This is a genomic window from Streptomyces sp. NPDC052064, from assembly GCF_055585925.1.
Genome location: NZ_JBVJJE010000014.1, coordinates 57,672 through 113,059 on the forward strand (window position 1 = coordinate 57,672; position 55,388 = coordinate 113,059).

The following is a 55,388-nucleotide window of genomic DNA, read 5'->3' on the forward strand; positions in this document are numbered from 1 at the left end:
TACGCCTATCGCGTCGACGTCACCAACGTGCCCGGAGTGCGTGCGATCGTCGAGGAGTGGCGGCTGGCCCCGGCCGGTACCGGGACCCGGGTGCGGTGGACGTTCGCGACCGACGGGACGGCGGCGTACCGGCTCGCCATGAAGCCGGTACGGGCGGCTCAGGCCAGGGCCTTCCGGGACGCCCTCACGGCGCTGGACCGGAGGCTGGCGGCGTCGTAGCGCCGCACGCCGACGGGCCCGGGGGCTCGACTCAGTCGGGCCAGACACCCGTCGCCAGCAGCGAGTCGATCGTGGCCGTGTACGGCTCGATGTCCAGCCCCTGGGCGGCCAGCCAGGTGTCCGAGTAGTACTTGTCGAGATACCGGTCCCCCGGATCGCACAGCAGCGTCACGACGCTCCCCTGCCGCCCCTCGGACACCATCTCCGCGACGATCTTCAGCGCGCCCCACAGGCCCGTGCCGGTCGAGCCGCCCGCCTTGCGGCCGATGGCGCGCTCCAGCGCCCGTACCGCGGCGACACTGGCCGCGTCGGGCACCTTCATCATCCGGTCGATCGCGCCGGGCACGAAGCTCGGTTCCATACGGGGCCGGCCGATGCCCTCGATACGGGAGCCGCAGTCGTACGTGACGTCCGGATCGCCGGTGGTCCAGCCCTCGAAGAAGCACGAGTTCTCGGGGTCGGCCACGCAGACGCGCGTGTCGTACTGCATGTAGTGGACGTAGCGCGCGAGGGTCGCCGAGGTGCCGCCGGTGCCCGCCGTGGCGACGATCCACGCCGGCTCGGGGAACCGCTCCATGCGCAGTTGCCGGAAGGTGGACTCGGCGATGTTGTTGTTGCCGCGCCAGTCCGTGGCCCGTTCGGCGTAGGTGAACTGGTCCATGTAGTGGCCGCCGGTCTCGGCCGCGAGGCGGGCGGACTCCTCGTACATCGTGCGGGGGTCGTCCACGAAGTGGCAGCGGCCGGCGTGGAACTCGATGAGGCGGATCTTCTCGGTGCTCGTCGTACGCGGCATGACGGCGATGAAGGGCACGCCGATGAGCTTCGCGAAGTACGCCTCGGAGACGGCCGTCGAGCCGCTGGAGGCCTCGATCACCGGGCGGTCCGGCCGGATCCAGCCATTGCAGAGGCCGTAGAGGAAGAGGGAGCGGGCGAGCCGGTGTTTGAGGCTGCCGGTGGGGTGGGTGGACTCGTCCTTCAGGTACAGGTCGATACCCCACGACTCCGGCAGGGGGAACTGGAGCAGGTGCGTGTCGGCCGAGCGGTTGGCGTCGGCCTGGACTCTGCGGACGGCTTCTTTCAGCCATGCGCGGTAGGCGGCGTCGCTGCGGTCGACGTCGAGGGTCACGCCGATCCGGGTCTGCTGGGGAGTGCTCACGGGGGGGGCTCCTATCGCTGCGCGCCGACGACGTGTCGCGCGGCCGACACCCCGATCATAAGCACCTTCCACACGCTTCTCACCTGCATAAACGCACCTTTGAGCCCCCCAAAGCGCCCCCTGGGGCAGGGTCCGGGGCAAGGGGGCGCGCGGTCCAGGGGGCGCACTTGCGTGTGTGCTCCGGGCGCCCCCAGGAGAGCAGGTCCGCTGTACTGGTGCTCGACGCCGGGTGAGTGCAGACTTCACGACGGGACCAGGGCCCCGAACGGGGTACCGGCAGGGGTAAGAGGCACCAACCGGAGCAAGCCTCCGGACGGGGGCACACTGGATCAGGACACGAGCCCGTGCCGGATACCGCGGAGAGCGGGGGCCGGTGCACCGACACGCACAAGGGGGCGGGTGGCATGGCGGAGCCGGAGTTCAGGGCCACGGGCGTGCGGATCGGGAAGCGGCTGCGTTCGCTCACCCGGGCCGGACAGGTCCGGATCAGCGACGGCCGGCTCGAGCTGCTGACCAGTTACGGCAGTGAGATCGACAGCGCGCCGGTGCAGGCGGTGCGCGCCTCCAAGCCCTGGTTCGGCCCCGATGACCGAGCCACGGCGGATCTCAACGGCAAGCGGTACCTGCTCACCCTGGGCGACCACGACCCCGCTCCGGGGGAGCCGGGGCCGCCCGCCGCACGGCGCTTCATCGAGGCCGTGCGCCGGGCGGCGGGGCGTGGCGACTGAGATGTCCGCGAGTTGCGGTCTCCCACCCCCTGCGTCACTCTTGTCTCACGTCACTCTGGGTTTACCGGCGATAACGCTGCGAACCAGCCGCCGGCCACGACAGCGGGCGGCAGTGTCACGAAGGCGCCCTGCTGGATCCGAACTCCGTGTTCTTCCGGACCTCACGTCGGGGAGTCGCAGCCGTGATCAGCTACCCAAGCAGACACTGCACGGTGGAGCTCCAAGCCCTGCCGTCGCGGATCGGCCAGGTCCGCAGAATCGTATCTGCCCAATTGCGCTACTGGCATCTGGACGCCCTGATCGACCGGGCTTCACTCGGTGTGACGGAGCTGTTGTCCAACGTCCACCGGCATGCCCAGCCCGACAAGACGTGCACCGTGGAGATAGAGCTGCTGCTCGACCGGCTCACGGTCTCGGTGCGCGACCACGACCCGCGGATGCCCGTGGTCGACGACGCCGAGCCGCTGGCGACCTGCGGGCGCGGGCTCGCGATGGTGGCCGCCATGAGCGAGAGCTGGGGCGTCCGGCCGGACGGCGAGTCCGGCAAGGTCGTGTGGTTCACCCTTCCGACGTCCTCCGCCGCCGTGGCGGCGCCGTCGCGCCGGGTGCGGCGCGCGGTCCAGGAGAAACCCGCGCGCAGGTTCGCGGAGGTCGGGCACACCGCCGACGGGCTACGGCCCGAACATGCTCCCGCCCGGTCCGCCGTTGCCGGTTGACCGGGCGGTGACCACCGTTCCGACGGGGGCGCAGGGGCGAACACGTCGATGCCGCCTGCGCCCCGACCCGGCGCGCCGGCCCACGTCCGGCGGGTGAGTCCGGGAGCGGTGCCGCTCAACTCCGGTGCTCCTTCCGGTGGCGGGCGACGGTCGGCGTGACCACGCACGCGGCGATGGCGTTCCGGCAGCTCTCGGCATGGACGGCTCCTGACAGAGGAACAGGCTCTTGCCCTCAGGGCAGTGTCCTCATGCACCACCACCCTTGGCCGTACGGCCGAACTCCTCGTTCAGTACGGACAGTCGGCGCCAGTACTCCTCCTCGTCGATCTCGCCGGAGGCGAAGCGGTGACCGAGTACGGTGATGGGCGAGTCGGTCTCGACCATGGGCTGCCGCCAGGGGCCGCCGCGCCGTCCGCGCCACACGATGCGGCGCAGCAGCATGATGCCGCCGCCGATGACCAGTGCCCAGATCACCGGGAAGAACAGGATCCACGGGCCGGGGCCACCGCCACCGAAGTTCGCCAGGGTCTGCATGTCGATCAACTCCTCGGACGCGTTGTCGCGATGTCCTGTCTGTCGCCTCCGAGAATCGCCCCCCCCCGTGGGGTCCCCGGTCGTCGTACGGCCAGCGGCAGTGTGCGTACCTCGCTGGGAGTAGGCGGGCAGGGCCTGGGCCCCTCCGCGCCCCTCGATTTCTGTAACTACTGGTATGTACAGTGAAGGCATGAGCACCTCGGAACGGCTGATCGAGTCCACCCGCGAGCTGCTGTGGGAGCGCGGCTACGTGGGCACGAGCCCCAAGGCGATCCTGGAGCGTGCGGGCGCCGGGCAGGGCAGCATGTACCACCACTTCAAGGGCAAGCCCGACCTCGCGCTGGCCGCGATCCGGCGGACCGCCGAGGAGATGCGGGCTGCCGCCGCGGGAGTACTCGACGGCCCGGGAACGCCGTACGAGCGCATCGAGGCGTATCTGCGGCGCGAACGGGATGTGCTGCGGGGCTGCCCGATCGGCCGGCTGACCATGGACCCGGACGTGATCGCCAGCGCCGAGCTGCGCGCCCCGGTCGACGAGACGCTCGACTGGATCCGTGAGCGGATCGCCGCGATCGTCGAAGAGGGCAAGGAGCGGGGCCAGTTCGTGCCCTCGCTGGACGGCGAGGAGATCGCCGCGGCGGTCGTCGCGACGGTCCAGGGCGGTTACGTCCTCGCACGCGCCTCCGGCTCCCCCGCCGCGTTCGACGCGGGTGTGCGGGGCCTGCTGTCCCTGCTGGCCCCCCGTCCCGCCTGAGGAGACCTGAATGCACGCCATGCAGTACGAGTTCACCCTGCCCGCCGACTACGACATGGGTGTCATCCGCGACCGTGTCGCCCGGCTGGGGCATCTGCTCGACGACTGGGAGGGGCTCGGCTTCAAGGCCTGTCTGATACGCGAGCGCGGTCTGCGCGGCTCGCTGGTCAACCAGTACGCGCCCTTCTATCTGTGGAACACCGTCGAAGGCATGAACGCCTTCCTCTGGGGCGGCGGGTTCCGAGGGCTCAGTGACGACTTCGGGCGGCCGTGCGTGCGGCAGTGGACGGGGCTCGCGTACGAGGAAGGGGGCGGTTCGCAGGCGCGGTTCGCGGTGCGGCGGTGTCAACCCGTCCCGGCCTCGGGGCCGCCGGCGGAGGCGGTGGAGGACGCGGTGCGGGAAGCCCGGCGGCTGGCGGCGGAGGACGGGGCCCTGCTCGCCACGGCCGCCGTCGACACGAGCCGCTGGGAGCTGGTGCACTTCTCCCTCTGGGAGCACGACACCCCCAAGGCCGACGGCGACATGTTCGAGGTGCTGCACCTGTCGGCACCGGGCCGGGACCGGCTGCCCCGGGGGCGCCGGTGGTGAGCGCGGTCCGCACGGTGCTGGGGGACGTACCGCCCGGAGAGCTGGGCGTGTGCGACGCCCACGACCACCTGTTCTTCGGCAGTCCCCGGCTGCCCGGCCAGGAGCTGCGCAGTGTGGCGGCGGCGCGGGCCGAGCTGGTCGCGTTCCGGGAGCAGGACGGCGGTGCCGTGGCGCAGTGGACGCCGTACGGGCTCGGTCGGCGGGCCGCCGATCTGCCGCCGCTGTCCCGGGAGACCGGGGTGCACGTGGTGGCGGCGACCGGGCTGCACCAGGCCGTCCACTACGACGAGGACACGCTGAAGGGGCTGCGGGGCCGGCTCGCCGACGTCTTCGTCTCGGAACTCACCGAGGGCATCGGGGCCTCGGGGGTGCGGGCGGGGCTCGTCAAGGTCGCGGGCGGTTTCCACACCCTGGACGCGCATGCCCGCTGGACCATGACGGCGGCGGCCGAGGCTCATCACGCCACGGGCGTGACCGTCGCCGTGCATCTGGAGCTGGGCACCGGGGCACTGGACGTACTGGACTGGCTGTGCGGGAGGTTGGGGGTGCCGCCGCATCGCGTGGTGCTCGGGCACCTCAACCGCTCCCCCGACCTCGTGGTCCACCGGCAGGCCGCCGAGTCGGGGTGCTATCTGGCCTTTGACGGTCCGTCGCACGCCCACCACGCCACCGACTGGCGGATGCCGGACGCTGTACGGGCCCTCGCCGACGCCGGGTTCGGCGACCGGCTGCTGTTGGGCGCGGACACCACGACGGCCGCCGCCCGCTCGGTGGGCGGCGGCCCCGGGATGCCGTATCTGCTGCGCCGGGTGCGCCCGCGGCTCGTCCACGCGGTGGGCGAGGACCTGGTGGGGCGCATCCTCACGGAGAACCCGGGCCGGGCGTTCGCGGTGGAGTGGCGCTGACCGTGTGGTCCTCCGGTCTCAGCCCATGGCCTGGTCGCTGTCCTTCAGCTCGCCCCAGCCGTGCCAGCGGTCGACCTCGATCCAGGCGCTGACCCGGGGCCGGACGCGGTTCGGGTAGGGCTTGCCGATGTAGTGCCGGGCGAGAAGGTCGATGTCGGCCAGGTCCTCGTCGTCGTACATCTCGGTGACGCGGCCGATGAGGGTGACGTGGGTGTACCAGTCGTCACCGGCGAGGACGGTGAGCGTCACGCGCGGGTCGCGGCGCAGATGCTTCAGGCGGACCCGGCCCTCGTCGAGGTTGATCAGCACCCGGCCGTCCTGCCACGCGTACCAGGTGGCGGTGGAGACCGGTGTGCCGTCGGAGCGCAGCGTGGCCATGACGCACGGGTTGGGCCGGCTCAGCAGGGCTTCGGCCTCGGGCGGAAGCGGCGGCTTGGACATGGGGGAACCTCCCGGGTGATCAGGCGGACGGGTTTTCGTCGAAGCTCGCGAAGTAGGCGGCGGCCATGTCCTCGTCGCCGTGGCCCTGGGCGGCGGCGCGCTCCATGCGGGCGGCAGCGGCTTCGGCCACGTCCAGGCGGACGCCGTGGTCCGCACCGGCCTCGACGATGAGGCGGGCGTCCTTCGCGGCGGTGCTCACCGCGAACTGGGGCGGTGTGAGCCGGTCTTCGAGGACCAGGCCGGACTTGGCGTGCAGATAGCCCATGTCGAGCGGGCCGCCGGCGATGAGGTCGAGGAAACCGCGCGGGTCGACGTCGAGGGCCTTCGCCAGCGCCAGGGCCTCTCCGGCGGCGGCCGTGACGGCGAGGACCCAGCTGTTGGCGACCAGCTTCAGCCGGGTCCCGCCGCCGGCCGCCCCGTCCTCACCGGCCCACACGGTGCGGGCGCCGACGGCGTCGAAGACCGGCGTCACCGTGTCCCGGCCCTCGACGGGACCGGCGGCGAGCACGGTCAGCTGCCCGGCCTCGGCGGGCTGGCGGGTGCCCAGGACGGGCGCGTCGTAGAAGACCAGGCCGTGCTCGCGGGCGAAGGCGGCGAGGTCGCCGATGGCCTCGACGCCCGCGGTCGTGGACTGCACCCATGCGGCGCCGGGGCGCAGGGCGGGCGCCGCCTCCCGCATCGTGTCCAGGGCAGCGGGGCCGTCGTAGAGCATGGTCAGGACGACGTCGGTGTCCCGGACCGCCTGCGCGGGGGTGTCGGCGATGTGCACGCCCTCGGCGGCCAGCGGCTCGGCCTTGGCGCGGGTGCGGTTCCAGGCGTGGACGGTGTGCCCGGCGCGTGCCAGGTTGCGGGCCATCGCGGCGCCCATGATGCCGGTGCCCAGGACGCTCACGGTGAGCTTGTCGGTCATGACGTCCAACTTCCTCGTTCGTACGATGCGGGCGTACCGCCTGCGGTCAGCCTGCCCGCTCAGGCGCGAGCCTTCCCGGAAGCGGCGCGGACAAGCCCTTCGAGCCGTGCCTGATGCCGTTGGGCACCGGATTGGGGTCCGCCGGACCAGTTCGGCGGCGGGGCGGCCGCTCCGGGCCCTCGGAGATTCCACCCTTCGAACGTGCCCCGCCATGCCGCGGGCCCCGCCGCGGCAGGCGAGGACCGTCAGTCCGTCGCGGCGGAGTTCCTCGCCGCGGAAGGGTGTCGTTGAAGGCCACGGACCGTCAGGCCGAGGATCCACTGTCGATGACCAGGTCGGCGCCGACCACCGCACCGGCCGCGGGCGAGGCGAGGTAGAGCACCGCGGCTGCCACTTCTTCGGCCTCCGCGACCCGGCCGAGCGGGTTCTCCGTCTTCATGCGCCGGGCACGGTCGGCCTCGGTCTCGCCGGGCCGCAGCGACATGGGGGCGGCCGAGGCGCCGGGGCTGACCGCGTTGATGCGGATGCCCTGGTGAATGTGGTCGAGTGCGGCGGCCCGGGTCAGCGCGGAGACCGCCGCCTTCGACGCGATGTACGCGGCGGCGTTGGGGATGCGCCGGTGTGCTCCCAGGTTGGAGGAGATGTTGACGATGGTGCCACCGCCGTTCTCCTTCATGTGCGCGATCTCGTGCTTCATGGCCAGCCAGACCCCGGTGACATTGGTCCGCAGCACCGCGTCCCAGTCCTTCTCGCTCACCTCTCCGACGGGCACGGTGCCGCGGAGTATCCCGGCGTTGTTGACCGCGATGTCCAGCCCGCCGAAGCGGGTCACGCTCTCGCACACGAGGTTGTGGAGCTGGTCGGAGTCGGTGACATCGGCGGTGACGGCGGTGGCCGCGCCGCCGACGGCCTCGATGAGACCGGCCGTCTCGTCCAGGGAGGCCGCGGTGCGTCCCGCGACGACCACGGATGCGCCCTCGGCGGCGAATGCGAGCGCCATCGCGCGGCCGAGGCCGGAGCCTGCGCCGGTGACGAGGACGGTCTTGCCGGTGAAGCGGTTCATCTTCGATGACTCCCTTGAACGATGGGTTACTTGGTGCGGTGGGTCAGGAGGGCGACGGCGGCGAGAGCAACCCCGGTCGAGGCCAGGGAGGAGGCATCGCTGCCGAGCGTGAGCGTGATCGCGAACAGGACCGTCGGACCGGATTCCATCGCTGTGTTCAGCACGCCGCCCGCGAGCCCGGTCTGGTGCTGCGGCACCCCATCCGTGGTGAGTACGGCGGCTCCTGCGAAGGCGGCCGCCGTGCCGGCCGGCAGCAGCACGAGGCCCGGCAACAGTCCATACCCGTACGGAATGTGTGCGTCGGTACCGGTGAGCGCGAGGAGGGCGAGCCCGGCCGCGCCGATGGCGAGCCCGGCGGCTGTGACGGTTCGGACCCCGTACCGGCCGATGAGATGTCCTGCCGCGCGGCCCGAGACGATCAGCGCAACAGCGAGCGGTACGAACGCCGCCGAGGTCTGCAGCGGTGACCAATCACGCACCTGCTGGAGGTGGAGTGAGAGGACCACGAAGGTCATCGAGGTTGCGCAGGCGCTCAGTGCGATGGCAGCGAGGGCGAGGACTCGCCGCCGGTCGAGCAGGAAGCGGGGCGGTAGCAGTGGGTCGCGGGCGCGGCGCTCGGCATACCGGAACCCGACCAGCAGCGCGGCCCCGGCGAGCAGCGGCACGAGCACGCCGGCTGACGACCAGGAGTGGGTGTCGGTGACGACGAGCCCGTAACTGGCGAGGGTGATCCCGGTGGTGGCGAGAAGAGCACCCGGCAGGTCGAGAGTCCTCCCCCGGCTCGGCGTGGTGTCCGGCAGTAACCGGGGCGTGAGGGCGAGGGCTGCGAGGGCCACCACGAGCGGTACGGCGAAGGTACAACGCCAGGACGACAGCGCTGAGATGACGCCGGAGAGCAGGTTGCCCGCGGTCGCGCCGAGTACCGAAAGCCCTCCCCAGGTGGCCATCGCCCTTCCGTATGCGGCGGAGGAGGGCAAGGCGGCGCGCAGCACGGCCATGGCGGCGGGCGCGATCAGAGCCGCCCCCGCGCCCTGCGCGAAGCGCGCTGCGAGCAGAGTCCCGATGCCGGGGGCAAGCGGGGCGACGGCCAGAGCGGCGGCGAAGAGGAGAAGGCCCGCGGTGAGGGCGCGCCGCCCGCCGTAGCGGTCGGCGAGGCGTCCGCCGAAGAGCAGCAGTCCGGCGAAGGTCAATCCGTAGGCGGCGCTGAGCAGGATCAAGTCGGCGCGCTGCAGGCCGAATTCGCGCCCGATGGCGGGCAGCGGTACGGAGATCGAGGCAAGCGTGAAGATCAGCGTGGTCTGGACGCTGCCGCGGAGGACGAAGGCGCATCGTTGCCGCATGGCAGCAACGCGGGCGGCGTCCGTGGCGGTCACACCTCACCTTTCTTGACCGATCAGTTCATTATTCGGGCACGCTGAAGGAAGCCCAGTGACCGTGGTGCGTGTCGTTCAGTCCAGCAGGGCCAGCGCCTGCTCGGCCGCGTCCCGCACCCGGGCGGGATCATTCGACGCCTTGCCGACGAGGCGCAGGCCCTGCAGCAGGACGAACAGCATGCGAGCCAGCGCGCGCGGATCACGGTCCTCGGGCAGCTCACCTTGAGCCTGGGCGCGTACGAGCGCGGAGTGCAGTGGGGTCTCGACGTGCTCCCAGCTGATCTCGACCCGGCGGGCCGCCGCGGGATCGTGCGGGGCCAACTCGGCTGCGGTATTGGTGACGAAGCAGCCGTTCAGCCGGTCCTCGGGTGATGCGGCCTCAGCGGCGAAGCGGCGCACCACCGCCCGCACCGCGGGCAGTGCGGGTCCCGGCTGGGACAGCTCGGCCAGGAGACGCGGGTCGCGCATCTCGGCGTACCGGTCCATGGCCTTCAGGTACAGCTCGTGCTTGCTGCCGAAGGTCGCGTAGATGCTGGCGCGGCCGATGCCGAGGTGCTCGACGAGGTCGCTCATCGACGTCGCTTCGTAGCCGCGCCGCCAGAACAGCTCGAGGGCCGACTGCAGTGCGGCGTCCGGGTCGAATTCCTTGGTCCTGGCCACACCGAGAGACCATAGGCGTATCCAGAACGATCAGTCAAATAACTGCGATGGTGTGCCAGCCGGTGGTGTGCTGCTCTCACGAGACGGCTCAGGTGAGCGCCCCGAGTGGATCGTCCAGCACCGGCTGCCACGCCAGTTCCGCGGCGCCGACCAGGCTGTTGTGGTCGAGGGTGCACGGCAGGATGGGGACGCCGCCGCTCTGGCCCCACAGGCTGCGGTCGGCGACGACGGCACGGAGCCGGTCGGGGTCGGCGTCGAGGAGGGTGCGGTGCAGGCCGCCGAGGATGATGCGGTCCGGGTTGAGGATGTTGACGAGACCGGCGAGTCCGAGGCCGAGCCGGTCGATGAGGGTCTCGGTGGCGGTGCGGACGCCCGGGTCGTCGTAGTGGTGGCGGATCAGGTCGATGGACTGCTGGAGCAGGGACACCTCGGGGCCCGGTTCGCGTCCCGCCGCCGTGAGGAAGGCCAGCGGGTCGGTCTCCACGTCCAGGCAGCCGCGGCTGCCGCAGTGGCAGGGGCGGCCCTCGGGGTGCACGGTGAGGTGGCCGACCTCCAGCGCCAGGCCCGAACTCCCTCTGTGCAGGCGGCCGTCGAGGACGAGTGCGCCGCCGACGCCCCGGTGGCCGGTGGCCACGCACAGCAGGTCGCGGGCACCGCGTCCGGCGCCGTGCCGGTGCTCGGCGAGCGCGGCGAGGTTGACGTCGTTCGCGGCGAACGCGGGCCCGTCGAGGCCAGCCGCGCGCACCTGCTCGGCGAAGATGTCCCGGACGGGCGCGCCCGCGGGCCAGGCCAGGTGCAGCGGGTTCAGCGCCAGACCCGCGGGTTCGGCGACCGCGGACGGTACGGCGAGTCCCGCGCCCACGCACCGGCGCCCGGTCTCCCGCAGCAGCTCGGCGCCGGCAGTTACGACGGAGGCGAGCACCTTGGCCGGGTCGGCGTCGACGACCTCGCAGCCCGGCGCGGTGGCGACGATCCGGCCGCCCAGCCCGACCAGCGCCGCTCGGAACCCGTCGGCGTGCACCTGCGCGGCGAGCGCGACGGGCCCGTCCTCGGCGACGGCCAGCTTGTGCGAGGGCCGGCCCTGCGAACCCGCCGCCGCGCCGGGCCGGGCGTCGACCCGGATCAGCCCGAGCGCCTCCAGTTCGGCGGCGACCGCTCCGGCCGTCGCCCGTGTCACCCCGAGCTCGGCGGTGAGTACGGCCCGGGTCGGCGCGCGTCCGGTGTGCACGAGCTCCAGCGCGGGTCCGAGCGCTCCGCGCCCCCGGTCCAGCCGCGTCCTCGAGGTGCTCCCATCCCCCGCCGGCCGGGGGTCAGCCTTCCCGCTCATGAGGGTGAGTCTCCCATGATCCGCAGGGTCGGCGGATTACAGGCCGCTGACCCGGAGGGTGATGTTGAGCCGTCCCGTCAGGCCCAGCCCGGGCGGTGCCGTGCCCCCGTGTACCCGGGGAACCCCGTGGTAGGCGAGCCGGGACGGGCCGCCGAAGACGAACAGGTCGCCGCTGCGCAGCTCGACGTCACTGTAGGGCCGGGTGCGGGTCTCGGTGTTGCCGAAGCGGAACACGCAGGTGTCGCCGAGGCTCAGCGACACCACCGGCGCGTCCGACTTCTCGTCACTGTCGCGGTGCATGCCCATCCGGGCGTCGGCGTCGTAGAAGTTGACGAGGGCGATGTCGTACGCCGGTGCCGGTCCCCCGAGGGTGTCGCGGACCGCCCGGCGGCCCAGGTCACCCAGCCAGCCGGGGAACGGCTTCACCGGGGCGCCGTCGCCGTCGACGACCGTGCGGGCATAGGCGTAGGGGTGCCAGTGCCAGCCGAGACAGACCTGCCGGGCGGTCATGGTGCCGCCGCCGGGGGTGCGGACCGTGCGCAGCCCGGCCGGTGGGCGCGCCCACGCGCGGCAGGCCGCCAGCAGCTCGCTCTGGCGCTCGGCGTCCAGCCAGTCCGGCAGGTGCACCGCGCCCGGCGCCACCTGCGCACGGGCTCTGGGGAACAGTTCGCCGTCCATGCCTCCCATCCTCCCCGACCGGGCCTGAGCTGCGGCTCGGCTAGCCTGGACGCACGATGAACGACCGTATGACGACGCCCTGGGGCGAGCTCGCGCTGACCCGTTTCCCCGAGGACCCGCGCGACAGGCTGCGTGCCTGGGACGCCTCCGACGAGTACCTGCTGAGGTATCTGGCGCGGGAGGGGGTCCCACTGTCGGGCACGGTCGTGGTCGTCGGGGACCGCTGGGGTGCCCTGGTCACGGCGCTCGCGGAGCACCGGCCGACGCAGATCACGGATTCCCACCTGGCCCAGGAGGCCACCCGGGTCAATCTCGCGCGGCACGGCGTCGAGCCCGGCGCGGTCCGGCTGCTCACCACGCAGGATCCGCCACCCGGCCCCGTCGACGTTCTCCTGGTGCGGGTGCCGAAGAGCCTGGCGCTGCTGGAGGACCAGTTGCTGCGGCTGGCGCCGGCGGTGCACGCGGGGACGGTCGTCGTGGGCGCGGGCATGGTGAAGGAGATCCACACCTCGACGCTGCGGCTGTTCGAGCGGATCCTCGGCCCGACCCGCACCTCGCTCGCCGAGAAGAAGGCCCGGCTGATCTTCTGCACGCCGGATCCCGCGCTGGAGCGGCCCGCCAATCCGTGGCCGTACGTCTACACGCTCCCGGACGGCATCGGACCGGCGGCGGGGCGCACCGTCGTCAACCACGCGGGTGTCTTCTGCGCCGACCGGCTCGACATCGGCACGCGGTTCTTCCTGGAGCATCTGCCGAGTGGCGGGGGTGGCCGGCGGGTGGTGGACCTGGGGTGCGGCAACGGGGTGGTCGGTACGGCGGTGGCGCTGGCCGACCCGGCGGCCGAGGTGCTGTTCGTGGACGAGTCGTTCCAGGCCGTGGCCTCGGCGGAGGCGACGTACAAGGCGAACGGCGTGCCGGGGCACGCGGAGTTCCGGGTCGGCGACGGGCTGGCGGGCGTGCCGTCCGGCAGTGTCGACCTGGTCCTCAACAACCCGCCGTTCCATTCCCACCAGGCGACGACGGACGCCACGGCCTGGCGGATGTTCACCGGGGCGCGGCGTGCGCTGCGGCCCGGCGGCGAACTGTGGGTGATCGGCAACCGGCATCTGGGCTACCACGTGAAGCTGCGGAAGCTGTTCGGCAACAGTCGGCTGGTGGCGAGCGACCCGAAGTTCGTGGTGCTGAAGGCCGTCAAGCGGTAGCCGCGCCGAGGGTCCGGAGGGTCCTCGCCACAGCCCGTGTCATCGCCTCCCGCGCCACCGTCAGGTAGCCGCGCGGGTCGACCGCCTCGGGGCGGTCGGCGAGGAACTCCCGGATCGCGCGGGTCAGCGCGATGTTCAGGGCCGTGCCGATGTTGACCTTGGTGATGCCGCTCGCGACCGCCGCCGTGAGTTCGCCGTCCGGGACGCCGGAGGAACCGTGCAGGACGAGCGGGACGTCCAGCGCGGCCGACAGTCGTTCGAGGAGGGCGTGGTCGAGGGTGGCGGTGCGGGTGGTCATGGCGTGGGCGCTGCCGATGGCGACGGCCAGGGCGTCCACGCCCGAGTCGGCGACGAAGGCCCGGGCCTCGTCGGGATCGGTGCGGGCGCCCGGGGCGTGCGCGTCCAGCGGGGGTCTGCCGTTCTTGCCCCCGATCTGCCCCAACTCGGCCTCGATCCACAGCCCTTGGGCGTGTGCCCAGTCGACCGCCGCCCTGGTCGCGGCGAGGTTCTCCGCGTAGGGCAGCCGGGCCGCGTCGTACATCACGGAGCTGAAGCCGGCCTCCGCGGCCTGGTGCAGCAGCGTCTCGCTCTGCACGTGGTCGAGGTGCAACGCGACCGGTACGGCGGCCCGTTCGGCCGCGGTGACGGCCGCGCGGGCGAGCGGGAACAGCTGTCCGCCGTGGAACCTGACCGCGTTCTCACTGACCTGGAGCACGACGGGGGCGGGCACGGACTCGGCGCCCGCGATGACGGCCTCGACGTGTTCCAGCGTGATGACGTTGAAGGACGCGACGGCCGAACGCGCGGCGGCGGCGCGGGTGATGAGCTCGCCGGTGGTGGTGAGGGGCACGGTGCCTCCGAGGTCAGTGAGCGAGGATCACCGAGCGGGTGAGATGGCGCGGCCGGTCCGGGTCGAGGCCGCGTGATGCGGCGACGGCGACCGCGAGGCGCTGGGCCCGGACGAGCTCGGCCAGGGGGTCGAGCCGGCCCTCGATCCACAAGCCGCCGGTGGAGCGCACCTGTTCGGCCAGCCCTTCGGGTGCCTCACCGAACATCCAGGTCGCGGTGCCGCTCGTGGTGACGCTGATGGGCCCGTGCCGGTACTCCATCGCCGGGTAGGCCTCCGCCCAGGACAGCGACGCCTCGCGCATCTTCAGCCCGGCCTCGCTGGCCAGACCGACGGTCCAGCCGCGGCCCAGGAAGGTGAACTGAGCACAGTCCACCAGGCCTTCGGGCAGGGGCTCCGTCAGGGCCGTGCGCGCGTCGGTGACGGCGGTGCCCGGGTGGAGCCCGAGGTGGGCGCGGAGCAGGGTGAGGGCCGTGGTGGCGAACCGGGTCTGTACGACGGAGCGCTCGTCCGCGAAGTCGAGGACGGCGAGCTGGTCGGCGGCCGTCCTCACGGGCGTGTCCGGGTCGGCGGTGATCGCTGTGGTGCGGGTACGGCCCTTCAGCCTGCCGAGCAGATCGAGGACCTCGGTCGTGGTGCCGGAGCGGGTGAGGGCGACGACCCGGTCGTAGGCGCGGCCGTACGGGAACTCCGAGGCGGCGAACGCGTCGGTCTCGCCCTGGCCCGCGGCCTCGCGCAGGGCCGCGGCGGCCTGCGCCATGAAGTACGAGGTGCCGCATCCGACGATCGCGACCCGCTCCCCCGGCGCCGGCAGCACCTCCGCGTACCCGGCCGCCTGTGACGCGGCACGTGTCCAGCACTCGGGCTGGCTGGTCAGCTCGTCCTCGACATGCGTCATGCCGCACCCTCCACTCTGATTGTTCCTGCAAGATATCGCCATCTTTCGAGCATCATCAAGCATTGAGAGGGGATCGGTGCGCTAGGGTCGCGCCGGAGATCGAGACGTGGAGGTGCGGATGTCGCGCGACGCCCGCTGGAAGGCGCTGCTGGAACTGCTCGTCGAGCGCGGCCGGCTGGACGTCGAGGAGGCGGCCGGGGAGCTCGGTGTGTCGGCGGCGACGATCCGCCGTGACTTCGACCGGCTCGCCGAGCAGCAGATGCTGGTGCGCACGCGGGGCGGCGCGGTCGTGCACGGCGTGTCGTACGAACTGCCGCTGCGCTACAAGACGGCCCGGCGCGCCTCCGAGAAGCAGCGCATCGCCAAGGCGGTCGCTGATCTGGTCGCGCCCGGTGAGGCGGTGGGGCTGACCGGCGGCACCACCACCACCGAGGTGGCGCGGGCCCTGGCCGTGCGCGGGGACCTGGCGTCCGGCTCGCCCGCGTTGACCGTCGTGACGAACGCGCTGAACATCGCCAACGAGCTGGCCGTGCGGCCCCAGTTCAAGATCGTGCTGACCGGCGGGGTGGCGCGGGCCCAGTCGTACGAGCTGGTCGGGCCTCTCGCGGACGGGGTGCTGGGACAGATCACCGTCGACGTGGCGGTGCTCGGCGTCGTCGCCTTCGACGTCACGCACGGGGCCGCGGCGCACGACGAGGCGGAGGCCGCCATCAACCGGCTGCTGTGCGAACGGGCGGAGCGCGTGGTGGTGGCCGCCGACTCCAGCAAGCTGGGGCAGCGGGCGTTCGCCCGGATCTGCGGGGCCGAGGCGGTGGACACACTGGTCACGGACACGGCGGCCGACACGGAGACGGTGCGGCGGTTCGAGGAGGCCGGGCTGCGGGTCCTCACCGTATGAGCCTCTAAGCTGGGGCTGAGGCACATACCGGCCAGGGAGGCGGTCATGGGCGGACCAGCGGAGGAGCGCGACGTGCCGGGCGGCCGGCGGTATCTGCCGATCGCCGAGCACGGGCTGATCGGCGACCTGCGCAGCGTGGCCCTGGTGGGAACCGACGGCACGATCGACTGGTACTGCTGCCCGGCCTTCGACGCGCCGAGTGTCTTCGCCTCGATCCTGGACGCGGAGCGCGGCGGCTGCTTCGAACTGGCGGCGACCGTGCCGGCGCGGACCAAGCAGTTCTACTTCCCTGACACCAATGTGCTGATCACCCGGTTCTTCACCGAGGACGGCGTCGGCGAGGTGCAGGACTTCATGCCGGTCGACGGCACGTCGGCCGAGGCCGAGCGGCACCGGCTGATCCGCCGGGTGGTGTGCGTACGCGGCTCGATCCCGTTCCGTACCCGCGTCGCCCCCCGGTTCGACTACGGCGCCCGGCCCCACGCCGTCCGGCTGAGCGGTGAGACGGCGATCTTCGAGGCCGAGGGGCTGGCGCTCGCGCTGACGGCGACCGTGCCGCTGGAGACGGACGGGCCGGACGTACGCGGGGACTTCAAGCTCTCCGAGGGCGAGTCGGCGGTGTTCGCGCTGGACAAGGTGGGCGGCGACGTGGTGCCCCGCCGGTGTGCGCACACGGAGGCGGAGGAGCAGTTCGCGGCGACGGTGGCGTACTGGCGGCGCTGGCTGTCCGCCTCCAAGTACCGGGGCCGCTGGCGGGAGATGGTGCACCGCTCGGCGCTGACGCTGAAGCTGCTCACCTACGCGCCGACCGGGGCGATCGTGGCCGCGCCGACCACGAGTCTGCCCGAGCAGCTCAGCGGCGAACGCAACTGGGACTACCGGTACGTGTGGGTGCGCGACGCGGCCTTCTGCGTCTACGCCCTGCTGCGGCTGGGCTTCAGCGGTGAGGCCGAGGCGTTCATGGACTTCGTGACCCGGCACATCAGCCCGGGCGACGGCAAGCCCTCCGGCCCCTTGCAGATCATGTACGGCATCGACGGACGCACCGAGCTGCCCGAGACGACACTCGACCATCTGGAGGGCCACCAGGGTTCCGCTCCGGTACGGGTCGGCAACGCGGCGGCCGACCAGCTCCAGCTCGACATCTACGGCGCGCTGATCGACTCCATCTACCTCTTCGACAAGTGGGCCAAGCCCATCTCCAGCGGCCAGTGGGACGACGTGTGCGCGCTGGTGGACTGGGTGTGCGAGAACTGGGACCAGCCCGACGAGGGGATCTGGGAGACGCGGGGCGGCCGCAAGAACTTCCTGTACTCGCGGCTGATGTGCTGGGTGGCGATCGAGCGGGCCATCCGCATGGCCAACCGGCGCGGTCTGCCCGCCGATCTGCCGCGCTGGCGGGAGTGCCGCGACACGATCTACCGGCGGATCATGAGCCGGGGCTGGTCCGAGGCGCGCCGGGCCTTCGTCCAGCACGAGGACGGGGACGTGCTGGACGCGGCCGTGCTGATGATGCCGCTGACGAAGTTCATCGCCCCGACCGATCCCAAGTGGCTGTCGACGCTGGACGCTCTGACCGAGGAGCTGGTGTCCGACTCGCTGGTCTACCGCTACGACCCGCAGTCCAGCCCGGACGGCGTGCGCGGTGACGAGGGCACGTTCTCCATCTGCTCGTTCTGGTACGTCGAGGCCATGGTGCACGCGGGCCGGATCGACGAGGCGCGCCTGGCCTTCGAGAAGATGCTGACGTACGCCAACCATCTCGGTCTGTACGCCGAGGAGATCAGCCACACCGGGGAGCAGCAGGGCAACTTCCCGCAGGCGTTCACGCATCTCGCGCTGATCAGCGCGGCCTTCAATCTGGACCGGGCGCTCGGCTGACGCTCAGTGCCCGTGGCCGTCGTCCGCATGCCCCTCGGGGGTACCGGATCCGGCTGCCGCTCCCCCTGCCCTGACGGTGAACGCCGCCGTGTGAACCTTTCCGTCGTGCTTGAAGTCGAGGAACAGACGGTAGGAACCGGCGCTGGGGGCCGTGGCCGTGAAGGCGATGTCCGGACCGGGCCTGGTCCTTCCGTCACCGGGCTCGCCGTTCGGGTGGACGTGGAGGTAGGCGAGGTCGCCGGAGCGAAGGGCGACCAGGTGACCGTACGCGCCGAGGTAGGGCTGGAGGTCGGTGACGGGCCGGCCGGCGAGGGAGACCTTCAGCTTCAGTTCGCTCGCCTTGCCCGGCCGCAGGGCGCCGGAGAGCTTCACCTCGTAGCCGTTGGTCCTGGCCGTGGTGCTCGGCGAGGGCAGTTCCTTCGGCTGGTACGGGCCGGAGGCGGCGAGGTCCGCGCCGAGGGTGAGGTTCCGGGCATCCTTCTTCGCCGGGGTGAAGTCGGCGAAGACGCGGTAGCCGCCCGCGCGGGGCAGGTCGACGGGGGTGCTCCAGGTGCCGTCGGCGGCGCGGGTGGGGTGCAGATGGCGGTAGGTGACCAGGTCGCGTGAGGCCACGATGAGGTGCAGTTCCTTCTCGTGTTCGCGCTGATAGGCGGTGACGGTCCGGCCGCTGCCGTCCCTGACCGTGAAGCGCAGGTCGGCCCGCTGCCCGGCGGTGACGCTCGGGGTCTCGAGGTCGAGGGTGTAACCGTCCTCGGAGATCTGGAGCCCGCCGGCCGGGGGCGTGTCGTGCCCGGTGTGGTCGCCGGCCTCCTCGGGCGGGGGTGCGGGCCGGGTGTGCTCGTCCTTGTGTCGCGGCGGGCTGTCGGCGACGACGGGGTCGATGCCCTGGCCGACGCCGTAGGCCGTGCCGAAGGTCGCTGCCAGGACGGCGGCGAAGGTCGTGATCTTCAGTCCGGTGTTCATGGCCGGCATCTCCTTCAGAACCGGGCCTCCCGCTCCTGTGCGGGGACTCCATGCAGTTCACCATACCCCCGGGGGGTACCAAGTCAAGCTGTTCTCGCGCTTGCATCCTATACCCCATGGGGGTATACAGGACGCGGCGAGGGGATACCCCCGCCCCGTATTCGGGAATCGCGACCGTACCCAGGAGGCACACCATGCCCGCCACCACCTACGCCGTCTCCGGAATGTCCTGCGGCCACTGCAAGGCCACGCTGACCAAGGCCATCGGCGAGCTGGACGGCGTCAGCGGCGTCGATGTCGATCTCGACACCGGGCACGTCACCGTCACCAGTGCCGCCGAGCCCGACGACGCCCTGATCGCGGAGACCGTCGACGAGGCCGGCTACGAGCTGACCGGGCGGGTGTGAGCCATGACCACGGACACGACCGACACCGGCGCCGAAGTGGAACTCGCCATCGGCGGCATGACCTGCGCCTCCTGCGCGGCGCGCATCGAGAAGAAGCTCAACCGCATGGACGGGGTCACCGCCACCGTCAACTACGCCACCGAGAAGGCGAAGGTCAGCTACAGCGGTGACGTTTCCGTCGGCGATCTGATCGCCACCGTCGAGGCGACCGGGTACACCGCGCGGGAGCCCGCTCCTCCCGCCGGGCAGGAGGAGCAGGCCGAGGAACCCGACGAACTCCGGCCGCTGCGACAGCGGTTGGTCACGGCCGCGGTGCTGGCAGTGCCCGTCGTGGCGATGGCCATGATCCCGGCCTTGCAGTTCGAGTACTGGCAGTGGCTGTCGCTCACACTGGCCGCGCCCGTGGTGACCTACGCGGCGTGGCCCTTCCACAAGGCGGCGTTCACCAACGCGCGGCACGGCGCCGCCACCATGGACACGCTGATCTCGGTGGGCACCTCGGCCGCGTTCCTCTGGTCGCTGTGGGCGCTGTTCCTCGGCACCGCGGGCACGCCGGGCATGACGCACCCCTTCGAGCTGACCATCGAGCGCACGGACGGCGCCGGGAACATCTACCTGGAGGCCGCCGCGGGCGTGACCGCCTTCATCCTGGCCGGGCGGTACTTCGAGGCCCGCGCGAAGCGCAAGGCGGGCGCGGCCCTGCGGGCGCTGCTGGAGCTGGGCGCGAAGGACGTCACCGTGCTGCGGGCCGACGGCAGTGAACAGACCGTTCCAGTCGCGGAGTTGCGGGTCGGGGACCGTTTCCTGGTCCGGCCCGGCGAGAAGATCGCGACCGACGGGACGGTGGTCGAGGGCTCTTCCGCCGTGGACGCCTCGATGCTCACCGGCGAGTCCGTGCCGGTGGAGGTGGGCTCGGGCGACCCGGTCACCGGCGCCACGATCAATGTCGGCGGGCGGCTCGTGGTGCGCGCCACTCGGGTCGGTGCCGACACTCAGCTCGCCCGGATGGCCCGGCTGGTGGAGGACGCGCAGAACGGCAAGGCCGCCGCGCAGCGGCTCGCGGACCGGATCTCCGCCGTGTTCGTGCCGGTGGTGATCGCTCTCGCGCTGGGCACGCTGGGCTTCTGGCTCGGCAACGGCGCCGGGCTGACGTCCGCGTTCACCGCCGCCGTCGCCGTCCTCGTCATCGCCTGCCCGTGCGCCCTGGGTCTGGCCACGCCGACCGCGCTGATGGTCGGCACCGGGCGGGGCGCGCAGCTCGGCATCCTCATCAAGGGCCCGGAGGTGCTGGAGTCCACGCGCCGGGTCGACACCGTCGTCCTCGACAAGACCGGCACCGTCACCACCGGCCGGATGACCCTGCTGGCCGTGCACACCGCCGACGGCACCGACGAGGCCGAGGTGCTGCGTCTGGCCGGGGCGCTGGAGCACTCCTCCGAGCACCCGATCGCCCGTGCCGTCGCCGACGGGGCGCTGGAGAAGCTGGGCGCGCTGCCCACGCCGGAGGACTTCGCCAACGTCCCCGGACTCGGTGTCCAGGGCGTCGTCGAGGGCCACGCTGTGCTCGTCGGGCGGGAGAGGCTGCTGGCCGACTGGGCGATGGAGCTGCCGGGGGCGCTGGCCCGGGCCAGGGCGGCGGCCGAGGACGCCGGGCGCACCGCCATCGCGGTCGCCTGGGACGGTGAGGCGCGCGCGGTGCTGGAGGTCGCCGACGCGGTGAAGGAGACCAGCCCCGAGGCGATCCGGCGGCTGCGCGCCCTCGGACTGACCCCGATCCTGCTGACCGGGGACAACGAGGCGGTGGCCCGGTCCGTCGCCCGCGAGGTCGGCATCGCACCGGAGCACGTCATCGCCGAGGTGCTGCCGCAGGACAAGGTCGAGGTCGTCAAGCGGCTCCAGGCCGAGGGCCGTTCGGTCGCCATGGTCGGCGACGGCGTCAACGACGCGGCGGCTCTCGCCCAGGCAGATCTCGGTCTGGCCATGGGCACCGGCACGGACGCCGCGATCGAAGCCGGCGACCTGACCCTCGTACGGGGCGATCTGCGGGCCGCGGCGGACGCCATCCGGCTCGCCCGCCGCACCCTCGGCACCATCCGCTCCAACCTGTTCTGGGCGTTCGCCTACAACGTGGCGGCCCTGCCGCTGGCCGCGGCCGGACTGCTCACGCCGATGATCGCCGGGGCGGCCATGGCCTTCTCCTCGGTCTTCGTGGTGGGCAACTCACTGCGGCTGCGGACGTTCCGGGCCGCCGGCTGAAGCGCCGACGGGGCAGCGGCGGTGCCACACCAGCGTGTAGCGCCAGAACAGGCGGCGGCGCAGGCGGGCGCCGGGCAGGACGGCCCGGGCCTCGCGGACGATCTCCGGGAAGGTCATGTCCGCCGGACGCGTGCGGGCCGACATCGCGACGGGGCGAGGCGCCGGGCGACCCCTGCTCTTGAGCAGGGCCATGACGATGTTGAGCGGGACGGACGCGACCGAGAGCAGGTGGTCGGTGGGCGTCCGCTCCCGGGAGACACCGACGATCACCAGGGTGCCGCCGGGGGCCAGACGGTCGCGGATGGCCTCGAGAGCCCGCGTGAACGGCAGGTGGTGCACTACGGCGACGCAGGTGATGACGTCGTACGGACCGTCGGGAAGCCCGGCCGGCGCGTCGGCCACCGCGTACGTCACCGGGACCGCCGTGGGGGTCAGCTCCCGCGCCCGGGCCGTGATCGCCGGGTCGGCGTCGACCCCGTGCACCCGCTCGGCCCGGCCGGCCAGCAACCGGGCGAGGTCGCCGCTGCCGCACCCCACGTCCAGGGCGGTCCCGACACACCTGGGGAGCTGCCGCAGGATCCAGCCGTGGAAGTGGGCGTTGTGGTCCCAGGGATAGGCGGCGTGGAAACGGTCGAGTGCGCGCAGGATCCGGCGTGACAGGGACGTCATGCCCCCATTTCAGCAGACGGGTTCAGTCGCCCGACATGGGCACTCGGGAGGTACCGGCCCGCGGGGGCGCCGAGCGTGCGCCCGGCGTGAGCCGGTACCTTGCTGAGGAAGGCCACTGCGGGGAGAAGCACATGACCGATCCGACGACCACAGACGAGGACGCCCTCCGTCCGCTCCCGGAGGACGGGAAGCCCTCGGGCGGACCCCGCCGGCTCCTGAGCGCCGTCATGGGCGATCTCAGGGCCGTGGACGGCGCCCTGTACGCGGCGGTGGCCGCCACTCCCACGCCCACGCTCGACCGGACGCTGCGCCATCTGTCGCACGCGGCCGACCATTCCAAGATCTCGTTCGCCATCGCCACGGCCCTTGCCCTGGGCGGGAAGCGGCCGCGCAGGGCCGCGTTCGCCGGCATCGGGGCGATCGCCGTGGCCTCGGCCTCCGCCAATCTGCTCGGCAAGCGCCTGGTGCGCCGGGCCCGGCCGGACCGGGAGGCGGCCCGGGTGACGGTGGACCGGCACGTTCCGATGCCGACGTCGGCCTCTTTCCCGTCAGGGCACACGGCCTCGGCGGTCGCGTTCGCCACCGCCGTCGGTGTGGTCCTGCCCCCCGCCGCGGTGCCGCTCGGGGCGCTGGCGAGCGCCGTCGGCTACTCCCGTATCCACACGGGCGTGCACTATCCGGGCGACGTGGCCGCGGGCGCGGTCCTCGGCATCGCGAGCGCCGCGGCGGCCCTGGCGGCAACAGCGGCAACGGCCGCTCCGTCGGCGAGGACGCAGGCTCTCCTCGCGGCGGCCCGTTCCTGGCCGCGGATCGGCATCGGCACCTCCGCACCACGCTGAGGCTGCGGGCCGACCGGGCGCGGAGCCACCGCCCCACGCCCGGCACCGCCCAGCACCCATGCCCCCTTAACTCTTCGGCCGTTCCGGGAAAGCAGCAACGGACCGGCGTACGTCGACGGCGGTGAGCGCCAGGGTCAGCGGCCCCGGGGCCAGGAAGGCCAGGGGCAACAGCATCCAGGCGCACAGCGCGGCCGTCGCCACGGCGAGCAGGATCAGTCCGCTGCCGCCCACGTCCGCCACGGCGTCCCGGGCGGCTTCGCGCACCGCCGCACGCCAGTCGGTGAGCGACTCGGGGCGGGCACAGGCCCTCAGCCCGATGACCGCCACGCAGGCGCCGATGACGGCGGCGGTCACCGCGAACAGCGGCGCCCCGGGCAGCCCGGCCCCGGCCAGCGCCAGGTCGGCCGTGAGCAGCAGCAGACCCGACAGGGCGACGGCCCCCGCCAGCAGGTCACCGGCCCGCAGCCGTTGCCGCAGCAGGACGAAGTACCTTCCGGCCGTGACGGGTCGGTCCTGTCCGGCCCCGCGCAACACGGCGCACGCCGTCGACAGCGCGGCCGGTGCGGTCGCCAGCGGCAGGCAGGCCACCGACGTGGCGAGGCCGACGCTCAGCACGTCCGCGAACAGCGTCATGCGCGGCCCGAACACCTCACCGGCCTCGCGTGTCCGCATCCCGCTCACCCCTTCAGTCCGGAGCTGGCCATGCCCTCCACCAGGAACCGCTGGAAGGCGAGGAAGAACAGCACGATCGGCAGCAGCGCGATCACCGACATCGCGAACATCGGGCCGAACGCGGAGGTGCTGGAGGCGTCCACGAAGGAGCGCAGCGCGAGGGTCAGCGTGAACTTGTCCGGGTCGAACAGGTAGATGAGCTGGGTGAAGAAGTCGTTCCAGGTCCAGATGAAGGTGAAGATGGCGGTGGTGATCAGGGCCGGCCGGGTGAGCGGCAGCACGACCTGGAAGAAGCTGCGGAAGGGTCCGCAGCCGTCGATCCGGGCCGCCTCCTCCAGTTCGCGCGGCAGGCCACGCATGAACTGCACGATGAGGAAGACGAAGAACGCCTCGGTGGCGAGGAACTTCGGCAGGATCAGCGGCCAGTAGGTGTTCACCAGGCCGAGCTGGTTGAAGATGATGTACTGCGGGATCAGCACCGCATGGTGCGGCAGCATGATCGTGGCGATCATGAAGGCGAACAGCGGCCCGCGCAGCCGGAACCTGAGGCGTGCGAAGGCGTATGCGGCGAGCGAGCAGCTGATGACGTTGCCGAGCACCGCGCCGCCGGCGATCAGCAGCGAGTTGGTGAGCAGCCGCCAGATGGAGACGTCGTTGACGCCCTCCATGGCGGTGGAGTAGTTCGACCACTCCAGGTGACTGGGCAGCAGGTCGAGGCTCGCGATGACCTCGTCGGCGGGCTTGAGCGAGGTGGCCAGCAGCCACGCCAGCGGGTACAGCATGACCAGCAGGGCGGCCAGGCAGCCCAGGTGGACGGCGACCCGCCCCCAGCGGACGGGCTTGTGGGAAACGGCGGTCGAGGTCATCGGTCCCCCTCGGAGGCGTAGAAGACCCAGGAGCGGGAGGTGCGGAACAGCACCGCCGTGACCACACCGATCACGAGGAGCAGCACCCAGGCCATGGCGGAGGCGTAGCCCATGTGGGAGGCGACGAAGCCGCGGTCGTAGAGGTACATGGTGTAGACGAGGGTCGAGTCGGCCGGTCCGCCCTTGCCCGCGCTGACCGCGAAGGCGGGCGTGAACACCTGGAAGGCCTGGATGGTCTGCAGGACCAGGTTGAAGAACAACACCGGGGACAGCATCGGCACGGTGACGGAGACGAACTGCCGCCATTTCCCCGCCCCGTCGACGGCCGCCGCCTCGTACAGCTCGGCCGGTATCTGCTGGAGACCGGCGAGGAAGATGACCATCGGCGCGCCGAACTGCCACACCGTCAGGAGCGCGACGGCGAACAGCGACCAGCCGGGCTTGTTGACCCAGCCGCCGGTGCCGAGCAGGTTGTCGACCGTGCCGCCGTCGTTGAAGACCGCCCGCCAGACGAGGGCGATGGACATCGACGCGCCGAGCAGCGAGGGCGCGTAGAAGGCTGAGCGGTAGAAGGCCTTGCCGCGCTTCATGCCTTTCAGGGCGAGTGCGACGACCAGGGCGAGGGCCAGTTGCAGGGGCACGGCGATGACGACGTACGTCACCGTCGTCACGACCGAGCGCCAGTAGCGCGGGTCCTCGGTGAACATCTGGACGTAGTTGCGCAGGCCCACCCACTTCGGCGGGTTGAACAGGTCGTAGTCGGTGAACGACAGGTACAGCGACACGGCCATCGGCAGCAGTGTCAGGACGATCGCGCCGAGGACCCAGGGCGAGAGGAACACCCAGGCGGCGCCCTCGCGTTCGCGCTTGGGGCGGCGTTTCGGGGCGGTGGCTGGGACGCGTTTGGTCTCCGTGGGGATCGCGGTGGTGGTCATGACCTCAGCTCCGCCTTCGCCTCGGTGACGTAGTTCTCGGCCGCCTCGCGGGGCGACATGCGCGCGTAGGACACCTGGTCGTAGTCGCGCTGGAAGGTGCTCTGGAGGGCGTTGTCGCCCGACGGCGGTGCCTGGGGCGGGTCCTTGAGCTTGCCCTCCAGGGACGCCTGGAAGCCGGCGATGGTCTTGTCGAAGTCCTTGAGCTGCGGGCCGATCTCGTCGCGGACCTGCTCGTTGACGGGGATGCCGCGGCTCGCGCCGAGGATCTTCGCGGCCTGCCGGTCGTTGACCAGGAAGTCGACGAGCTGTGCCGCCTCCTTCGGATGGGCGGTGTTCGCGGAGACTCCGACGAACATGGACGGCTTGAAGTACTGGCCGGGTGTGCCGTCCTCGCCGGACGGCATGGGGGCGAGAGCGACGCCGCCCTTGACGAGGGCGAGGAAGCCGCTGGCCGGGGCGTCCCAGTTGGCGTCGGTGACGGATGTGCCGCGGCCGAGCGGGGTGTTCTCGACGGAGCCGTCGAGCTGGGTGGTCTGCTCGGCGGGCGAGACGGCGCCCTCGCGGCGCAGTCTGTCGGTGAACGTCCACCAGCGGGTGAGGTCGTCGGCGGTGAAGCCGAGGCCGCCGCCCTCGGTGTAGAGGGACTTGCCCTGGCCGCGCAGCCAGACCTCGAAGGCGTCCTCGCTCTGGCCGGGGTCGGTCGCCCCGGGCTTGCCGGTCTTCTTGGCCAGGGCGCGCATGGTGTCGGCCCACTGGCTCCAGGTCCAGCTCTTGCCGGGGAGGGGGACGCCCGACTTCTTCCAGGTCCCGACGTCGTAGGCGACGGTCTCGGTGCCGCGGCCCTGCGGGATCGCGTACTGCACGTCGTCCACGCGGCCGGTGGCGAGCAGCCCCTGGTCGATCTCGGAGGTGCGCAGTACGGCTTTCTGCTTCGCCAGGTCGAGCAGGACGCCGCCGGAGGCGTACTGGTCGATCTGGCGGTAGTCCAGCTGCATCACGTCCGGCGCGTCACCGCCGGCGGCCTGGGTGGCGAGCTTCTGCTTGTAGGCGTCGTAGCCGGAGAACGACGTCGTCACATCGACATTGGGATGCTGTTTCTCGAACAGCGCGACGGCCTGCTCGGTGCGTTCCGCGCGGTCGGGGTTGCCCCACCACGTGTAGCGCAGCACGACCTTGCCGCCGCCGGCCGATTCCCCGGATCCTCCGCAGCCCGCCAGCACGGCACACAGTGCCAGTGCGGCGGCCGACGCGCAGAACCCCTTTGTCCTGTGTCCGGGCATGCCGAGGTCACCTCTTCTCTCCTCGGAGTTCGGTTGAGGTCCCCCCTCGTTCGTGTGGCTACTCCCCCTGGTACGGCAGCGTCGTCCCCGGCAGGTTGTACTCGTCCCGTCGGCCGCACATGCCGAAGCCGCCGAGCCGGGTGGGCGCGGCCTCGTGGGCGGTGGCCTCGCCGAGGTAGGCGGGCTCACCGTCGGCCAGCGCGTCGAGCTGGGCGCCGGTGCGTTCGGCGGTGGCGAGGGCGCCCTCCTGCCACAGGGCGCGCCAGGTGGGTACCTTGTCGCGCACGATCCGGGCGGCGGCCCGCTGGAACTCCAGGTAGGGGCCGTTGTCGCCGGCGACGAGCGCCTCGCGCAGGGCGAGGTAGCCCTCCACGGCGAGGTCCCGGCGGCGCTGGGCGGCCACCGCCGTCTCCGGTCCCGTGCCGGGCGGCAGGGTCGCCGCGGCGGCGTACCTCTCGGGGTCGGCGAGCACCTCGGGCGGGAAGGTGAACACGGCGTCCCCGGCCTCGGGCAGGCCGCTGTTCTGCATCAGCACGGTGATGCGCAGATCGCCGCCCTGCACCATGCGGTGGACGGTGCCCGGCGTGAACCAGGCGATGGAGCCGGCCGCGAGGGGGATGTCCCGGTAGCCGTCGGGGCTCAGCGTCTGGACCGCGCCCCGGCCGCCGGTGACGACGTACGCCTCGGTGCACACCAGGTGCAGATGCGGGCTGCCTCCGCAGACGCCGTCGGCGGCCTCCCAGTCGTAGGCGCTCAGATGGGACAGGCCGATCGCGCCGGGCAGCGGGTGCGGCAGGGCGGGCTTGGCATCGTTCACCACGGCAGGCCCTCCAGGTGCGTGCCGACCCGGTCGCGGTCCCAGGCGCCGTCGGCGACGACGAGCCGGTACCGGAAGGCGAAGGACTCGCCCGGCGGGAGTTCGAACTCCTCGAAGAACGCCCAGGAGAAGGCGACCGTCGGGAAGGGTTCGGAGCGGACGAACCAGTGCGACTCGTGGATCGCGGACGTCTCGTCGAGGTTCTCGGGCGCGTGCGCGAAGACGAGGGTGGAGTGACCGTCGACGTCGTCGTGCTCGGTGGTGAAGGCGAGCCAGGGGCCCTGGGTGCCCATCAGCTTGCCCGCGTCGGCGTCGGTGTCCGGGGCGAAGACCGTGCCGCCGGTGAAGTCGCGCGGGCCGCGCCACTGGAGTCCGGTGTAGCCGGCCATCTCGCGGCCCGCGGTGGTCGGGGAACCGAAGGCCAGGGGCTCGGAACGGACGTTGGTGAGGCGGATCGACCAGTCCAGGGCCCAGGCGCCGGCCTCCTCGTTCACCGAGTGGACGGTCAGCCCCCGCACCTCGCGCGCCCACTCCTCGCCGCCGTTCTCGACCCAGGTGAGCTCCTCGGTGAAGGCGAGGCGGTCGTCCTCGACCGTGAACTCCGGGAAGCCGTCGTGCCGCATGGAGCCGACGCGCTCGGGCAGGCGCAGATAGCCCTGGCCGTGGACGTAGCAGTTGCCGCCCCAGAAGTTCTGGCCGGACAGATGGCTCGCGGTCATCTGGAGGCCCTTGTGCCAGCGGTGGTCGTTCGGCCGGTAGCCGGTGACCGTGCGGCCGGACAGGGTGCGCACCGGGTGGGCGTACGGCTTGCGGGACTCGAAGGGATCCGGGTCGGGGCGGTAGACGTAGCGGAGGATCTCCGTGCCGTTCGCCGCGGTGACGGCGATGTCCTCGCCGTGGGTGTGGGTGACTCGGATGCTCATGCGCGCTCCTTGGGGGCCCAGTCGGGGTATTCGCCGTGCATGGCCTCGTAGAAGGGGTCGCCGGGGCCGATCTCGCCCGCGTGCACGGAGCGGCCGGTGAACGCCGCCTTGTACAGGGCGGCGGCGAACTCCAGGGTGGCGCGGGCGTCCTGGCCGCTGCCCGGTGGTCGGGTGCCGTTGTCGTAGGCGTCGAGGAGTGCGCCCAGCTGGGCGGTGTGGGAGCTGGGCACGTCGTTCGAGGGGGTCCGCCAGGCGATGGCGCGGTCGGAGGCGACGTGCGGGGCCGGGGTGTAGACCCAGCTGTCGTTGGAGTGGCCGTACAGGTGGGTGAGTTCGACCGTGGCGTCCGCGCAGTCGACGCGGATACGGCTCACCTCGTCCGGGGACAGCACACTGTTGACGACGGTGGCGAGGGCGCCGCTCCTGAACCGGACCAGCGCGGTGGAGACGTCCTCGCTCTCGGTGTCGTGGACGAGCCGGGCGGCCATGGCCCGGATCTCCTCCCACTCGCCGAGCAGGTGCAGCATCAGGTCGTACTGGTGGATACCGTGGCCCATGGTCGGCCCGCCGCCCTCACTGGCCCACTTCCCGCGCCATGGCACGGCGTAGTACGCGGTGTCACGGTGCCAGGTGGTCTGGCAGTGCGCCACCAGCGGGGCGCCCAGCTCGCCGCTGGTGATCAGCTCGCGGGCGTGCACCGCGCCGGAGCCGTAGCGGTGCTGGAAGACGACCGCCGCGTACGCCCCGGAGGCCTCCTCGGCGGCGGCGATCTCGTCGTACTCGGCGAGCGACAGGGTGAGCGGCTTCTCGCACAGCACCCAGGCACCGGCCTTGAGCGCGGCCACCGTCTGGTCGCGGTGCAGGGAGGGCGGCGTCCCGATGAGGACCAGGTCGGGGCGGACGGCGTCCAGCATCGCGTCCACCGAGGTGTATCCGGCGACCTGGTCGCCGGCCAGCTCGCGGAAGGCGTCGAGCCGCTCCTGGTCGACGTCTACGGCGGCGACCAGCTCCACCCGGTCGGAATGGGCCCGCAGCGCGGGCAGATGACTGCCGCTGACGATGGCTCCGGTGCCGACGACGGCCACGCGGCGGCGGGTGGGGGGCAAGGACATGCGGCGCTCCTCGGACGGCCGGCGGACACACGCTTGGAAAGCACTTTTGAAAGCACTTCGGAAAGCGCTTGCACTCGGAAGGCGACCCTAGGCGTGAGCGAATGTCTGGACAACCCCCTCGCATCGACCTGCACAAGGTCTTCCCGAGCGTTCTCCCAGCTCGGGGCCGAGATTCCGGTTGTTGTCACCACCATGGAAACGGCGTTCCCCCGCCTCCCTACGGGGGCTGACCCCACCGGGAACCGGCTGCCAGCCGGAGTGATCGAACGGCGGCCCGTCCCTAGCGTTCTGTCACACCGCACCCCTCTCCGGTATGTCCCTGCCAGTAGCGAGGGGGCATCGGCGACAGAAAGGACATAGACCCGTGTTATCCCGCAATTCGGGAACCGCGAGACGAGCCGCCCTCGCCCTGACGGCCGCCGGTCTCGCCTTGACGGCACTGCCCGCCACGGCCGGGGCGAGTCCCGGCTCCGACCCCCTCGCCCGCTACCACGACCAGCGCCTCACCTGGAAGAGCTGCGTACTCGGACCGGACGACACGACCGGCAAGGAACTGGAGCAGGCGGGCGCCCGCTGCGCCGACGTGACCGTACCGCTGGACTACTCGGACCCCGGCGGCCGCACGATCACCGTCGCGATATCCCGGATCCGCGCCACCGACACCGCCCACCGCGTCGGCCCGCTGCTGCTCAACGGCGGCGGCCCCGGCGGGCCGTCCCTCGGCGACGCGCCGTGGGTGCGCAAGGCGATGAAGGGCGTCGCCGCCCGGTACGACGTGGTCGGCGTGGATCCCCGTTTCGTCGGCCGCAGCACACCGCTGGACTGCCGCTGGCCGACCGGCTCGGCGTGGCGCGGGGCGGGTGGGGACCGGGCCGGCTTCGACCGCGTGGCGGCGTTCTCGAAGGACCTCGCCGAGCGCTGCCGCACCAACGCGGGCGACGTCCTCCCCCACGCCACCACCCGCAACACCGCCCGCGACATGGACGTCGTCCGGGCCGCGCTCGGCGAGCGGCGGATCTCCTATCTGGGCTACTCGTACGGCAGTTACCTCGGCGAGGTGTACACCACGATGTTCCCCGGCCGGACCGACCGGGTCGTCCTGGACGGTGTGATCGACCCGGACCGGTACGGGCCCCGGCTGCTCAAGGGCGTCGAGCGGGCCAACCGCCGCGCGCTGGAGGGCTGGGCCTCCTGGGCCGCCGCCCGCGAGGCGGCGTACGGGCTGGGCGGCACCCGGGGGGAGGTGCTTACGAGCGTGGAGCGTGTCCGGAAGGCCGCGGCCCGCACGCCGCTGCGGCTCGGCGACCACCGGCTGGACGAGCACGTGATGCCCTTGGTCGCCTTCAACGGCCTGTCGCAGCACAACGACGCCGCCTACGGGGACTTCGCGCAGGCCGTCCGGGACATGCTGCGGGCGTCGCGGGGGCAGCGGGTCACGCCGTCCCCGTGGCTCGCCGGGGTGCTCGAATTCGTGCTCACGGACACCGACTCCCACTACGGCAGCGTGCAGACGGCGATCCTGTGCGGCGACGGCCCCGCTCCGCGCGACCCGGAGGTGTACTGGCGCGACGTGCAGCGGACCCGGGCGGCGGACCCGCTGTTCGCGCCCGTCACGCACAACCTGAGCCCGTGCACGTTCTGGGACCGGCCGCGTGAGCGTCCGACCGAGATCCGGGACGACCTGCCGGCCCTGCTGGTCAACGCCACCGGGGACCCCCGCACCGACTACGACGGCGCCCAGACGGTCCGCGGCATGTGGCCCTCCTCGCGCCTGATCACCGTGAGCGGCGCCGACCAGCACGCGGTGTACGGCGTCTACGGCTCGACGTGCGTCGACGACGCGGTCAACGCGTACCTGGCCACGGGCCGGTTGCCGGGGCGGGACACCGACTGCGCGGCGCCCGCGGACAGCTGGAGTCCGTCTTCGAACGGGAGCGAGATGCCCTGCGGGCACAGCAGGGCATCCACCGGCTTCGGTCCCGGCAGTGCCGACGCCATTTTGGGGTGTGCCCCGGGTGGCCGGTCCGAGGCCGGGAGCGTGGCTCATGCCCGGCGAACCGCGTACCCCAGATACGTCACCACCGGGCTGCTCTCCGGCTCGAGCACCATGTCGACGAGCTCCGGCAGCTGATCGTCGGTGAGCGTGCCACGCCTGCGCCCGCGCGTCGCGCGCACCAGGCTGCGTACGTCGCGCGGCCTGAACGCCGAGACGTCCATCGCGGACAGTCCCGCCCGGTCGAGGGACTCGGCAAGCTCCACCGGGCGGCGCAGCCGGTGCGCGGCGTAACGGCCCCGGGGCATGATCCGTGTACCCGGGAAGGCTTGGAAGGCACCGAGGTAGATGAGCCGGGACGCGGGGGTGCGGTTCACCGTGTCGTAGACGAAGGCCGCGCCGGGGCGCAACACACGCGCCGCCGCCACGAGGACCGCGTCCGGCCGCTCGGTGATCTCGAGGGTGTCGGCGCAGTACACGAGGTCGAAGGAGTCGCCCGGGACATCGAGTTCCTCCGCGGGAGTCGTCAGGTAGGTGACGCCCAGCCCGTCGTCCGCGTCCAGGGCCAGGGCCGTCGCGGCGGGGGACGGATCGGCGGCGACGACCTCGAAACCGAGCTGCGCGAGGCCGCGGGCCAGAAGGCCGCGCCCGCTGCCGACGACGAGTGCCCGGCTGCCGGCCGCCGCGAGGCTCAGCTCCCCGAGCACGCGCCGCAGGTACTCCATCCGTACGGACTGGAAGGTCAGGGCCCGAATGTGGCGGCCGTCGACGGCCGCGGCCGAGTCGAGGGCGACGTGCGGGGCGGCGGGCATGGCAAGCTCCCTCGACGCTCAGGATCAGGTTCCCTGAGGGAACCTAGCATCGACGAGTTCCCTCAGGAAACCCATCGCCGATACCATCGAAGAGTGACCCGTACCTCCCTCTCTGATGTCGCGTGTTCGATCGCCCGCGCGATCGACCTGTTCGGCGACGCCTGGACGGCCCTGATCATGCGCGACGTCCTCGTCGGCATCCGCCGTTTCGACGAGCTGGCGGAGGACCTCGGCCTGTCCCGCAAGGTTCTCTCCGCGCGGCTGACCCGACTGGTCGAGGAGGGCGTACTGACTCGCGAGCGGTACCAGGTCAGCCCGCCGCGCGAGGAGTACGTGGCCACGGAGAAGGGCCAGGAGCTCTACCCTGTCCTGCTGGCGCTGATGACCTGGGGCGACAAGTGGTACGCGGGGGCCGCGGGGCTGCCCGCCCTGATCCGCCACGACGCCTGCGGGCACGCCACCACGCCGGTCGTGGCCTGCGACGCCTGCCAGGAGCCGCTCACGGTGGCCGACACGACACAACTGCCCGGCCCCGGCGGACGGGTAGGGCCGGGCACGCGGCTATTGGCCCCCCTGATCGCCGCGCGGGGTGAGGAGGACCCGGACCCGGCTACAACCACGGACCCCGCCCGATCAGCTCCTTCCTGATTTCGTTGCCGCCGCCCGGGGCTTGTTCACCCGGGCGTCCTGCCCGGCGCGGGCCATGCGGCACTCGGCCGCAGTAGCGGCTTGACCGCGCCCGAAGGCCGCCGTCCACGATCCACGGCCGTCTGCTGTTCGGGCACATCAACGCGTGGCTCCACTCGAGGCTCGGGAGCAGCCACAGGGCACCCGGAATCCAAGCGGTGCGACCTGCACCCCCCACCAAGTCGTCGGCAGAGACCCGCGGTAACGCGACCAGCGCGCACGCCGGAGCCCGGACCCCTTCAGGTCCGGGCTCCATCAGTCGATGCCGCCAGGGGTGGCCATCCGGACCGCCCTGCTCGAATCAGGACTCGACGATCTTGCGTACGTTGTCCACGGACCCACAGCCGGCCTTCAGCTGACGCTCACGCTCCTGCGAGAACGCCATGCCCAGTTCCTCCCGCCGCTCCATCGCCACGTTCTCCCGCGCACCGTTCAGGATGGTGCGCTCCTCCTCGTCGGCATGATGGGTGACGGCCTCCACCAGACCCTCGAGTTTTTCGTCCCACTCCTCGGAGCCGACCTCCTCGACCTCGAGGAGGCCCAGAAGGGCCTTGTTTCCCTCGTCGTGCTCGTGCTCACCGTGCTCGACTTCTTCGTCATCGATGTTCTTGTACCGCTTGAGCGCCGGGTAGACCTTGGCCTCCTCGGCCAGCGCGTGCGCGGTCAGCAGGTCTGCGAATTCCCGCAACGCACCCGCACGGTCGGCTTCGACGCTGCGCATCCGACGGAAGAGGTCTTCCATACGCCGGTGGTCCTGGAGAATGAGCTCGACGACGTCTTGCGTATCGACCATGGAACAGGAACCTCTTTCTTGCAAGAGAATCGGGCCATTCATTTACCCCGTTCCTGACGTTTTTCGCGCCACAGCGGGCCTGACGGTCTACCAGCGATACCAGCGACCCTTGCGGCCACCGCTGTCCACGCTGCGCAGTACGAAGCCGAGCAGCCACAGCACCAGCACGATCACCGCGAGCCACCACAGGGCTTTCAGCGCGAAGCCCGCGCCGAACAGGATCAGGGCCAGCAGTAGGACGAGAAGCAAAGGAACCATAGATATCAGCCTCCGCCCCTCTGGTGCCCTGCCATTGGGCGAACACGCAGTCGAATTTCTGTGTTTCTCCACCCGGATCAGGGGCACCTGAATCGCTTTTCACTTCACCGCCAACGTCGCCGTGGTCACGGTGCCGTTCCCCGGCCCCTGCCCGACGGACACGTCGCATCGGGTCGGTCCCCCACTGCGCCGCCGGGGGCCGCTGCGGTGACCGCAAAGACCAAAACCTCCGTTGGTTCCGCAAGAGAGACAGCTCATCGGCGCCCGGTGCAGCATGTGGCCCACGTCACCCTCCCCCACAGGGCCTTCCCCTACCCGCAACGACGTACCGACAGGTGGTGGCACTCGTGCGCCTGCGCACTCCCCTCGCCCTGCTCGGGGCCGCCGTGCTCGTGCTCGTCGGACCGCCGCTGCTGACCACCGGCAGCGGCTCCGAGACCGGCACACAGATCCCGGGCCTGCGTTTCATGGTCCCCAACACGCCCGGCGGAGGCTACGACATCACGGCCCGTACGGCCGCGAAGAACGCCGAGGACGCAAAACTGACCCACAACATCGAGGTGTTCAACCTGCCCGGCGCCGGCGGCACGGTCGGATTGAGCCGGCTGGTGAGCGAGCACGGCAACGGCAAGCTCGCCATGTCCATGGGCCTCGGGGTCGTGGGCGCCGTCCGTTCCAACGACGCGCCGAAGACGCTCGGCGACACCACGCCGATCGCCCGGCTCACCGAGGAGCAGGACGTCGTCGTGGTCGCCAAGGACTCCCCGTACAAGACGATCGACGATCTCATCGGCGCCTGGAAGGAGAACCCGGGCAAGCTCCCGGTGGGCGGCGGGTCGTCGCCCGGCGGGCCCGACCACCTCGCGCCGATGCTGATGGCGCGGGCCGCCGGGATCCCCCCGAAGCAGGTCAACTACATCCCGTTCGACGGCGGCGGCGAGCTGCTCGCGTCGATCCTCGGCAACAAGGTCGCCTTCGGTGTGTCCGGCGTCGGCGAGTACCTGGACCAGATCAAGGCGGGCGAGCTGCGTCTCCTCGCGGTCACCGGCCCCGAGCGCGTCCAGGGGCTGGACGCGCCCACGCTGAAGGAGGCCGGGTACGACGTGAACTTCACCAACTGGCGCGGCATCGTCGCCCCGCCCGGCCTGACCGACGGAGAGCGCGACAAGCTCGTGCGGCTGATCGAGGAACTGCACGGCTCGGACGAATGGCGGAAGTCCCTGGAGCAGAACGGCTGGGACGACGCCTTCCTCACCGGGGAGAAGTTCGGCGCGTTCCTCGACGCCGAGGACAAGCGCGTGGTTTCGGTGCTGAAGGAGCTGGGACTGTGACGACGCAGACCACCGACATTCCCCCCGCGGAGCGCGGCGAGCGGCGCTCGTGGCTGCGGGAGAACTCCGAACTCGGCGTGTGCGCGCTGCTGCTGGTGCTGGGCGTGCTCGTCCTGACGGACGCGCTCACCATGGACGTCGACATCGCCCAGCGCGGCCCGGTCGGCCCGAAGACCGTGCCGGTCGTGGTCGGCGCCGGCCTGCTGGTGATCGCCGCGCTGCTCGCCGTGGACGTGCTGCGCGGCGGCCGGGGCCAGGCCGAGACCGGCGAGGACATCGATCTGTCGGAACCCGCCGACTGGCGCACGGTGCTGCTGCTCGCCGGGGTGTTCCTCGGCTCGGCCGTCCTGATCGAGCCGCTCGGCTTTCCCGTCGCGGGCGCGCTGCTGTTCTGGGGTGCGGCGTTCGCGCTCGGCAGCCGCAGGACCGACCGCGATCCGCTCATCGCGGCCGGGCTGTCCCTCGTCACCTACGTCGTCTTCAACAACCTGCTCGGAGTGCCCCTGCCCGGCGGTCCGCTGATGGGAGTGCTGTGACATGGACGCCTTCAACTCCCTCATGGACGGCTTCGGTACGGCCCTCACCCCGGTCAACCTGCTCTGGGCCGTCATCGGCGTGCTGCTCGGCACGGCCATCGGCGTGCTGCCCGGCATCGGCCCGGCGATGGCGGTCGCGCTGCTGCTGCCGGTGACATACGGGCTCCAGCCGACCGGCGCGTTCATCATGTTCGCCGGCATCTACTACGGCGCGATGTTCGGCGGCTCGACCACCTCCATCCTGCTCAACACGCCCGGCGAGAGCGCGGCGGTGGTGGCGGCCATGGAGGGCAACCCCATGGCCAAGTCCGGGCGCGGCGCGCAGGCCCTGGCGGCGGCCGCCGTCGGGCACTTCGCGGGCGGCCTGATCGGCACGATCCTGCTGGTGGCACTCGCGCCGACGGTCGCCGAACTGGCCGTGGACATCGGTGCGCCGGACTACTTCGCCATCATGGTGCTGGCGTTCATCGCGGTGACGTCGGTGCTGGGCTCGTCCCGCGTCCGGGGCCTCGCCTCCCTGCTCATCGGCCTCACGCTGGGCCTGGTGGGCCTGGACCAGATGACCGGCCAGCAGCGCCTGACCTTCGGCTCGCTCCAACTGGCCGACGGCATCGACGTGGTGATCGTCGCGGTCGGTCTGTTCGCGATCGGCGAGGCCCTGTGGGTGGCGGCGCACCTGCGGCGCAGCCCGCCGGAGCCGATCCCGGTGGGGCGTCCGTGGCTGGGGCGCGGGGATGTGAACCGGACCTGGAAGTCGTGGCTGCGCGGCCCGTTCATCGGTTTCCCGTTCGGCGCGATCCCGGCGGGCGGCGCGGAGATCCCGACCTTCCTGTCGTACGTGACGGAGAAGCGCCTGTCGAAGCACAAGGACGAGTGGGGCAAGGGCGCCATCGAGGGCGTGGCCGGTCCGGAGTCGGCGGCGTCGGCCTCGGCGGCGGGCACCCTGGTGTCGATGCTGACCCTGGGCCTGCCCACCACGGCGGTCGCGGCCGTCATGCTGGCCGCCTTCCAGCAGTACGGCATCCAGCCCGGCCCGCTGCTCTTCGAACGCGAACCCGACCTGGTCTGGGGCCTGATCGCCTCGCTCTTCGTCGGCATGGTGCTGCTGCTCGCGCTCAACCTGCCGCTGGCGCCGGTGTGGGCGAAGCTGCTGCGCATTCCACGGCCGTACCTGTACGCCGGGATCATGTTCTTCGCGGCGGTCGGCGCGTACGCGGTCGGCGGTGAGGTGATCGACCTGGTGATCCTGCTGATCATCGGCCTGATCGGCTTCGGCATGCGCCGCTACGGGCTGCCGGTGCTGCCCGCCGTCATCGGTGTGATCCTCGGCCCGAACGCAGAGCAGCAGTTGCGGCGCGCGCTCCAGATCAGCGACGGCAGCGTGACGGGCCTGTTCAACACGCCGTTCGCGGTGACGGTGTACGCGGTGATCGTGCTGCTGCTGGCCTGGCCGCTGCTGAGGAAGGCGGTGACGCGCGGGCGCGTGGAGGCCTGACGCACGTGACGTCGTGGGGGCGTGGCCCGGCCGGGCCACGCCCCCACGACGTTTCTCAAGGCACCGACTCCCGTGTGCCGTCGGGGAAACGGATCTCCACGCTCCCGTCGGCCGCGGCCCGTACCCGGGCCTGTTCAACCATGGCGTGCACCACAGGGTCGGCACTGAGCACGACCAGCGTCACCATCAGGCGCGTACCACCGGGGTGGGACCGCAGCGTCAGGAACGGCGTCGCCGAGTGGTGCCCGTACGCATTGCTGCCCACGGCCGCTACGACCGCCCCCTCTTCGTCGCTCCAGCCGTGCAGGCCGACGAGCGCGCTGGTCAGGCCGTCCGCGTGCCGGGCGAGTGCCCAGCCGGGGCCGGTCCGGGCGGCCGGTGGCGCGGTGTCGTCGGCGACGGCCCAGCCGCCCTCGCGTACGGGCGTGCCGGGAGGCGCGTCGACGCGGTGCACCCGGACCTCCCAAGGGCCGTGCACCACGCTGACCGTCTCGATGCGGTGGCCTTCGCTGTCGCCCGGGAGCAGGGCCTCGTGCCAGGAGGCGGCCCGGGGGCCTTCGACGCCGAGGGGGTGGATGCGGCCGCGGGGGGTGGGTGTGCCGTCGGGGGCGAGCAGCGCGATGTGGTTGTCGGAGCCGCACGCCCGCGGGGCCGGTGGCGTCTCGGGGGCCGTGGCGGTGGAGTAGGCGAAGCGGGCGTAGTGGGGGCTGTCGTCGGCTGTCGCCGGTGGGGGCGGGAGGCGGTCGCTGCCGTGGTTGACGACGCGGACGATCCCGTCGGCGGCGGTGGAGTGCAGCAGCCAGCCTGGCGCCGGTAACGCGAGGCGCACGTCGGCCGTCTCCACCGGGCCGGGTTCCTCGGGCGCGGTCCACACGGGGTGGTCGGCGGGCAGGAGCAGGCCGAGGAAGGCCTTGCTCGCCCAGTACGGGGAGGCCGGCCCCGAGTACCGCTGGGTGACGGGGAGGAAGGGGCCGTACCAGCCGAGCGTGAGCAGTCCCCGGGCGTCGGGCACGCCGCGCTCGGCGAAGTGCTTCAGCGCGCCGGAGGCGAGACGGCGGGTGCGGCCGGGCGGCAGTGGGGTGGCGTCGGCGAGGGCACCCGCCCACAGCGGGGCCGCCGTCGCGAAGCGGTAGGTGAGCGAGCGGCCCTGGTGGACCGGCGCGCCGTCGGCGCCGAAGAAGTGCTGGTGGTCGTGGAGGAACGACCGCAGGCGCGTCCGGTGTTCCGCCACCAGCCGGGGGTCGGCGTGCGGTCCCGCGATCCGGGCCCACAGGACCGGGTACAGGTGCAACGCCCAGGCGTTGTAGTAGTCGAACTTGCGGCCGTCGCCGTCGGTGTACCAGCCCTCGCCCCGGTACCAGTCCTCCAGGCGTGCGAGGCCGGCGTCGATCTCGCTGCGGCTGTGCGGGGCGCCGACAGAGGCCAGGAACTCCTCGGTGATGACCTGGAACAGCCGCCAGTTGGAGTCGTTGACCACGGCTCCGACGAAACCGCCCAGCCAGTCGGCGACCCGCTGCCGTACCCGGTCGTCGAGCCGGTCCCAGATCCACGGGCGGGTCTCGTGCAGGGCGATCGCAAGGGACGCGGCCTCGACCATGGGCTGGGACCGGTCGGTGATGGGCGGCCAGCAGTCCGGGCTGCGCGGGTCGGTGCCGGCCGTGAGCCCGGCCGCGTACCGCTCGATCAGGCCGGGCACGCCCTGCCCGCCCGACCCGGCGATGCGGAACGCGGCCAGCAGGAAGGAGCGGGCGAACCCTTCGAGACCGTCCGACCAGGGCCCGGAGTGGCTGGGCGGGCCGGGCAGCCGGTACTGGGCCAGGCCCGGGGAGGCGTAGGGCATCAGGGCGTCGAGGAGGCGGTCGGCGATCGCCTCCCAGTGGGCGCGGGTCCAGCCGGTGAGGGGCGAGGTCAGCGGGTCGGGGGGTGGCAGGTGGGGCAGGTTGGGGAGGTGCGTCGGGTCGGGGAGCGACACGTGCGGCGCGCTCATGCGGGTGCGGTTCCTCCGTTGGTCACAGGGCGCGCCCGGGCGGGGGCGCGCCGACGCTGTCGCGTACGACGATGTGGGTGCCGAGCAGATGGTGGGCCCCGGCGGCGTGCTCGGGGTCGCGCAGCGCGATGCGCACGGCGGCGCGGCCGAGTTCCTCCGCGGGGGTGCGGACGGTGGTGAGGGGCGGGTTGAAGTCCTCGGCGAGCGGGATGTCGTTGTAGCCGACGACGGAGATGTCGCCGGGTACGCGCAGTCCGGTGTCGGCGATGGCGCGCAGGGCGCCGGCGGCGACCATGTCGTCCCCGGCGAAGACCGCGGTGAACTCCCGTTTCGACTTCAGGAGTTCGGTCATCGCGCGGTGGCCGGCGGCCCGGCCGAGTCCGCAGTCGACGACGTGTGCGGACTCGGGCGGCAGTCCGTGCTCGGCGAGGGCGGCCCGGTAGCCGGCGACGCGGGCGTCGAGGGCGGTGTTGCCGGGCAGTCCGCCGAGGAAGACGATCCCGCGGTGGCCGGCCGACAGCAGATGGGCGGTGATGGCGCGGGCCCCGGCCTCGTTGTCGAACTCGACGACGAGCGCGGGGATCTCCGGGTCGGGCGCGGGCCGGCCACACAGCACGAGCCGGGCTCCGGAGGAGTCGAGGGCGTGGGCGTAGTGAGCGACGCGCTCGCGGTAGGCGTCGTCCTCGACGACCCCGCCGACCAGGATCACCAGCCGGGCGCCCTCCTCCCGCATGAGCTGCACGAACTCCATCTCGCGCTGTGCGTCGCCGCCGGTGGCGCCGACCACGCAGAGCCAGCCGCGGTCGGCGGCCTCGGCCTCCACGCCCTCGGCGACCTGGGCGTAGAAGGGGCTGGTGACCTGGCGGACCACTACGGCGGCCATCTTGCGGCCGCCGCCGACCAGGGCGCGAGCGTGCGCGTTGGCCACGTAGTCGAGGTCGCGGGCCGCGCGCAGGACCCGGGCCCGGGTCGCCGGGGGCACCGGGTGGTTGCCGCTGAGCGCGCGGGATGCGGTGGCCGTCGACACGCCCGCCCGCTCGGCGACCTCGCGGATCGTGACCCGTCCCTTGGACACCATGTCGTTCCCCATCCCCCGCGTCTCCTCTTCCGCCCACCGCTGCTCAGGTGTTGGCCGCGTAGTCCTTCGCGTACTCCTCGGCCATTCTGTCGCCGCCCCGGCTCCGCCACTTCTTCACCGCCGCCTCCCATTCGGTCAGCGGCAGCCGTCCGGCGATGATCCCGGTGATCGTGTCGTCCAGGAACGTCTTGAGGGTGGCGCCCTGGGAGTTGTTCGTCGCGGACTGGAGCCCGAAGGAGGCGTCGCGGATGGCGTGCGGTACGACCTTCTGCTGCCAGGTGTGCAGGGCGCGCACGGCGTCGGGCATGCCGGGCACGAACAGCACCTGGGGGCCTTCGGCGAGGTACTTCAGCGGCAGGTTGGTGTTGTTCTCGACCTCGCCGAGCTTGGTGAATTCGGGCGAGCCGTCCTTGCCACGGGTGAAGTGGACGCCCTCGACGCCGTAGTGGACGAGTTCCCACTCCTCGCTGCCGAAGGGCGCGGCGAGGTAGTCGAGGATGCGCAGCAGCAGTTCGATGCGTTCTTTCTTGGCCTGCTTCAGGACGGTGTAGCCGAAGGAGCGGCGGGCGGCCACGGTGCCGCCGGGCTCGCCGCCGACGCTGTACGGCAGGGCCGCGGCGGGGCTCATCTTGTCCTTGGACTCCCGGTACTTGGGCAGGTAGGCGCCGAATCCGTCCTGCATGGAGCCGACGGTGCCGTTGTAGTAGAGGGTCGTCAGGTCGATCTGGGAGATGGACGTGGCGTCGGGGTGGTAGGAGCCGTTCTTGCGCAACTGGGCCTGGAAGGCGATGGACGCCTTGTAGCGCTCGTCGGCGGGAGCCGGCAGGAAGGTGCCGTCCTTGGTGACGGCCCAGCGCTGGGGCGCGTTGTGGGCGGCGGAGTGGTAGGCGTTGCCGAACAGGGAGCCGTTGGCGGCGCCGAGCATGTATGTCCGGCCGCGGGTGCCCTGCCGGGCCACGGCGGTGAAGTCCTCGGCGGTCCAGCCCTCCTTCATGCCCGCGTCGGCGAACATGTCCTGGTTGATCCAGAGGGTGGAACCGGGCAGCGGGCGTTCCAGCGGGATGCCGTAGATGCGGCCGCCGATGCGGCCCATGTCGCGCCAGGCGTGGGTGGGGATGTTGGCGAGGTTGGGGTAGTCGGCGATCGCGTCGCCCGACAGGTACGGCGTGAGGTCCTGGGCGCGGCGCTGCACGAACTGCGCCTCACGCGGCAGGGTGAAGCCGGCGAACATGTTGATGATGTCGGGCAGGGCGTCGGCGTCGCCCGCCATGACCGTCGCCATCTTCTTCTGGTAGTCGGCCTGGGAGATGATCGTGTACTCGATCTTCACGCCGAGGGCCTTCTCGACGGCCGCCCAGAAACGGTTCTGCGAGGCGGGCTTGGGCGGGGTGCCGAACGAGACGGTCATGACGCGGACGGTGGAGCCGTCGCCCGGGGTGCGTGAGACGGACTTGACCAGGTCGGACGGGTAGGAGGTGTAGCCGGCCTGGACACCGGCGTCGGTGGGGGCCAGGTCGGGCTTGGGCCCGGCGGCGGGACGGTAAGCCGGCCAGGGAGCGAGCTTCTTGCCGGCGTTGGAGACGTCGCTGTCGCCGGAGTCCGAGGAGCACGCGGTCAGCAGACCGGGGACGGAGACGGCGGCGCCGCCCACCGCCATGGAGCGCAGGAGGGTGCGTCGGGACATGCGGGGCATGGGTGAACCACCTCGTGTCAGCTCTTGATGGCGCCGGTGAGCACGCCTTTGGTGAAGTACTTCTGAAGGAAGGGGTAGACGAGCAGGATCGGGACGGTGGCGATCACGAGCACCGCCATCTGCACCGTCTGCGGAGCGGTGATGGTGGCCTCGCCGGTGGTCGCGTCGGTGAGTCCGGCACCGGCCACCACATAGGTGCGCAGCACCTGCTGGAGCGGCCAGTGGCCGCTCTCCAGATACAGCGAGGCGTAGAACCAGGAGTTCCAGTAGGCGACGGCGTAGAACAGGCCGACGACGGCGAGCGCGGCCTTGGACAGGGGCAGCACCACCGACACCAGCACCCGCCAGTCCCCCGCCCCGTCCAGCCGGGCCGCCTCGTACAACTCCTCGGGGACCGACTGGAAGAAGCCGCGCAGGACGACCAGGTTGAACACGTTGACCAGGACGGGCAGCACGAGCGAGGCGTACGAGTCGAGCAGGCCGAGTTCCTTGACGAGCAGGAAGCTCGGGATCATGCCGGGCGGGAAGAGGAACGTGAACAGCACCAGCAGCAGGACGGGTTTGCCGCCGAAGACACCCGGGCGGGACAGCGCGTAGGCCAGGGTCACGGTGCAGGCGAGGCTGAGCAGGGTGCCGACGATCGTCACGCCCGCGCTGACACCGAGAGCGTGCGTGACGATGCCGCCGTCGAAGATGTCGCGGTAGGCGTCGAGCGAGGGCTCGCTGGGCCACAGCACCCAGCCGCCGTTGTCGACGACCTCCTGGGTGGATGCCAGCGAGGTCGACACGATCACCAGGAACGGCACGCACACCAGCAGCACGACCGCGGCGAGGGCGAGGGCCTTCGCGGCCTGGGTGAGCGGCCGGGGCCTTTCCATCCAGCCGGGCCGGGCGGACGCGCTCACTTGTAGACCCCCTGTTCGCCGAGGCGGTGGGCGACCTTGTTGGCCGCGTAGACGAGGAAGGCGCCGACGACACCCTTGAACAGGCCCGCGGCGGCCGCGAATCCGTAGTCGCCGCCGACGATGCCCTGGTAGTAGACGAAGGTGTCGATGACCTCGGCGGTCTCCGGGCCGACCGCGTCGCGTTGCAGCAGCATCTGCTCGAAGCCGACGGAGAGGATGTCGCCGAGCCGCATGATGAGCAGCAGCACGATCACCGGACGGATGGCGGGCAGGGTGACGTGCCAGAAGCGCCGCCAGGGTCCGGCGCCGTCGATGGCGGCCGCCTCGTACTGCTGCTCGTCGACCTGGGCGAGCGCGGCGAGGAAGATGATCGTGCCCCAGCCGGCGTCCTTCCAGATGACCTGGGCGACGACGAGCGGTTTGAACGCGTCGGGGTTGCCGATGATGTCGGCGGTGTGCAGACCGGCCCCGCTCAGGCCGCTGTTGAGCAGGCCGGTGTCCCCCAGGACCTGCTGGAAGAGCGCGACGACGATCACCCACGAGATGAAGTGCGGCAGATACGCCACCGACTGCACGAACCGGCGCACCGAGCTCCAGGTGAGCGTGTGCAGCAGCAGGGCGAGGCCGAGCGGCACGGGGAAGTAGAAGACCAGCTGGAGGACGGAGATCCAGAGGGTGTTGAGGACCGAGTCCCAGAACGCCGCGTCCTCGAACATGCGCTGGAAGTTGCCCAGGCCCACCCAGGGGCTGCCCCACAGGCCGTCGAACGGCACGTACTCCTTGAACGCGATGACGTTGCCGACGAGTGCGCCGTAGTGGAACAGCAGGAAGTAGGCGACGCCGGGCAGCATGAGCAGGAACAACGTTCGGCTCTGAAAACCTTTACGTTTGCGCTGCGTCCCGTCGGGATCGCGTCGGCCCGGACTCGCCCCCTTCGCACCTGCTCGTTCCCGTAAGGCAGTTGCCACGGCTCCCCCTCACCTCGGCGTGTCCGGTGAAGGGAAGTTAAAACGTTTGCACGGAGCGGTCAACACTTCTGACACAGACGGGACTTCACGCCTGAAGACGGGACTTCAGGCCGAGAGCAACCCCCGGCCGAACCAGTCGGAGGACGAGCGCACTCCGGGCAGGGCGAAGAAGTAGCCGCCGCCGGTCGGGGAGATGTAGTCCACGAGGGGTTCGTCGATCAGCCGGGTCTGCGTCGCCTCGAACTGGCGCCGCACGTCCTGCTGGTAGCAGCAGAAGACCAGACCCATGTCGAGGTTGCCGACGTTGTCGACGCCCCGATCGTAGTTGTAACCCCGGCGCAGGATGCGGGAGTCGTCGGTCGCCGCGGTGCGCGGGTTCGCGAGGCGGATGTGGGCGTCGAGCGGGATGGCCGTGCCGTGCGGGTCCTTGGCGTAGTTCGGGTTGTCGGTCTCCTTGGCGCCGTCCAGAGGGGCACCGGTGTCCTTGCGTCGGCCGAACATCTGCTCCTGCTCGGTCAGCGACACCCGGTCCCAGAACTCCACCAGCATCCGGATGACCCGGACGACCTGGTAACTGCCCCCGGTCGCCCAGCCGGGTTCGCCCTGCCCGTCGCCGACCCACACGAGGTGGTCCATCTCGCGCGCCGACGCGACGTCCGGGTTGGCTATGCCGTCCTTGAAGCCCAGCAGGTTGCGCTGGGCACCGCTGGGCCGCGGCACGTTCTGGAAGCCGTCGACACGCCATCGGATCTGCATCGCGCCCCGGGTGTGCTTGGCGATGTCGCGCAACGCGTGCAGCACGGTGTCCTGCCGGGCCGCGCAGATCTGGAGGGACAGGTCGCCGTGACACCCGGCGGGATCGAGGTGGTCGTTGGGGAAGGTGCGCATGGGTGTGAGCCGGCGCGGCTTCGCCTCGGCGAGTCCGTAACGGTCGTCGAAGAGGGAGGCACCGACGCCGACGGTCACGGTGAGCGCGTCGGCCGGGACGACCGGGCCGAGGATGCCGTTGTCCGAGGGCGGGGCGCCGACTCCCAGGTCGGTGGGGGTGCCGCCGGCGGTGAGGAAACGGGCCCGCTCGGTCAGGGTCCGCAGCAGGTCGGCCAGTTCCGCGCGGTCGTCGGCGATGACGTCGAAGGAGACGAAGGCGGCGGCCTTCTGCTGAGGGGTGAGGATTCCGGCCTGGTGGGTGCCGTGGAAGGGCACGGCGGCGGCGTCCGTCCCTTCGGCGGCCCGGGCCATGCCGTCGCCACTCTCAGCGAGCGCGAACCCGCCCCCGGCCAGTACGGCTCCGGCGGCTCCGGCGCCCACGGCCGCCTTGACGAAGGAACGGCGGCCTGCGTGGGCGGGGCAACCCGGCGGAGGCGTGTCAGCGGACGGCATGAGGGTGTTCCCTTCGGCGTGTTCGTTGTGCTCGCGGCGGCCGGTGCTCACGCGGACTTCCTGATCTCGAGCAGGTCCGGCACCGGCGACAGGTCTTCCAGGAGCTGTCCCGTGGCCCCGTCGATCCGCTCCTTCGCGGTCCGGCCGATCTGGTCGACTCGGGTCCAGCGGCCGTCGCGGTGCTCGGCGTCGAGCAGCGTCTGGAGTCGCGCGATGTCCGCGTCGACGGTGGGGAGCAGGTGCGGGGCCCGGGTGGTGAGCAACGGCCGGAGCACGGTGAGCAGTTCGCGCGTGCCGGCGAGATTGGCGTCGGCCGTGGCCAGTCCGGTGCCGCTGCCCTGGTCGGTGTCGCCGGTCAGCTCGAACCGGAGGGTGTTCTCCAGGATCTCGTGAGCGCGCAGGGGCAGGTCGGAGGCGTCGAAGTCCTGATGCGGGAAGGCCTTCCGCAACCCGGCGGCGTCGGCGGCGAGTTGGTGCGCCGGGCCCTTGAGCTCACCGGCCGGCCGGCCGTGCCACAGTCCGTACTCGATCCGCTGGAAGCCGGTGAAGTCCTTGTCGTGGACTCCGCCCGGCAGACCGTCGGGCCGGCCGTTGATCTTCTGGTCGAAGTCCTCGAAGGTGCCGTAGGCGGCGCCGAGGGAGGCGTAGGTACGGTGCGCGGTCAGCCAGTCGGCGCGCGCCGTGTCCAGGTGCCCTGCGCGGATGTCGCCGCTGAGCCTCCGGGTCTCGGTGACGAGGGTGGCCAGTCCCCGGTTCACGTATGCCTTGTACGCCCGCAGCGGTCCCGCGAGATCCCGCGCGGAGACGGGGACGACGGCCCCGGCACCGGCGGCGCCGCCGACCCGGACCGCCTTGGAGGTCACGGCCTTGCCGTCGGTGGGCACACAGCGCCAGGCGTACGTACCGCCCGCCACGGTGGCGACGAGATCCCGGGTGGTGCCGGGGGCCAGGCCCTCGATCTCGCCGTAGACCGCGTTGGTGGCCGGGTCGATGAGGTACACCTCGGACGTCTGGTCGCCGGTGTTGCGCATCTGGAAGGTCCGCCTCCCCGGCTCGGGCGCGGTGAAGCCCTGACCGCAGTCCGTTGCGGAGACTGCGACCGTCTCGCCCCCGGCGGGCTCGGGACGCGCCAGGGCGACGACGAGCCCGGCCAGGACGACGGGCACGGCAACCACGGCGACGGGGATGAGCCAGGCGGGGCGGCGGCGGGTGGGTGCGGGGGTGGGCGTGTGGGTGGGTTGGGGCGATGGGGCCTTCGCGGGCCGGGGCGGTGTCGCGGGCGCGGCCCCGGCGGAGGGCGGTGTCGCGGGCGCGGGCCGTGTCGGGCTCGGGGCCGGGGCAACTCCCCGCACCCCCCTCACGAACAGCGTCATCACCACGCCGAGATACCCGACGTACCCGGCCACCTGAAGCCACGTCATCGTCGGAGTCAGATTGAGCACGCCCTGGAGCAGGGTGCTGTACCAGGACCCTGCGTCGACGCTCCCGCTCAGGTCGACCGCGTAGGCCGTCCCGCCGGGCAGGACCCCGCCCTCCTGGAGGTCACGCAGCCCGTAGCCGAGCACGCCCGCGGCGATCACGATGAGGACGGCGCCGGTGGCGGTGAAGAAACGGGTGAGGTTGATGGAGAGCACCCGGCGGTAGAGCCCCCAGCACAGCACCGCCGCCAGAACGAGCCCGATGCCCGCGCCGGTCAGCGGCCCGGCCGACTCGTCCGCCGCGCGGGCCGTGGTCCACAGGAACAGGGCGGTTTCCAGGCCCTCTCGGCCCACCGCCAGGAAGGAGGTGAGGGCCAGCACACCGGCGCCCATGGTCAGGGCCTCGGCGACCTTCTCCTTGATCTCTCCCGCCAGACTGCGGGCCGAGCGGCGCATCCAGAACACCATCGCGGTCACGAAGGCGACGGCCACGATGCTCAGCGCGCCTCCGAAGGCTTCCTGGGCGGCGGTGGAGAGAGACGCGGCGGTGAAGGTGAGGACCGCGCCGAAGCTCATCGAGAGCGCGATCGCGGCCAGTACGCCGGTCCACACCTGCGGCAGACGGGACTTGGCGCCCGATCGCACGAGGGTGGCGACCAGCACGGAGACGATGAGGCCGGCTTCCAGTCCTTCCCTCAGCCCGATCAGGAAGCTGGGAAACGCGTCGTCCCACATGTGCTGCGGCCCTCCCGGCCCTCCGCCCCGGCCACCACGCGAGCGAATTAGCCAAGGCATGCCTTACCGACGCCGACCATCATGACCTCGGCTCTCTGGGCATCCGGTCATGAATGCCTCATGACCCGGCAAAAGTCCGGAGGCCCACGAGGTGCGGGCCCCCTAGGACCGCACGCCGAACCACTGTTCGGCGCCGAACTCCTCGAACCGCTCCACCTCGGCGAACCCCAGCTTCGCCGCGAGGCGCATCGAGCGTTCGTTGGCGGTCTGGGTGCAGAGCACCACCGGCTCGCCGGGAAGCGCATCGGCGAACCAGTCGAGTGCCGCCACACACGCCTCGGCGGCATACCCGCGTCCCCACGCCTCCGGCAGGAACATGTAGCCGAGCTCGGCCTCTCCGCCACGCGGACGGACGCGACCCGGGCGTTCCGCGTCACGCCGGTCGAGCGTGACCGTGCCGATCATCGCTCCGTCGAGGTCGATCACGAACAGGCCCGGGCGCCGCCCGGGCACCTCGGGCACCGCGCGTTCGAGCTCATCACGCGGTCGAGGGCCACCGAGGTAGGTCCGCACCTCCGGCGAGGCGAACAGCTCGATGAACGCCGCACGATCCCGAGCCTCGGACTCACGGAGCACGAGCCGTTCGGTCTTCATCGGGGCAGGTGGCCAGGCGACGGGTCCTAATCCGGTCATGGCGGGCAACCTATCGCACGCTCGGGGGAGTTATCCGGGAGAGAAGGCTCAGCCGAAGGCGCCCGGGTCCGAACCTTCGAAGACCTCCACACCCTGCTCCCCGAGAGCGGGCGGCGGCAGAGGTGGGCGGCCGGCGTTCGGAGACGAGACCGCCGCCGGAGGGAGAGAACACATCAGCGCGTTCAAGCGCGTAGGAGTCGTCGGCGCCGGGCAGATGGGCCGGGGCATCGCCGAGATCTGCGCCCGGGCCGGACCGGCGGTCCCGTGGTGCGACGTGACGGAGGACAGGACCCCCGCGCCGGTCCGGCCGGGATCGCGGACTCGCTGCGCCACGCGGAGAAGAAGGGCAGACTCCCCCCCGGAGGACCGCGCCCACGCCCTGGCGGGCATCAGCGTCACGGCGGAGGTGCCCATCCTCGCCGGGGCGGGCCTGGCCGCCGAGGCGGCGGTGGAGGACGAGGCGGCGAAGGCGGCGCTGTTCCGGAAGGTCACATCTCGGGGCACCGTGCGGACCATCACCGCGCAGGACCGCGCGGGCTTCGTCGTCGACTCCCTCCTCGTGCCGTATCTCCTGGCCACGATACGGATGGTGGACTCCGGAACGGCGACGGCCGAGGACATCGCACCGGCCTGACGGTCGCAAACGCCCACCCGATGGGGCCGCTGCGCCTGGCCGACCTCATCGGTCTGGACACGGTCGCGGCGATCGGTGAGGCCCTGTACGAGGAGTACCGGGAGCCGCTGTACGCGCCGCCGCCGCTGCGCCGCATGGTCGAGTCGGGCCCGCTGGGCCGGCAGCCGGGGGGGCTTCTTCGCCTGTCCCGCGCGCTGACGTCCGCGTGACACCCGCACGAGATGTCGCCATCCTCTTGACGCGTCAATGACAACAATGGCTTGATGCATGGGAGCGCTCCCACCTCGTCCAGGGAAGGGACCACCATGCGCAGAACCCGCCGCTCGTCCCCGCACTTACGGATCATCCCGGTTCTAGGCCTCCTGGCCGCCCTGCTCCTCCCCCTCGGCATCACGTTCGCGCCCCGGGCCACGGCGGCACCGGCGGCGGACCCCGTCCGCGTCATGCCGCTCGGCGACTCGATCACCGGCTCGCCGGGCTGCTGGCGGGCGTTGCTGTGGAACCGGTTGCTGAACAGCGGATACACGGACATCGACTTCGTCGGCACCCTCCCGCCGCAGGGCTGCGGACAGGCGCACGACGGCGACAACGAGGGGCACGGCGGTGAGCTGGTGACCAATGTGGCCGATCAGAACCTGCTGCCGGGCAGGCTCGCGGCCACGCACCCGGACATCGTTGTCATGCACTTCGGCACGAACGACGTGTGGAGCAGCATCACCCCGGACCGCCTTCTCGCCGCCTACACCAAGCTCGTGACGCAGATGAGGGCCTCGAATCCCGACATGCGGATCCTCGTCGCGCAGCTCATCCCCCTGAACCCGAGCAGTTGTACGGCCTGTGCGCAACGCGTCGTCGACTTCAACGCGCGGATCCCCGACTGGGCGCGGGCGACCAGCACCGCACGCTCCCCGATCACGGTGGTCGACCAGTGGACGGGCTTCAGCACGGCCACGGACACCTACGACGGGGTGCACCCCAACGCCTCCGGCGACGACAAGATCGCCGCCCGCTGGTTCCCGGCCCTGGCGGCGGTCCTCGACGCGGGCGTCCCGCAGGGCCCCGGCGGCCCGGGGGAACCCGCGGCCTGTACGGCGCGCTTCCGGGTTGTCTCCTCATGGCAGGGCGGCTACCAGGGAGAGGTGACCGTGACGAACACGTCCGCCTCCGCCGCCTCGGCCTGGACCGCGACGGTCGTACCGGCGAACGGCACGCGCGTCGGCCAGGTCTGGAACGGCACCCTCACCACGGCCGCGGACGGCACGGCCACCGTCACGAACGCGGCGTGGAACGGGGCGTTGGCGCCCGGCGCGAGCGCCACGTTCGGCTTCGTCGCCACCACCCCGGCAACGGCCGGCGCCCCGGCGGCGACCGTCACGTGCACGGCGAAGAGTTCCGCCGCCTGACACCCGGCACGGACCAGGACCGGCCCCGGCAGCACACTCGCCGCTCCCTCCCCAGGACTGGACGCGACCCGGAACAGGTCCCACCCCATCCAACCCCCACCTCTGGAGCCGCCATGAGACCCCGCACCGCCCCCACCCCGCGCGTGGCCACCGTGGCCGTCGCCCTCCTCGGCCTCCTGTTCTCCTTCCTCTCCCTCGGCACACCGGCGCACGCCGCGCCAACCGGGTTCCGCATCGACAACGGCCGACTGCTGGAGGCGTCCGGGAACGACTTCGTGATGCGTGGCGTCAACCACGCCCACACCTGGTTCCCGGACCGGACCAGCTCCCTCTCCCACATCAAGGCCAAGGGCGCCAACACCGTCCGCGTGGTCCTCTCCAGCGGTGACCGCTGGACCCGCAACGACACCGCCGACGTGGCGAACGTGGTCTCCCAGTGCAAGCAGAACCGGCTGATCTGTGTGCTGGAGGTGCACGACACCACCGGCTACGGCGAACAGAGCGGAGCCGTCACGCTCTCGCGCGCCGCCGACTACTGGATCAGCGTGCAGAGCGCGCTGACCGGTCAAGAGGACTACGTCATCGTCAACATCGGCAACGAGCCGCACGGCAACACCGGCTACACAGCCTGGACGGCCGACACCAAGGCGGCCATCCAGAAGCTGCGCAACGCCGGGTTCGACCACACGATCATGGTCGACGCGCCCAACTGGGGCCAGGACTGGGCGTTCACCATGCGGGACAACGCCGCCTCGGTCTTCGCCGCCGACCCGGACGCCAACACGATCTTCTCGATCCACATGTACGGCGTCTTCGACACCGCCGCCGAGATCACCGACTATCTGAACCGCTTCGTCACGGCCAAACTGCCCATCGTCGTGGGCGAGTTCGGCCACGACCACTCGGACGGCAACCCCGACGAGGACACCATCCTGGCCGTCGCCCAGCAGCTCCGCCTGGGCTACCTCGGCTGGTCCTGGAGCGGCAACGGCGGCGGCGTCGAGTACCTGGACATGGTCACGAACTTCGACCCGGACCAGCTCACCAGCTGGGGGCAGCGGCTCTTCAACGGCGCGAACGGCATCGCCGCCACCGCCAAGGAGGCCGCGATCTACTCCTCAGGCGGAGGCGACACCACTCCCCCGACGGCTCCCGGCGCTCCGACCGCGTCCGGGGTGACCTCCTCGTCCGCCACCCTGACCTGGGCCGCCGCCACCGACGCGGCAGGCGTCACCGGCTACGACGTGGTCCGGATCGGCGGCGGCGCCGAGACGGTCGTCACGTCCACGGCCAGGACGACCGCCACCCTCACCGGCCTGTCCCCCTCCACCTCCTACACCTTCGCGGTCTACGCCCGTGACGCCGCCGGCAACCGTTCGCCCCGCTCGGCCACGGTGACGTTCACGACCTCCTCCGGCGGCTCGACGGCGGCCTGCGGCGTCGGCTACCGGGTGACGAGCAGCTGGCCCGGCGGATTCCAGGGCGAGATCACCCTGCGCAACACGGGCACGTCGGCGATCAACGGCTGGACGCTGCGCTGGACCTTCCCGGACAGCCAGCGCATCACCAACCTCTGGGGCGGCACGGCGACGCAGAGCGGCTCCGAGGTCAGTGTCGCGGCCGCCCCGTACACCGCGACGATCCCCGCGGCGGGCTCGGTCACCCTCGGCTTCACGGCGTCCCGGGCGACGGCGAACCCCAGCCCGACGGCGTTCACACTGAACGGCGCCTCCTGCTCGGTGAGCTGAGCGGCCGTGTGCGACGGTGCCGGCGCGCTCCCGAAAGGCCGGGCGCGGCGGCACCGTCGCCACAGGGGTGATCCGCGGGTGTGATCCGCGCGACATCCACCCCGGAAAGCGGTTTACGTCGCTCCGCATGGGTCAGGCGGCGGGGATGTCGCACCGGCACCACACCGCCGTAACCCCGGCGAGACGCGTATCCGTCCGTCCCGGTTCCCCGCACCGTGCGCGGGAGGCGTGATGAGTGAGGACACCCTGCGCATCCGGGCCGTCGCGAGCACGGGCGGCGAGGCCGGGCCAAGCACGTCACGCGAGGCCGCTGCCCCGCCGAAGCAGGCCGGGCAGCGCGACGCGTTCTTCGACAACGCCAAGTACCTGGCGATCGTGCTGGTGGCCATCGGGCACGCCTGGGAGCCGTTGCGGGACGGCAGCCGGGCGGTCAGCGCGCTCTACATGGTCGTCTACGCCTTCCATATGCCGGCGTTCATCGTCATCTCCGGCTACTTCTCGCGCTCCTTCGACGCGAGCCCGGGGCGGGTCAGGCGTCTGGTCACCGGGCTCGCCGTTCCGTATGTCGTCTTCGAGACGGCGTACACGCTGTTCACGCGATGGACGGACCAGGAGCCCGACCGGCCCGTCAGCCTGCTGGATCCGCTGTACCTGACATGGTTCCTGGCGGCGCTGTTCATCTGGCGGCTGACCACGCCGGTGTGGCGGCGCGTGCGGTGGCCGCTGCCGACCGCCCTCGTCATCGCGATGCTGGCGACGCTCTCACCGTCCGTCGGCAACGACCTCGATCTGCAACGCACCCTTCAGTTCCTGCCGTACTTCGTCCTCGGTCTGCTGCTGAAGCCGGAGCACTTCCGGCTGGTGCGCCGCCGCTCGGCGCGTGTGCTGGCCGTGCCGGTCTTCGCCGCCGCGGTCGTCGTGGCCTACTGGGCGGTCCCGCGGATGACCGGTGCCTGGTTCTACCACCGCGACAGCGCCGAGGAACTCGCCGCGCCCGCCTGGTACGGGCCCGTGATGACGCTGGTGACCTTCGGCTGTTCACTGGTCCTGGTGGCCTGCTTCCTCGCGTGGGTGCCCGGGCGCCGGGCGTGGTTCACGGTGCTGGGCGCGGGCACGCTGTACGGCTACCTGCTGCACGGCTTCGTCGCCCAGGGGTCCAAGTTCTGGGGCTGGTACGAGCCGGCGTGGGTCCACCGGCCCGTGGGCGTGGCCGTGGTGACGGCCTTCGCCGCGGTGCTCGTGACCGCGCTGTGCACCCCGCCGGTGCGGCGGCTGTTCCGCTGGGTGATGGAGCCCGAGATGACGTGGGCGTTCCGCCGGGACGCGCATCAGCAGGCGCGGGATCGGAATGCCGTCCGCGAGGGAAGCGCCGTACACGGCTGACGCCAGGCGCTCCGCCTGCCCGTCCTGGCTACCCCTCCCGCGTGAGCCGGATCAGCAGCACACCGGGCGTGCGCGGCACGGACACCGTGAGCCCGTCCCCGTCCCACACCGCCCGGCCCGCCTCCGCGGAGGACGGGTGCAGGACCTCCGCGCGGACGGTCCGGCCCGCCAGGTGCCGGACGGGGACGCGGAGTTCGGCCGGTCCGCCCCGGCGCCAGACCGACAGGTACGCCGTGCGGTCACCGGGGACCGAGAGCCCCAGGGCGAGCCACTCGTCCGTCCAGCCGGGCAGGCCGAGCGGCCAGAAGGGCAGGGTCCGCGCGAGGTCCCCGCGGATCGACTTGTAGACCGCGACCGCGTCCCGTACTAGGGCCAGTTGGTGTTCCGGCATGCGGTTGAGGTGGCCGGAGAGGTGGATGCGGCCGAGCAGCGCCCCGCCCAGGGTCCACGTCGTCAGGTCGTCGTCGAACTCGGGCTGCGGGTAGGCCCAGACAGCGCCCTGTTCGGGCGGGACGGCGGTCGGCGCGGCGGCGGCGATGGGTGGGTAGCGCAGGGGGTCCTGCTGGTCACTGGTGGACTGGAGCTGGGAGACGGCCAGGGTGGCACCGTCCATGCGCATGCCGCCCGAGGCACAGTTCTCCACGACGAGTCCGGGGTGGCGGTCCAGTACGCCGGACAGCCAGTCCAGGTAGGCCTGGGCGTGGCCCAGCAGCCCGGCTCCCGGTGCGAGGTCGCCGGGTGCCTGGGTGCCGGGGTCGACCACGATGTTGTAGTCCAGCTTGAGGTAGCCCACGCCCCAGTCGCCGACGATCCGGTCCACGGTCTTGTCGAGGTGGGCGCGGGCGGCCGGGTGCCGCAGGTCGAGCTGGTGGCGGCCCTGTTCGGCCAGGCGCACGCCGTCGCGCTGGAAGAACGCCTCGTCGGGCAGTTCGGCCGCGACGGGGCTGCGCACCCCGACGACCTCCGGCTCCAGCCACAGCCCGGGCACCATCCCGCGCTCCCGGATCCGGTCCAGGACGGCCCGGATGCCGCCGTCGGGGAAGCGGCGCGGCGAGGGCTGCCAGGCGCCGACGCTGTCCCACCAGCCCCGGGTGTCGTCGTCGTACCAGCCCGAGTCGATGCAGAAGTACTCGGCGCCGGCGTCCGCGGCGGCGTCGATCAGCGGCAGGAGCTTGGCCGTGGTCGGGTCGCCCATCAGGGTGTTCATGTAGTCGTTGAAGACGACGGGGAGGGCGGTGTGGTCCGGGTGCGGGCGGCGGATCGCCCGGCGGTATGAGGTCAGGGCGCCCATCGCGGCGTCGAGGTCGGAGCCGAGTGCCAGGGCTCCGTACACGGTGGTGAACTCCTCGCCCGGGGCGAGCCGGACCCGCCACTGGTGTTCCGCGTCGGTGGGGCCGTTCAGCGCCAGGTAGGTGTCGTGTGCGCGTTCGCCCAGGTCCCAGCGCCAGCCGGCCGGGGACTCGACCTGCCAGGCCCAGGCCCGGCCGCCGCCGCGCTCCGTCAGCGCCCCCATGGCCAGATGACCGTCGGTGGGCCAGCTGCCGCGCCCGGTGAGGGCGAGGGCGGCCCGGCTGTCGTGCTCGTGGACGTCGACGTGGATGTCCGCGACGGCGGCGCGCAGCGGCTCGGCGTACCAACGGCACTCGGCGAGCCAGTCGTTGCGCGCCCGGTGGACGTCGAGGGCGTCGGGGGCGGGCAGGCCGCCGAGCAGGAGGCTGCTGACGGACTGGACGACCAGGGGCGCCCGGCCCTCGTTGCGGAGGCGGACTCGGGAGCGCAGGACGGGCAGTCCGGTGGGTGACGTGAGCTCGACGGACGCCGTCAACCCGGTGTCCGGGTCGCGGAGTTCGACGGTCAGCCACTCCCAGCCGTCGCGTCTGTCCGTGCGGTGGGTCCGGTAGACGAGCCGGGCGCCGAAGGCCGTGCCGGTGAAGCGGGGG

At 71.9% G+C, this 55,388-nt stretch carries 54 protein-coding genes (2 of these 54 cut by a window edge); 22 read left to right on the plus strand and 32 right to left on the minus strand.

All coding sequences use genetic code 11. The annotated features are described in order from the left end of the window. On the plus strand, positions 1-219 hold the final stretch of the coding sequence (locus ACZ6TU_RS32375) for an SRPBCC family protein (RefSeq protein WP_469552503.1). It extends 252 nt beyond the left edge of the window; only the last 219 of its 471 coding nucleotides appear in the window; its start codon lies beyond the left edge, outside the window; it ends in the stop codon at positions 217-219. A gap of 31 nt (positions 220-250) precedes the next feature. Here ACZ6TU_RS32375 and cds1 read toward each other — a convergent pair whose 3' ends face one another. Then, positions 251-1,375, minus strand: coding sequence for an L-cysteine desulfhydrase Cds1 (gene cds1, locus ACZ6TU_RS32380; protein ID WP_469552505.1), 1,125 nt, complete (start codon positions 1,373-1,375; stop codon positions 251-253). Between the two features lie 404 nt (positions 1,376-1,779). On the opposite strand from cds1, the gene ACZ6TU_RS32385 reads away from it, so the two are divergent. Both ACZ6TU_RS32385 and ACZ6TU_RS32390 read left to right on the plus strand, forming a co-directional pair. After that, positions 1,780-2,103, plus strand: coding sequence for a hypothetical protein (locus tag ACZ6TU_RS32385; RefSeq protein ID WP_403848903.1), 324 nt, complete (start codon positions 1,780-1,782; stop codon positions 2,101-2,103). Positions 2,104-2,285: 182 nt separating this feature from the next. Beyond that, on the plus strand, positions 2,286-2,819 hold the full coding sequence (locus ACZ6TU_RS32390; protein WP_467678570.1) for an ATP-binding protein: 534 nt from the start codon (positions 2,286-2,288) through the stop codon (positions 2,817-2,819). A gap of 246 nt (positions 2,820-3,065) precedes the next feature. Here ACZ6TU_RS32390 and ACZ6TU_RS32395 read toward each other — a convergent pair whose 3' ends face one another. Beyond that, positions 3,066-3,353, minus strand: a complete 288-nt coding sequence (locus ACZ6TU_RS32395; RefSeq protein WP_467678568.1) for an SHOCT domain-containing protein — start codon at positions 3,351-3,353, stop codon at positions 3,066-3,068. A gap of 175 nt (positions 3,354-3,528) precedes the next feature. On the opposite strand from ACZ6TU_RS32395, the gene ACZ6TU_RS32400 reads away from it, so the two are divergent. The 3 genes from ACZ6TU_RS32400 to ACZ6TU_RS32410 are packed head-to-tail and all read left to right on the plus strand — an operon-like array spanning position 3,529 to position 5,601. After that, positions 3,529-4,107, plus strand: coding sequence for a TetR/AcrR family transcriptional regulator (locus ACZ6TU_RS32400; RefSeq protein ID WP_467678566.1), 579 nt, complete (start codon positions 3,529-3,531; stop codon positions 4,105-4,107). A 10-nt stretch (positions 4,108-4,117) separates the two neighbouring features. Next, positions 4,118-4,696: a DUF4865 family protein gene (locus ACZ6TU_RS32405; RefSeq protein ID WP_469552507.1), complete on the plus strand. Its 579-nt coding sequence runs from the start codon at positions 4,118-4,120 to the stop codon at positions 4,694-4,696. Continuing rightward, positions 4,693-5,601, plus strand: coding sequence for a phosphotriesterase family protein (locus ACZ6TU_RS32410; protein WP_467678562.1), 909 nt, complete (start codon positions 4,693-4,695; stop codon positions 5,599-5,601). Before ACZ6TU_RS32405 ends, ACZ6TU_RS32410 begins: the two co-directional genes overlap by 4 nt. An 18-nt stretch (positions 5,602-5,619) precedes the next feature. On the opposite strand, the gene ACZ6TU_RS32415 is transcribed toward ACZ6TU_RS32410, so the two are convergent. The 7 genes from ACZ6TU_RS32415 to ACZ6TU_RS32445 form a co-directional block, all read right to left on the minus strand. Beyond that, positions 5,620-6,042: a PPOX class F420-dependent oxidoreductase gene (locus ACZ6TU_RS32415; RefSeq protein WP_467678561.1), complete on the minus strand. Its 423-nt coding sequence runs from the start codon at positions 6,040-6,042 to the stop codon at positions 5,620-5,622. A 19-nt stretch (positions 6,043-6,061) separates the two neighbouring features. Next, the gene (locus ACZ6TU_RS32420) at positions 6,062-6,952 is read right to left on the minus strand and encodes an NAD(P)-dependent oxidoreductase (protein WP_467678558.1); all 891 of its coding nucleotides are present in this window, start codon (positions 6,950-6,952) and stop codon (positions 6,062-6,064) included. 304 nt (positions 6,953-7,256) lie between these two features. Then, positions 7,257-8,015, minus strand: coding sequence for an SDR family NAD(P)-dependent oxidoreductase (locus ACZ6TU_RS32425; RefSeq protein WP_467678557.1), 759 nt, complete (start codon positions 8,013-8,015; stop codon positions 7,257-7,259). Positions 8,016-8,041: 26 nt separating this feature from the next. Next, positions 8,042-9,355, minus strand: coding sequence for an MFS transporter (locus ACZ6TU_RS32430; protein WP_467678682.1), 1,314 nt, complete (start codon positions 9,353-9,355; stop codon positions 8,042-8,044). Positions 9,356-9,463: 108 nt separating this feature from the next. Further along, positions 9,464-10,048: a TetR/AcrR family transcriptional regulator gene (locus tag ACZ6TU_RS32435; RefSeq protein WP_467678555.1), complete on the minus strand. Its 585-nt coding sequence runs from the start codon at positions 10,046-10,048 to the stop codon at positions 9,464-9,466. Between the two features lie 88 nt (positions 10,049-10,136). Next, positions 10,137-11,375, minus strand: coding sequence for an ROK family protein (locus ACZ6TU_RS32440; RefSeq protein ID WP_467678553.1), 1,239 nt, complete (start codon positions 11,373-11,375; stop codon positions 10,137-10,139). A 36-nt stretch (positions 11,376-11,411) separates the two neighbouring features. Then, positions 11,412-12,053 (minus strand): alpha-ketoglutarate-dependent dioxygenase AlkB family protein, encoded by a 642-nt coding sequence (locus ACZ6TU_RS32445; RefSeq protein ID WP_467678551.1) that lies wholly within the window; start codon positions 12,051-12,053, stop codon positions 11,412-11,414. Positions 12,054-12,121: 68 nt separating this feature from the next. Between ACZ6TU_RS32445 and ACZ6TU_RS32450 the strand changes: the two genes are divergently transcribed. Then, a complete protein-coding gene (locus ACZ6TU_RS32450) occupies positions 12,122-13,255 on the plus strand; it encodes a methyltransferase (RefSeq protein ID WP_467678680.1) in 1,134 nt (377 codons plus the stop codon). Here ACZ6TU_RS32450 and ACZ6TU_RS32455 read toward each other — a convergent pair. Further along, positions 13,245-14,105: a class II fructose-bisphosphate aldolase gene (locus ACZ6TU_RS32455; protein ID WP_467678549.1), complete on the minus strand. Its 861-nt coding sequence runs from the start codon at positions 14,103-14,105 to the stop codon at positions 13,245-13,247. The genes ACZ6TU_RS32450 and ACZ6TU_RS32455 overlap by 11 nt on opposite strands. A 13-nt stretch (positions 14,106-14,118) precedes the next feature. Beyond that, the gene (locus ACZ6TU_RS32460; RefSeq protein WP_467678547.1) at positions 14,119-15,000 is read right to left on the minus strand and encodes an SIS domain-containing protein; all 882 of its coding nucleotides are present in this window, start codon (positions 14,998-15,000) and stop codon (positions 14,119-14,121) included. Between the two features lie 118 nt (positions 15,001-15,118). Here ACZ6TU_RS32460 and ACZ6TU_RS32465 point away from each other — a divergent pair, with 118 nt between their 5' ends. Beyond that, positions 15,119-15,898, plus strand: coding sequence for a DeoR/GlpR family DNA-binding transcription regulator (locus ACZ6TU_RS32465; protein ID WP_467678546.1), 780 nt, complete (start codon positions 15,119-15,121; stop codon positions 15,896-15,898). Positions 15,899-15,943: 45 nt separating this feature from the next. Then, the gene (locus tag ACZ6TU_RS32470; RefSeq protein WP_467678544.1) at positions 15,944-17,779 is read left to right on the plus strand and encodes a glycoside hydrolase family 15 protein; all 1,836 of its coding nucleotides are present in this window, start codon (positions 15,944-15,946) and stop codon (positions 17,777-17,779) included. Between the two features lie 3 nt (positions 17,780-17,782). On the opposite strand, the gene ACZ6TU_RS32475 is transcribed toward ACZ6TU_RS32470, so the two are convergent. Then, a complete protein-coding gene (locus tag ACZ6TU_RS32475) occupies positions 17,783-18,742 on the minus strand; it encodes a hypothetical protein (protein ID WP_467678542.1) in 960 nt (319 codons plus the stop codon). A gap of 194 nt (positions 18,743-18,936) precedes the next feature. On the opposite strand from ACZ6TU_RS32475, the gene ACZ6TU_RS32480 reads away from it, so the two are divergent. Both ACZ6TU_RS32480 and ACZ6TU_RS32485 read left to right on the plus strand, forming a co-directional pair. Next, entirely contained in the window at positions 18,937-19,149 is a 213-nt protein-coding gene (locus tag ACZ6TU_RS32480) for a heavy-metal-associated domain-containing protein (protein ID WP_467678540.1), read from the plus strand. 3 nt (positions 19,150-19,152) lie between these two features. Next, on the plus strand, positions 19,153-21,405 hold the full coding sequence (locus tag ACZ6TU_RS32485) for a heavy metal translocating P-type ATPase (RefSeq protein ID WP_467678538.1): 2,253 nt from the start codon (positions 19,153-19,155) through the stop codon (positions 21,403-21,405). On the opposite strand, the gene ACZ6TU_RS32490 is transcribed toward ACZ6TU_RS32485, so the two are convergent. Then, the gene (locus ACZ6TU_RS32490) at positions 21,370-22,074 is read right to left on the minus strand and encodes a class I SAM-dependent methyltransferase (RefSeq protein ID WP_467678536.1); all 705 of its coding nucleotides are present in this window, start codon (positions 22,072-22,074) and stop codon (positions 21,370-21,372) included. The genes ACZ6TU_RS32485 and ACZ6TU_RS32490 overlap by 36 nt on opposite strands. A gap of 131 nt (positions 22,075-22,205) precedes the next feature. Between ACZ6TU_RS32490 and ACZ6TU_RS32495 the strand changes: the two genes are divergently transcribed. Beyond that, entirely contained in the window at positions 22,206-22,913 is a 708-nt protein-coding gene (locus tag ACZ6TU_RS32495) for a phosphatase PAP2 family protein (protein WP_467678534.1), read from the plus strand. 66 nt (positions 22,914-22,979) lie between these two features. Here the strand turns inward: ACZ6TU_RS32495 and ACZ6TU_RS32500 are convergent, their stop codons facing one another. Genes ACZ6TU_RS32500 through ACZ6TU_RS32530 form a run of 7 tightly spaced genes read right to left on the minus strand, consistent with a single transcriptional unit; the run spans position 22,980 to position 29,518 of the window. Beyond that, the gene (locus ACZ6TU_RS32500) at positions 22,980-23,585 is read right to left on the minus strand and encodes a hypothetical protein (RefSeq protein WP_467678532.1); all 606 of its coding nucleotides are present in this window, start codon (positions 23,583-23,585) and stop codon (positions 22,980-22,982) included. A 5-nt stretch (positions 23,586-23,590) separates the two neighbouring features. Continuing rightward, positions 23,591-24,451 carry a carbohydrate ABC transporter permease gene (locus tag ACZ6TU_RS32505; RefSeq protein ID WP_351411448.1) on the minus strand — a complete coding sequence of 287 codons (861 nt, stop codon included), beginning with the start codon at positions 24,449-24,451 and terminating at the stop codon, positions 23,591-23,593. Continuing rightward, complete coding sequence (locus tag ACZ6TU_RS32510) at positions 24,448-25,386, minus strand: carbohydrate ABC transporter permease (protein ID WP_467678530.1); 939 nt, start codon at positions 25,384-25,386, stop codon at positions 24,448-24,450. Before ACZ6TU_RS32510 ends, ACZ6TU_RS32505 begins: the two co-directional genes overlap by 4 nt. After that, positions 25,383-26,666, minus strand: a complete 1,284-nt coding sequence (locus ACZ6TU_RS32515) for an ABC transporter substrate-binding protein (protein WP_467678528.1) — start codon at positions 26,664-26,666, stop codon at positions 25,383-25,385. The genes ACZ6TU_RS32510 and ACZ6TU_RS32515 overlap by 4 nt, the downstream gene beginning before the upstream one ends. Positions 26,667-26,724: 58 nt before the next feature. Continuing rightward, complete coding sequence (locus ACZ6TU_RS32520) at positions 26,725-27,486, minus strand: cupin domain-containing protein (RefSeq protein ID WP_467678527.1); 762 nt, start codon at positions 27,484-27,486, stop codon at positions 26,725-26,727. Beyond that, positions 27,480-28,406, minus strand: coding sequence for a DUF6807 domain-containing protein (locus ACZ6TU_RS32525; RefSeq protein ID WP_467678525.1), 927 nt, complete (start codon positions 28,404-28,406; stop codon positions 27,480-27,482). The genes ACZ6TU_RS32520 and ACZ6TU_RS32525 overlap by 7 nt, the downstream gene beginning before the upstream one ends. Then, positions 28,403-29,518, minus strand: a complete 1,116-nt coding sequence (locus ACZ6TU_RS32530; RefSeq protein ID WP_467678523.1) for a Gfo/Idh/MocA family protein — start codon at positions 29,516-29,518, stop codon at positions 28,403-28,405. The genes ACZ6TU_RS32525 and ACZ6TU_RS32530 overlap by 4 nt, the downstream gene beginning before the upstream one ends. Positions 29,519-29,882: 364 nt before the next feature. On the opposite strand from ACZ6TU_RS32530, the gene ACZ6TU_RS32535 reads away from it, so the two are divergent. Further along, positions 29,883-31,649 (plus strand): alpha/beta hydrolase, encoded by a 1,767-nt coding sequence (locus tag ACZ6TU_RS32535; RefSeq protein WP_467678521.1) that lies wholly within the window; start codon positions 29,883-29,885, stop codon positions 31,647-31,649. On the opposite strand, the gene ACZ6TU_RS32540 is transcribed toward ACZ6TU_RS32535, so the two are convergent. Next, positions 31,562-32,323 carry a class I SAM-dependent methyltransferase gene (locus tag ACZ6TU_RS32540; RefSeq protein ID WP_467678519.1) on the minus strand — a complete coding sequence of 254 codons (762 nt, stop codon included), beginning with the start codon at positions 32,321-32,323 and terminating at the stop codon, positions 31,562-31,564. The genes ACZ6TU_RS32535 and ACZ6TU_RS32540 overlap by 88 nt on opposite strands. A gap of 93 nt (positions 32,324-32,416) precedes the next feature. On the opposite strand from ACZ6TU_RS32540, the gene ACZ6TU_RS32545 reads away from it, so the two are divergent. After that, positions 32,417-32,971: a winged helix-turn-helix transcriptional regulator gene (locus ACZ6TU_RS32545; RefSeq protein WP_467678518.1), complete on the plus strand. Its 555-nt coding sequence runs from the start codon at positions 32,417-32,419 to the stop codon at positions 32,969-32,971. Between the two features lie 340 nt (positions 32,972-33,311). Here the strand turns inward: ACZ6TU_RS32545 and ACZ6TU_RS32550 are convergent, their stop codons facing one another. Beyond that, on the minus strand, positions 33,312-33,803 hold the full coding sequence (locus ACZ6TU_RS32550; protein WP_467678517.1) for a hemerythrin domain-containing protein: 492 nt from the start codon (positions 33,801-33,803) through the stop codon (positions 33,312-33,314). Positions 33,804-33,890: 87 nt separating this feature from the next. Further along, complete coding sequence (locus tag ACZ6TU_RS32555) at positions 33,891-34,061, minus strand: hydrophobic protein (RefSeq protein WP_338775843.1); 171 nt, start codon at positions 34,059-34,061, stop codon at positions 33,891-33,893. Between the two features lie 347 nt (positions 34,062-34,408). Here ACZ6TU_RS32555 and ACZ6TU_RS32560 point away from each other — a divergent pair, with 347 nt between their 5' ends. Genes ACZ6TU_RS32560 through ACZ6TU_RS32570 form a run of 3 tightly spaced genes read left to right on the plus strand, consistent with a single transcriptional unit; the run spans position 34,409 to position 37,423 of the window. Next, complete coding sequence (locus tag ACZ6TU_RS32560; RefSeq protein WP_467678678.1) at positions 34,409-35,392, plus strand: Bug family tripartite tricarboxylate transporter substrate binding protein; 984 nt, start codon at positions 34,409-34,411, stop codon at positions 35,390-35,392. Beyond that, the gene (locus ACZ6TU_RS32565; RefSeq protein ID WP_467678515.1) at positions 35,389-35,928 is read left to right on the plus strand and encodes a tripartite tricarboxylate transporter TctB family protein; all 540 of its coding nucleotides are present in this window, start codon (positions 35,389-35,391) and stop codon (positions 35,926-35,928) included. The genes ACZ6TU_RS32560 and ACZ6TU_RS32565 overlap by 4 nt, the downstream gene beginning before the upstream one ends. A 1-nt stretch (position 35,929) precedes the next feature. Further along, a complete protein-coding gene (locus ACZ6TU_RS32570; RefSeq protein WP_467678514.1) occupies positions 35,930-37,423 on the plus strand; it encodes a tripartite tricarboxylate transporter permease in 1,494 nt (497 codons plus the stop codon). Positions 37,424-37,478: 55 nt separating this feature from the next. On the opposite strand, the gene ACZ6TU_RS32575 is transcribed toward ACZ6TU_RS32570, so the two are convergent. The 8 genes from ACZ6TU_RS32575 to ACZ6TU_RS32610 form a co-directional block, all read right to left on the minus strand. Next, complete coding sequence (locus tag ACZ6TU_RS32575; protein WP_467678512.1) at positions 37,479-39,410, minus strand: DUF2264 domain-containing protein; 1,932 nt, start codon at positions 39,408-39,410, stop codon at positions 37,479-37,481. 22 nt (positions 39,411-39,432) lie between these two features. Continuing rightward, positions 39,433-40,500, minus strand: a complete 1,068-nt coding sequence (locus ACZ6TU_RS32580) for a LacI family DNA-binding transcriptional regulator (protein ID WP_467678511.1) — start codon at positions 40,498-40,500, stop codon at positions 39,433-39,435. Between the two features lie 31 nt (positions 40,501-40,531). After that, on the minus strand, positions 40,532-42,181 hold the full coding sequence (locus ACZ6TU_RS32585; protein WP_467678510.1) for an extracellular solute-binding protein: 1,650 nt from the start codon (positions 42,179-42,181) through the stop codon (positions 40,532-40,534). A gap of 17 nt (positions 42,182-42,198) precedes the next feature. Continuing rightward, the gene (locus ACZ6TU_RS32590) at positions 42,199-43,086 is read right to left on the minus strand and encodes a carbohydrate ABC transporter permease (RefSeq protein ID WP_467678508.1); all 888 of its coding nucleotides are present in this window, start codon (positions 43,084-43,086) and stop codon (positions 42,199-42,201) included. Continuing rightward, entirely contained in the window at positions 43,083-43,937 is an 855-nt protein-coding gene (locus ACZ6TU_RS32595; RefSeq protein ID WP_467678676.1) for an ABC transporter permease, read from the minus strand. The genes ACZ6TU_RS32590 and ACZ6TU_RS32595 overlap by 4 nt, the downstream gene beginning before the upstream one ends. 222 nt (positions 43,938-44,159) lie before the next feature. Beyond that, positions 44,160-45,434, minus strand: coding sequence for an iron uptake transporter deferrochelatase/peroxidase subunit (gene efeB / locus ACZ6TU_RS32600; protein ID WP_469552630.1), 1,275 nt, complete (start codon positions 45,432-45,434; stop codon positions 44,160-44,162). A 47-nt stretch (positions 45,435-45,481) separates the two neighbouring features. After that, on the minus strand, positions 45,482-47,587 hold the full coding sequence (efeU, locus tag ACZ6TU_RS32605; protein WP_469552518.1) for an iron uptake transporter permease EfeU: 2,106 nt from the start codon (positions 47,585-47,587) through the stop codon (positions 45,482-45,484). Between the two features lie 162 nt (positions 47,588-47,749). Next, entirely contained in the window at positions 47,750-48,280 is a 531-nt protein-coding gene (locus ACZ6TU_RS32610) for a GNAT family N-acetyltransferase (RefSeq protein WP_467678506.1), read from the minus strand. A 214-nt stretch (positions 48,281-48,494) separates the two neighbouring features. Here ACZ6TU_RS32610 and ACZ6TU_RS32615 point away from each other — a divergent pair, with 214 nt between their 5' ends. The 5 genes from ACZ6TU_RS32615 (at position 48,495) to ACZ6TU_RS32635 (ending at position 53,448) form a co-directional block, all read left to right on the plus strand. Then, positions 48,495-48,914: a 3-hydroxyacyl-CoA dehydrogenase NAD-binding domain-containing protein gene (locus tag ACZ6TU_RS32615; RefSeq protein WP_469552520.1), complete on the plus strand. Its 420-nt coding sequence runs from the start codon at positions 48,495-48,497 to the stop codon at positions 48,912-48,914. Positions 48,915-48,934: 20 nt separating this feature from the next. After that, positions 48,935-49,123 carry a 3-hydroxyacyl-CoA dehydrogenase family protein gene (locus ACZ6TU_RS32620; RefSeq protein ID WP_467678502.1) on the plus strand — a complete coding sequence of 63 codons (189 nt, stop codon included), beginning with the start codon at positions 48,935-48,937 and terminating at the stop codon, positions 49,121-49,123. A 96-nt stretch (positions 49,124-49,219) separates the two neighbouring features. Further along, on the plus strand, positions 49,220-50,317 hold the full coding sequence (locus ACZ6TU_RS32625; RefSeq protein ID WP_467678500.1) for a GDSL-type esterase/lipase family protein: 1,098 nt from the start codon (positions 49,220-49,222) through the stop codon (positions 50,315-50,317). A gap of 113 nt (positions 50,318-50,430) precedes the next feature. Next, on the plus strand, positions 50,431-52,065 hold the full coding sequence (locus tag ACZ6TU_RS32630) for a cellulase family glycosylhydrolase (RefSeq protein WP_467678499.1): 1,635 nt from the start codon (positions 50,431-50,433) through the stop codon (positions 52,063-52,065). Between the two features lie 231 nt (positions 52,066-52,296). Then, complete coding sequence (locus ACZ6TU_RS32635; RefSeq protein ID WP_467678497.1) at positions 52,297-53,448, plus strand: acyltransferase family protein; 1,152 nt, start codon at positions 52,297-52,299, stop codon at positions 53,446-53,448. 28 nt (positions 53,449-53,476) lie between these two features. On the opposite strand, the gene ACZ6TU_RS32640 is transcribed toward ACZ6TU_RS32635, so the two are convergent. Continuing rightward, positions 53,477-55,388: the 3' portion of an alpha-galactosidase gene (locus ACZ6TU_RS32640; protein ID WP_467678672.1), read on the minus strand. It continues 194 nt past the right edge of the window; only the last 1,912 of its 2,106 coding nucleotides appear in the window; the start codon falls outside the window, past its right edge; the stop codon is at positions 53,477-53,479.

Coding starts and splice junctions, on each gene's coding strand:
- ACZ6TU_RS32555 (WP_338775843.1), bottom strand. CDS start 34,061: ATGGTTCCTTTGCTTCTCGTCCTACTGCTGGCCCTGATCCTGTTCGGC.
- ACZ6TU_RS32575 (WP_467678512.1), bottom strand. CDS start 39,410: ATGAGCGCGCCGCACGTGTCGCTCCCCGACCCGACGCACCTCCCCAAC.
- ACZ6TU_RS32500 (WP_467678532.1), bottom strand. CDS start 23,585: ATGCGGACACGCGAGGCCGGTGAGGTGTTCGGGCCGCGCATGACGCTG.
- ACZ6TU_RS32625 (WP_467678500.1), top strand. CDS start 49,220: ATGCGCAGAACCCGCCGCTCGTCCCCGCACTTACGGATCATCCCGGTT.
- ACZ6TU_RS32400 (WP_467678566.1), top strand. CDS start 3,529: ATGTACAGTGAAGGCATGAGCACCTCGGAACGGCTGATCGAGTCCACC.
- ACZ6TU_RS32620 (WP_467678502.1), top strand. CDS start 48,935: ATGGGGCCGCTGCGCCTGGCCGACCTCATCGGTCTGGACACGGTCGCG.
- ACZ6TU_RS32395 (WP_467678568.1), bottom strand. CDS start 3,353: ATGCAGACCCTGGCGAACTTCGGTGGCGGTGGCCCCGGCCCGTGGATC.
- ACZ6TU_RS32440 (WP_467678553.1), bottom strand. CDS start 11,375: ATGAGCGGGAAGGCTGACCCCCGGCCGGCGGGGGATGGGAGCACCTCG.
- ACZ6TU_RS32630 (WP_467678499.1), top strand. CDS start 50,431: ATGAGACCCCGCACCGCCCCCACCCCGCGCGTGGCCACCGTGGCCGTC.
- ACZ6TU_RS32425 (WP_467678557.1), bottom strand. CDS start 8,015: ATGAACCGCTTCACCGGCAAGACCGTCCTCGTCACCGGCGCAGGCTCC.
- ACZ6TU_RS32485 (WP_467678538.1), top strand. CDS start 19,153: ATGACCACGGACACGACCGACACCGGCGCCGAAGTGGAACTCGCCATC.
- ACZ6TU_RS32570 (WP_467678514.1), top strand. CDS start 35,930: ATGGACGCCTTCAACTCCCTCATGGACGGCTTCGGTACGGCCCTCACC.
- ACZ6TU_RS32430 (WP_467678682.1), bottom strand. CDS start 9,355: ATGCGGCAACGATGCGCCTTCGTCCTCCGCGGCAGCGTCCAGACCACG.
- ACZ6TU_RS32585 (WP_467678510.1), bottom strand. CDS start 42,181: ATGCCCCGCATGTCCCGACGCACCCTCCTGCGCTCCATGGCGGTGGGC.
- efeU (WP_469552518.1), bottom strand. CDS start 47,587: ATGTGGGACGACGCGTTTCCCAGCTTCCTGATCGGGCTGAGGGAAGGA.
- ACZ6TU_RS32510 (WP_467678530.1), bottom strand. CDS start 25,386: ATGACCACCACCGCGATCCCCACGGAGACCAAACGCGTCCCAGCCACC.
- ACZ6TU_RS32445 (WP_467678551.1), bottom strand. CDS start 12,053: ATGGACGGCGAACTGTTCCCCAGAGCCCGTGCGCAGGTGGCGCCGGGC.
- ACZ6TU_RS32635 (WP_467678497.1), top strand. CDS start 52,297: ATGAGTGAGGACACCCTGCGCATCCGGGCCGTCGCGAGCACGGGCGGC.
- ACZ6TU_RS32465 (WP_467678546.1), top strand. CDS start 15,119: ATGTCGCGCGACGCCCGCTGGAAGGCGCTGCTGGAACTGCTCGTCGAG.
- ACZ6TU_RS32540 (WP_467678519.1), bottom strand. CDS start 32,323: ATGCCCGCCGCCCCGCACGTCGCCCTCGACTCGGCCGCGGCCGTCGAC.
- ACZ6TU_RS32415 (WP_467678561.1), bottom strand. CDS start 6,042: ATGTCCAAGCCGCCGCTTCCGCCCGAGGCCGAAGCCCTGCTGAGCCGG.
- ACZ6TU_RS32405 (WP_469552507.1), top strand. CDS start 4,118: ATGCACGCCATGCAGTACGAGTTCACCCTGCCCGCCGACTACGACATG.
- ACZ6TU_RS32450 (WP_467678680.1), top strand. CDS start 12,122: ATGACGACGCCCTGGGGCGAGCTCGCGCTGACCCGTTTCCCCGAGGAC.
- ACZ6TU_RS32550 (WP_467678517.1), bottom strand. CDS start 33,803: ATGGTCGATACGCAAGACGTCGTCGAGCTCATTCTCCAGGACCACCGG.
- ACZ6TU_RS32490 (WP_467678536.1), bottom strand. CDS start 22,074: ATGACGTCCCTGTCACGCCGGATCCTGCGCGCACTCGACCGTTTCCAC.
- ACZ6TU_RS32530 (WP_467678523.1), bottom strand. CDS start 29,518: ATGTCCTTGCCCCCCACCCGCCGCCGCGTGGCCGTCGTCGGCACCGGA.
- ACZ6TU_RS32515 (WP_467678528.1), bottom strand. CDS start 26,666: ATGCCCGGACACAGGACAAAGGGGTTCTGCGCGTCGGCCGCCGCACTG.
- ACZ6TU_RS32420 (WP_467678558.1), bottom strand. CDS start 6,952: ATGACCGACAAGCTCACCGTGAGCGTCCTGGGCACCGGCATCATGGGC.
- ACZ6TU_RS32470 (WP_467678544.1), top strand. CDS start 15,944: ATGGGCGGACCAGCGGAGGAGCGCGACGTGCCGGGCGGCCGGCGGTAT.
- ACZ6TU_RS32525 (WP_467678525.1), bottom strand. CDS start 28,406: ATGAGCATCCGAGTCACCCACACCCACGGCGAGGACATCGCCGTCACC.
- ACZ6TU_RS32495 (WP_467678534.1), top strand. CDS start 22,206: ATGACCGATCCGACGACCACAGACGAGGACGCCCTCCGTCCGCTCCCG.
- ACZ6TU_RS32475 (WP_467678542.1), bottom strand. CDS start 18,742: ATGAACACCGGACTGAAGATCACGACCTTCGCCGCCGTCCTGGCAGCG.
- ACZ6TU_RS32385 (WP_403848903.1), top strand. CDS start 1,780: ATGGCGGAGCCGGAGTTCAGGGCCACGGGCGTGCGGATCGGGAAGCGG.
- ACZ6TU_RS32595 (WP_467678676.1), bottom strand. CDS start 43,937: ATGCTGCCCGGCGTCGCCTACTTCCTGCTGTTCCACTACGGCGCACTC.
- ACZ6TU_RS32610 (WP_467678506.1), bottom strand. CDS start 48,280: ATGACCGGATTAGGACCCGTCGCCTGGCCACCTGCCCCGATGAAGACC.
- ACZ6TU_RS32615 (WP_469552520.1), top strand. CDS start 48,495: ATGGGCCGGGGCATCGCCGAGATCTGCGCCCGGGCCGGACCGGCGGTC.
- efeB (WP_469552630.1), bottom strand. CDS start 45,434: ATGCCGTCCGCTGACACGCCTCCGCCGGGTTGCCCCGCCCACGCAGGC.
- ACZ6TU_RS32505 (WP_351411448.1), bottom strand. CDS start 24,451: ATGACCTCGACCGCCGTTTCCCACAAGCCCGTCCGCTGGGGGCGGGTC.
- ACZ6TU_RS32580 (WP_467678511.1), bottom strand. CDS start 40,500: ATGGGGAACGACATGGTGTCCAAGGGACGGGTCACGATCCGCGAGGTC.
- ACZ6TU_RS32480 (WP_467678540.1), top strand. CDS start 18,937: ATGCCCGCCACCACCTACGCCGTCTCCGGAATGTCCTGCGGCCACTGC.
- ACZ6TU_RS32460 (WP_467678547.1), bottom strand. CDS start 15,000: ATGACGCATGTCGAGGACGAGCTGACCAGCCAGCCCGAGTGCTGGACA.